At 64.3% G+C, this 57,671-nt stretch carries 47 protein-coding genes (2 of these 47 cut by a window edge); 26 read left to right on the plus strand and 21 right to left on the minus strand.

What is annotated here, in order from left to right:
* The 9 genes from E2H86_RS10230 to E2H86_RS10270 form a co-directional block, all read left to right on the plus strand.
* A protein-coding gene (locus E2H86_RS10230; protein ID WP_133327328.1) for a flavin monoamine oxidase family protein crosses the window boundary here: on the plus strand, positions 1–998 show its 3' portion. The gene continues 685 nt to the left of window position 1, outside the view; only the last 998 of its 1,683 coding nucleotides appear in the window; the start codon falls outside the window, past its left edge; its stop codon occupies positions 996–998.
* Positions 999–1,013: 15 nt separating this feature from the next.
* On the plus strand, positions 1,014–1,808 hold the full coding sequence (locus tag E2H86_RS10235; protein ID WP_133327330.1) for a carbon-nitrogen hydrolase family protein: 795 nt from the start codon (positions 1,014–1,016) through the stop codon (positions 1,806–1,808).
* Positions 1,801–4,089: a pyrroloquinoline quinone biosynthesis protein PqqF gene (gene pqqF / locus E2H86_RS10240; RefSeq protein WP_133327332.1), complete on the plus strand. Its 2,289-nt coding sequence runs from the start codon at positions 1,801–1,803 to the stop codon at positions 4,087–4,089. The genes E2H86_RS10235 and pqqF overlap by 8 nt, the downstream gene beginning before the upstream one ends.
* A 169-nt stretch (positions 4,090–4,258) precedes the next feature.
* Positions 4,259–4,330, plus strand: a complete 72-nt coding sequence (gene pqqA, locus E2H86_RS10245) for a pyrroloquinoline quinone precursor peptide PqqA (RefSeq protein WP_003243383.1) — start codon at positions 4,259–4,261, stop codon at positions 4,328–4,330.
* An 80-nt stretch (positions 4,331–4,410) separates the two neighbouring features.
* Positions 4,411–5,322, plus strand: coding sequence for a pyrroloquinoline quinone biosynthesis protein PqqB (gene pqqB, locus E2H86_RS10250; RefSeq protein WP_133327334.1), 912 nt, complete (start codon positions 4,411–4,413; stop codon positions 5,320–5,322).
* Between the two features lie 8 nt (positions 5,323–5,330).
* Positions 5,331–6,086, plus strand: coding sequence for a pyrroloquinoline-quinone synthase PqqC (gene pqqC, locus E2H86_RS10255; protein WP_133327336.1), 756 nt, complete (start codon positions 5,331–5,333; stop codon positions 6,084–6,086).
* Complete coding sequence (gene pqqD / locus E2H86_RS10260) at positions 6,083–6,358, plus strand: pyrroloquinoline quinone biosynthesis peptide chaperone PqqD (RefSeq protein WP_133327338.1); 276 nt, start codon at positions 6,083–6,085, stop codon at positions 6,356–6,358. The genes pqqC and pqqD overlap by 4 nt, the downstream gene beginning before the upstream one ends.
* On the plus strand, positions 6,330–7,478 hold the full coding sequence (gene pqqE / locus E2H86_RS10265) for a pyrroloquinoline quinone biosynthesis protein PqqE (protein ID WP_133327340.1): 1,149 nt from the start codon (positions 6,330–6,332) through the stop codon (positions 7,476–7,478). Before pqqD ends, pqqE begins: the two co-directional genes overlap by 29 nt.
* Positions 7,444–9,267 (plus strand): alpha/beta hydrolase family protein, encoded by a 1,824-nt coding sequence (locus E2H86_RS10270; RefSeq protein WP_133327342.1) that lies wholly within the window; start codon positions 7,444–7,446, stop codon positions 9,265–9,267. Before pqqE ends, E2H86_RS10270 begins: the two co-directional genes overlap by 35 nt.
* 80 nt (positions 9,268–9,347) lie before the next feature.
* Here the strand turns inward: E2H86_RS10270 and E2H86_RS10275 are convergent, their stop codons facing one another.
* Together E2H86_RS10275 and E2H86_RS10280 are read right to left on the minus strand one after the other, a co-directional pair.
* On the minus strand, positions 9,348–9,506 hold the full coding sequence (locus E2H86_RS10275; protein ID WP_009681539.1) for a YqaE/Pmp3 family membrane protein: 159 nt from the start codon (positions 9,504–9,506) through the stop codon (positions 9,348–9,350).
* Positions 9,507–9,656: 150 nt separating this feature from the next.
* Positions 9,657–10,937: an aspartate aminotransferase family protein gene (locus E2H86_RS10280; protein ID WP_133327344.1), complete on the minus strand. Its 1,281-nt coding sequence runs from the start codon at positions 10,935–10,937 to the stop codon at positions 9,657–9,659.
* A gap of 210 nt (positions 10,938–11,147) precedes the next feature.
* Between E2H86_RS10280 and E2H86_RS10285 the strand changes: the two genes are divergently transcribed.
* Entirely contained in the window at positions 11,148–12,035 is an 888-nt protein-coding gene (locus E2H86_RS10285; RefSeq protein ID WP_133327346.1) for a LysR family transcriptional regulator, read from the plus strand.
* Between the two features lie 231 nt (positions 12,036–12,266).
* On the opposite strand, the gene E2H86_RS10290 is transcribed toward E2H86_RS10285, so the two are convergent.
* From E2H86_RS10290 to bioB, 9 genes are all read right to left on the minus strand, one after another.
* Complete coding sequence (locus E2H86_RS10290; RefSeq protein WP_133327348.1) at positions 12,267–14,045, minus strand: acyl-CoA dehydrogenase C-terminal domain-containing protein; 1,779 nt, start codon at positions 14,043–14,045, stop codon at positions 12,267–12,269.
* 120 nt (positions 14,046–14,165) lie between these two features.
* On the minus strand, positions 14,166–15,449 hold the full coding sequence (locus tag E2H86_RS10295) for a GGDEF domain-containing protein (protein WP_133327350.1): 1,284 nt from the start codon (positions 15,447–15,449) through the stop codon (positions 14,166–14,168).
* Positions 15,450–15,692: 243 nt separating this feature from the next.
* On the minus strand, positions 15,693–17,498 hold the full coding sequence (locus tag E2H86_RS10300) for a phenylacyl-CoA dehydrogenase (protein ID WP_133327352.1): 1,806 nt from the start codon (positions 17,496–17,498) through the stop codon (positions 15,693–15,695).
* Positions 17,499–17,799: 301 nt separating this feature from the next.
* Positions 17,800–18,096, minus strand: coding sequence for a pyrroloquinoline quinone biosynthesis protein PqqE (locus E2H86_RS10305; RefSeq protein ID WP_133327354.1), 297 nt, complete (start codon positions 18,094–18,096; stop codon positions 17,800–17,802).
* Positions 18,097–18,307: 211 nt separating this feature from the next.
* A complete protein-coding gene (gene bioD, locus E2H86_RS10310; RefSeq protein WP_133327356.1) occupies positions 18,308–18,988 on the minus strand; it encodes a dethiobiotin synthase in 681 nt (226 codons plus the stop codon).
* A 9-nt stretch (positions 18,989–18,997) separates the two neighbouring features.
* Positions 18,998–19,816, minus strand: a complete 819-nt coding sequence (gene bioC, locus E2H86_RS10315) for a malonyl-ACP O-methyltransferase BioC (RefSeq protein ID WP_133327358.1) — start codon at positions 19,814–19,816, stop codon at positions 18,998–19,000.
* Positions 19,809–20,540: an alpha/beta fold hydrolase gene (locus E2H86_RS10320; RefSeq protein WP_133327360.1), complete on the minus strand. Its 732-nt coding sequence runs from the start codon at positions 20,538–20,540 to the stop codon at positions 19,809–19,811. Before E2H86_RS10320 ends, bioC begins: the two co-directional genes overlap by 8 nt.
* Positions 20,533–21,705: an 8-amino-7-oxononanoate synthase gene (bioF, locus tag E2H86_RS10325; RefSeq protein ID WP_133327362.1), complete on the minus strand. Its 1,173-nt coding sequence runs from the start codon at positions 21,703–21,705 to the stop codon at positions 20,533–20,535. Before bioF ends, E2H86_RS10320 begins: the two co-directional genes overlap by 8 nt.
* Before the next feature lies 1 nt (position 21,706).
* Positions 21,707–22,765 (minus strand): biotin synthase BioB, encoded by a 1,059-nt coding sequence (gene bioB / locus E2H86_RS10330; RefSeq protein WP_133327364.1) that lies wholly within the window; start codon positions 22,763–22,765, stop codon positions 21,707–21,709.
* 88 nt (positions 22,766–22,853) lie between these two features.
* Here bioB and E2H86_RS10335 point away from each other — a divergent pair, with 88 nt between their 5' ends.
* The 4 genes from E2H86_RS10335 (at position 22,854) to rarD (ending at position 26,398) form a co-directional block, all read left to right on the plus strand.
* Positions 22,854–23,591 (plus strand): ComF family protein, encoded by a 738-nt coding sequence (locus E2H86_RS10335; RefSeq protein ID WP_133327366.1) that lies wholly within the window; start codon positions 22,854–22,856, stop codon positions 23,589–23,591.
* Positions 23,592–23,623: 32 nt separating this feature from the next.
* Positions 23,624–24,388, plus strand: coding sequence for a TOBE domain-containing protein (locus E2H86_RS10340; RefSeq protein WP_133327368.1), 765 nt, complete (start codon positions 23,624–23,626; stop codon positions 24,386–24,388).
* A gap of 83 nt (positions 24,389–24,471) precedes the next feature.
* Positions 24,472–25,446 (plus strand): serine/threonine protein kinase, encoded by a 975-nt coding sequence (locus E2H86_RS10345; RefSeq protein ID WP_133327370.1) that lies wholly within the window; start codon positions 24,472–24,474, stop codon positions 25,444–25,446.
* Between the two features lie 64 nt (positions 25,447–25,510).
* Positions 25,511–26,398 carry an EamA family transporter RarD gene (rarD, locus tag E2H86_RS10350; protein WP_133327372.1) on the plus strand — a complete coding sequence of 296 codons (888 nt, stop codon included), beginning with the start codon at positions 25,511–25,513 and terminating at the stop codon, positions 26,396–26,398.
* A 219-nt stretch (positions 26,399–26,617) separates the two neighbouring features.
* On the opposite strand, the gene E2H86_RS10355 is transcribed toward rarD, so the two are convergent.
* Complete coding sequence (locus E2H86_RS10355; protein WP_133327374.1) at positions 26,618–27,136, minus strand: glycine cleavage system protein R; 519 nt, start codon at positions 27,134–27,136, stop codon at positions 26,618–26,620.
* Positions 27,137–27,482: 346 nt separating this feature from the next.
* Between E2H86_RS10355 and E2H86_RS10360 the strand changes: the two genes are divergently transcribed.
* Positions 27,483–29,660, plus strand: a complete 2,178-nt coding sequence (locus E2H86_RS10360) for a malate synthase G (RefSeq protein ID WP_133327376.1) — start codon at positions 27,483–27,485, stop codon at positions 29,658–29,660.
* A 43-nt stretch (positions 29,661–29,703) separates the two neighbouring features.
* Here E2H86_RS10360 and E2H86_RS10365 read toward each other — a convergent pair whose 3' ends face one another.
* Complete coding sequence (locus E2H86_RS10365; protein ID WP_133327378.1) at positions 29,704–30,147, minus strand: response regulator; 444 nt, start codon at positions 30,145–30,147, stop codon at positions 29,704–29,706.
* 211 nt (positions 30,148–30,358) lie between these two features.
* Here E2H86_RS10365 and E2H86_RS10370 point away from each other — a divergent pair, with 211 nt between their 5' ends.
* The 8 genes from E2H86_RS10370 (at position 30,359) to E2H86_RS10400 (ending at position 41,472) form a co-directional block, all read left to right on the plus strand.
* Positions 30,359–32,296, plus strand: a complete 1,938-nt coding sequence (locus E2H86_RS10370; protein ID WP_133327380.1) for a DUF294 nucleotidyltransferase-like domain-containing protein — start codon at positions 30,359–30,361, stop codon at positions 32,294–32,296.
* Positions 32,293–33,003 carry a 3'-5' exonuclease gene (locus tag E2H86_RS10375; protein WP_133327382.1) on the plus strand — a complete coding sequence of 237 codons (711 nt, stop codon included), beginning with the start codon at positions 32,293–32,295 and terminating at the stop codon, positions 33,001–33,003. The genes E2H86_RS10370 and E2H86_RS10375 overlap by 4 nt, the downstream gene beginning before the upstream one ends.
* Before the next feature lie 169 nt (positions 33,004–33,172).
* Entirely contained in the window at positions 33,173–33,691 is a 519-nt protein-coding gene (locus tag E2H86_RS10380) for an RNA polymerase sigma factor (protein WP_133327384.1), read from the plus strand.
* Positions 33,688–34,644: a FecR domain-containing protein gene (locus E2H86_RS10385; RefSeq protein ID WP_133327386.1), complete on the plus strand. Its 957-nt coding sequence runs from the start codon at positions 33,688–33,690 to the stop codon at positions 34,642–34,644. Before E2H86_RS10380 ends, E2H86_RS10385 begins: the two co-directional genes overlap by 4 nt.
* Positions 34,645–34,807: 163 nt before the next feature.
* A complete protein-coding gene (locus E2H86_RS10390) occupies positions 34,808–37,240 on the plus strand; it encodes a TonB-dependent siderophore receptor (RefSeq protein ID WP_133327388.1) in 2,433 nt (810 codons plus the stop codon).
* Between the two features lie 56 nt (positions 37,241–37,296).
* Positions 37,297–38,409 carry a PepSY-associated TM helix domain-containing protein gene (locus tag E2H86_RS10395; RefSeq protein WP_133327390.1) on the plus strand — a complete coding sequence of 371 codons (1,113 nt, stop codon included), beginning with the start codon at positions 37,297–37,299 and terminating at the stop codon, positions 38,407–38,409.
* Positions 38,406–38,582 carry a hypothetical protein gene (locus E2H86_RS25950; protein WP_165976054.1) on the plus strand — a complete coding sequence of 59 codons (177 nt, stop codon included), beginning with the start codon at positions 38,406–38,408 and terminating at the stop codon, positions 38,580–38,582. The genes E2H86_RS10395 and E2H86_RS25950 overlap by 4 nt, the downstream gene beginning before the upstream one ends.
* 70 nt (positions 38,583–38,652) lie before the next feature.
* On the plus strand, positions 38,653–41,472 hold the full coding sequence (locus tag E2H86_RS10400) for a dermonecrotic toxin domain-containing protein (RefSeq protein WP_133327392.1): 2,820 nt from the start codon (positions 38,653–38,655) through the stop codon (positions 41,470–41,472).
* Here E2H86_RS10400 and E2H86_RS10405 read toward each other — a convergent pair.
* The 8 genes from E2H86_RS10405 to glnE all read right to left on the minus strand — a co-directional run bounded on the left by E2H86_RS10405 (position 41,433) and on the right by glnE (position 51,472).
* Positions 41,433–42,875: a lipopolysaccharide kinase InaA family protein gene (locus E2H86_RS10405; protein ID WP_133327394.1), complete on the minus strand. Its 1,443-nt coding sequence runs from the start codon at positions 42,873–42,875 to the stop codon at positions 41,433–41,435. The genes E2H86_RS10400 and E2H86_RS10405 overlap by 40 nt on opposite strands.
* Positions 42,875–43,627: a lipopolysaccharide kinase InaA family protein gene (locus E2H86_RS10410; RefSeq protein WP_133327396.1), complete on the minus strand. Its 753-nt coding sequence runs from the start codon at positions 43,625–43,627 to the stop codon at positions 42,875–42,877. The genes E2H86_RS10405 and E2H86_RS10410 overlap by 1 nt, the downstream gene beginning before the upstream one ends.
* Positions 43,624–44,358 carry a lipopolysaccharide kinase InaA family protein gene (locus tag E2H86_RS10415; RefSeq protein WP_133327398.1) on the minus strand — a complete coding sequence of 245 codons (735 nt, stop codon included), beginning with the start codon at positions 44,356–44,358 and terminating at the stop codon, positions 43,624–43,626. Before E2H86_RS10415 ends, E2H86_RS10410 begins: the two co-directional genes overlap by 4 nt.
* Positions 44,358–45,164, minus strand: a complete 807-nt coding sequence (gene rfaP / locus E2H86_RS10420) for a lipopolysaccharide core heptose(I) kinase RfaP (protein ID WP_133327400.1) — start codon at positions 45,162–45,164, stop codon at positions 44,358–44,360. Before rfaP ends, E2H86_RS10415 begins: the two co-directional genes overlap by 1 nt.
* Complete coding sequence (locus tag E2H86_RS10425) at positions 45,161–46,285, minus strand: glycosyltransferase family 4 protein (protein WP_133327402.1); 1,125 nt, start codon at positions 46,283–46,285, stop codon at positions 45,161–45,163. The genes rfaP and E2H86_RS10425 overlap by 4 nt, the downstream gene beginning before the upstream one ends.
* Positions 46,285–47,346, minus strand: a complete 1,062-nt coding sequence (waaC, locus tag E2H86_RS10430; protein WP_133327404.1) for a lipopolysaccharide heptosyltransferase I — start codon at positions 47,344–47,346, stop codon at positions 46,285–46,287. Before waaC ends, E2H86_RS10425 begins: the two co-directional genes overlap by 1 nt.
* A complete protein-coding gene (waaF, locus tag E2H86_RS10435) occupies positions 47,347–48,396 on the minus strand; it encodes a lipopolysaccharide heptosyltransferase II (RefSeq protein WP_133327406.1) in 1,050 nt (349 codons plus the stop codon).
* A gap of 142 nt (positions 48,397–48,538) precedes the next feature.
* On the minus strand, positions 48,539–51,472 hold the full coding sequence (gene glnE, locus E2H86_RS10440) for a bifunctional [glutamate--ammonia ligase]-adenylyl-L-tyrosine phosphorylase/[glutamate--ammonia-ligase] adenylyltransferase (RefSeq protein ID WP_133327408.1): 2,934 nt from the start codon (positions 51,470–51,472) through the stop codon (positions 48,539–48,541).
* Positions 51,473–51,855: 383 nt separating this feature from the next.
* Here glnE and aceE point away from each other — a divergent pair, with 383 nt between their 5' ends.
* From aceE to E2H86_RS10455, 3 genes are all read left to right on the plus strand, one after another.
* Entirely contained in the window at positions 51,856–54,501 is a 2,646-nt protein-coding gene (gene aceE, locus E2H86_RS10445) for a pyruvate dehydrogenase (acetyl-transferring), homodimeric type (RefSeq protein WP_133327410.1), read from the plus strand.
* Positions 54,502–54,514: 13 nt separating this feature from the next.
* Positions 54,515–56,152 carry a dihydrolipoyllysine-residue acetyltransferase gene (gene aceF, locus E2H86_RS10450; protein ID WP_133327412.1) on the plus strand — a complete coding sequence of 546 codons (1,638 nt, stop codon included), beginning with the start codon at positions 54,515–54,517 and terminating at the stop codon, positions 56,150–56,152.
* A 305-nt stretch (positions 56,153–56,457) separates the two neighbouring features.
* Positions 56,458–57,671: the start of a sensor domain-containing phosphodiesterase gene (locus E2H86_RS10455; RefSeq protein ID WP_133327414.1), read on the plus strand. It continues 1,477 nt past the right edge of the window; the window shows 1,214 of its 2,691 coding nt (coding positions 1–1,214); its start codon is at positions 56,458–56,460; its stop codon lies beyond the right edge, outside the window.

Raw genomic sequence — 57,671 nt, forward strand, 5'->3', positions numbered from 1 at the left:
GCTTCGGCACCGGCGGCTGGGACTCGGACTTCCCCAACTCGATGCTGGAAATCTTCCGCGTGGTAATGACCAACTGCGACGACCACCAGCACCTGATCGTCGGTGGCGTGGAGCAGGTGCCCCAGGGCATCTGGCGCCATGTCCCGGAGCGCTGCGCGCACTGGCCTGCCGGCACCAGCCTGAGCACGCTGCACGGCGGCGCGCCGCGCTGCGGCGTCAAGCGTATCGCCCGCGCCGCCGATGGCCGCCTGGCGGTGACCGACAACTGGGGCGACACCCGCCACTATGGCGCGGTCCTCGCCACCTGCCAGAGCTGGCTGTTGACCACGCAGATCGACTGCGAGGAGTCGCTGTTCTCGCAAAAGCTGTGGATGGCGCTGGACCGTACACGCTACATGCAGTCGTCGAAAACCTTCGTGATGGTCGACCGGCCGTTCTGGAAGGACAAGGACCCTGAAACCGGCCGCGACCTGCTGAGCATGACCCTGACCGATCGCCTGACCCGCGGCACCTACCTGTTCGACAACGGCGATGACAAGCCGGGGGTCATCTGCCTGTCGTACGCCTGGATGAGCGACGCGTTGAAGATGCTCCCTCACCCGGTGGAAAAGCGCGTGCAACTGGCTCTGGACGCGCTGAAGAAGATCTACCCCAAGACCGACATCGCCGGCCACATCATCGGCGACCCGATCACCATTTCCTGGGAGGCCGACCCTTACTTCCTCGGTGCCTTCAAGGGCGCCCTCCCAGGCCACTACCGCTACAACCAGCGCATGTACGCGCACTTCATGCAACAGGACATGCCAGAAGAACAGCGCGGCATATTCATCGCAGGTGACGATGTGTCATGGACGCCCGCCTGGGTGGAAGGCGCGGTGCAGACTTCGCTGAACGCGGTGTGGGGTATCATGAATCACTTCGGCGGCAAGACCCATCCGGACAACCCAGGCCCGGGCGATCTGTTCGAAGCCCTCGGCCCGATCGCCCTGCCGGACTGACACGTAGGAGACACGATGCGCATCGCCCTGTTCCAAGGTGAACCCAACCCTCTCGACCTGGCCGGCAACCTGCAACGCCTGCAACAGCAGGCCCAGGCGGCGGCCGAACGAGGTGCGCGGTTGCTGGTGTGCCCGGAAATGTTCCTCAGCGGCTACAACATCGGTCTGACCCAAGTGCAGCGGCTGGCGGAGGCCGCCGACGGGCCATCGGCCAAGGCCGTGCAGGCGATCGCCCAAGCCCAGGGCATCGCCATCGCCTATGGCTACCCGGAGCGCGGCGACGATGGGGCGATCTACAACAGCGTGCAACTGGTCGATGCCCAGGCGCACAGCCTGTGCAACTACCGCAAGACCCACCTGTTCGGTGAGCTGGACCGCTCGATGTTCAGTGCCGGCGCCGACCATTTCCCGGTGGTCGAGCTGGAAGGCTGGAAGGTCGGGCTGCTGATCTGCTACGACATCGAATTCCCCGAGAATGCCCGGCGCCTGGCGCTCGATGGCGCCGAGTTGATCCTGGTACCCACGGCGAACATGGCGCCGTACGATTTCGTCTGTCAGGTGACCGTGCGCTCGCGGGCGCAAGAGAACCAATGCTACTTGGTATATGCCAATTACTGCGGCGCCGAGGGCGAGATCGAGTATTGCGGGCAGAGCAGCATCGTCGGCCCGGACGGTAGCCTGCTGGCCATGGCCGGGCATGATGAATGCCAGCTGCTGGCCGAACTGGCCCATGAGCGAGTGGCGCAAGGGCGCGAGGCGTTTCCGTATCTGGCGGACTTGCGCCAGGAGTTGCATGTGCGCCGTGGCTGACAACTCCCGCCATCTCACCCTCGCCAACGGCCTGCACCTGAAGCTGCGCCATGCTCCGCACCTCAAGCGCGCGGCCGCTGCCCTACGCGTGCACGCCGGCAGCCACGACGCCCCGGCACGTTGGCCGGGGCTCGCACACTTTCTCGAGCATCTGTTTTTCCTAGGCACCGAGCGTTTCCCGCTGGAGGATGGGTTGATGCGCCATGTCCAGGCCCTCGGCGGCCAGGTCAACGCGAGCACCCGCGAATGCACCACCGACTTCTTCTTCGAAGTCCCTCCCAATGCCCTCGCCGGCGCTTTGCAGCGGCTGTGCCAGATGTTGGCCGAACCGGAGCTGGGCATTGCCCGTCAGCGCAGCGAGCGCGACGTGATACATGCCGAATTCATTGCCTGGTCGCGCGATCCGCAAGCCCAGGCCCGTTTCGCCCTGCTCCAGGCCGCAGCGCCTGGGCATCCGTTGAGCGGCTTCCATGCCGGCAATCGCTACACCCTTGCCGTGCAGGATGTGGCGTTCCAGCAGGCCTTGCAGCACTTCCACCAGCATTTCTACCAAGGCGGACAGATCACCCTGAGCCTGTGCGGCCCTCAACCATTGCATGAGCTCGAACGCCTTGGCCAACGTTTCGCCAGCCTGTTTCCCACCGGGCATCACCAGCCGCAGCATCGCCCACCCGCTTTGCCAGCGAGCACCAAGGCATTGCTGTTCGCCCACGACAGCCTGCCCGCAGGCGGCGAGCAGGCATTGGAATTGTTGTTGGCCTGGCTGAACGACAGCCGCCCCGGTGGCTGGCTGGATGCACTGCGCCAACGCGGTTGGCTACAAGGCTGCAAGACCGAAGTGCTGTATGCCCACGAAGACCAGTTGCTGTGGCACATCGACCTGCGACTTGATTCGACAGCCTGCCTGGATGAAGCACAACGCCTGCTCCACGGCTGGTTCCACTTCATGCATCGAGCCGCTGCTGAACAACTCAACGCAGGCTTCGCCTTGCTCCAGCAGCGACGAGAGGAAGCTGCCAGCGCACTGGAGCTGGCACGCCGGGATAGCGCGGGCACCCCCTTCTGCGCCCTCGACAGGCCTGGCCTACGCGCTTTCGGTGCCCTGCTCGATGGCCTGCCCAAGCATGCCTATGGGCAGTGGCAACTGCAAACCACCGATCCTTTGCTGTTCAATGGTTGGCCAGCCACGCCTGCCGGGTCATTGCCCAAGGCGCTGAGCGTCAGCGATGCGCTGCCTGCCTCACGCCTGCATGCCGAACTGAACCTGCGCTGGCAGATCCGCTCGCCACTGCGCCAGCGCCTGCATGCCGTACTCGAACAGGCTTTGGCCCCCCTGCATGAGCGGGCCGAACGAGCCTCGTTGCAGTTGGACTTCAGCACGGTGGGCGACTACTGGCATCTGCGCTGCGCAGGCGTACCCAGTGCAGTGGTACGGGTCAGCGAGGAAGCGCTGGAGGTACTGCGCAAGCCTACGGACGAATCCTTCACCCGCGTACCAGCCAAACCGTCGCCACTGATCCCCATCCGTACCTTGCTCAAGCAACTGCCGGATGCACTGCACGCCATGGCAGTCGAGCCCCTACCCGCCTGCACGCTGGATCAAGGCCAGTTGCAGCAGATCTGGCAACACGCAGCCTGGCACGGCCTGGCGACCGGCTTCGACGAGACTGGCCTGAATGCCCTGGCCACGGTGTTACAGCGCTGCCCAGGCCAGGGCAGCGACGCAAGACCGTTGCCGCCGACCTTGACCCGCCGCTGGCAACAGGCCGCCGCGACCGGCAGCGAGCATGCGTTGCTGCTGTTCTACCCCCTCACGAGTCGGGAGCAAGGCAGCGGCCGCCTGCTCGGGCATCTGTTGCAGGGCCCGGTCTACCAGCGTCTGCGCGTGGAACTGCAACTGGGTTACGCGGTGTTCAGCACCTTCCGCCAGGTCGAAGGCGTGCCAGGCCTGCTGTTCGGGGTGCAGTCACCCCATGCCGGCCACCGCGACATCATCGGCCATCTCCAGGCCGTGCTACGACAAGGTGTCAGGCTGCAGGCCGGGGCACGCCAGGCACTGGCCGAGCAGTTCAGCGAAGCGGCCATGACCAACGCCGATGTCGCCCACTGGGCCTGGCAAGCCCACCTGGGGCGTTTGCCGGATAAGCTGACTTGCCTACGACAGTCTATCCTGATGACGCAACAAGCCGATCTGGATGCCTTGCTCGGGCACATGCTCGCGCCCGATGCGACCTGGCTCTGCCTGGCCAATACAGCCGAGCCGAGCCTTTGGTGGCCCTGAACAGGTCACCATTGTTACGTCGGCTGCAAGGGCCCATTTCGAATAATTAACCTTTTGGTACAGAAAATTCTTGTAAGATAGCGCAATCCCAGTCAATGGAACCTCCTTGCCGAGGCGGCACCCAATGTACTGGCTGGACCCAAAACCCTCTTTCGGAAGGAGCAACTCCATGTGGACCAAACCTGCTTACACTGACCTGCGTATCGGCTTCGAAGTGACCATGTACTTCGCCAACCGCTAAGCCCTGCTCGTGGTTCGACGCCTCGGCCCGCCGAGGCGTTGTCGTTTTTCGGATACGGGTCTTCGGATTAGGGAGTGGCCATGTACATCCAGATTCTCGGTTCCGCCGCTGGTGGCGGATTCCCGCAGTGGAACTGCAACTGCGTCAACTGCAAGGGCTTTCGCGATGGCAGCCTGCGCGCCACGGCACGCACCCAGTCCTCGATCGCCCTGTCTGACGACGGTGAGCACTGGATCCTGTGCAACGCCTCGCCCGACATCCGCGCCCAGCTGCAGGCCTTCGCGCCGATGCAGCCGGCCCGTGCCCTGCGCGACACCGGCATCGACGCCATCGTCCTGCTCGACAGCCAGATCGACCATACCACCGGCCTGCTGAGCCTGCGCGAAGGTTGCCCGCACAAGGTCTGGTGCACCGACATGGTCCATCAGGACCTGACCACCGGCTTCCCGCTGTTCAACATGCTCAGTCACTGGAACGGTGGGCTGCAGTGGAACCGCATCGAGCTCGAAGGCAGCTTCGTCATCGACGCCTGCCCGAATCTGCGTTTCACCCCCTTCCCGCTGCGCAGTGCCGCGCCGCCCTACTCGCCGCACCGCTTCGACCCGCATCCGGGCGATAACCTTGGCCTGCTGGTCGAGGACACCCGCAGCGGCGGCAAGCTGTTCTACGCGCCGGGCCTGGGCCAGGTCGACGACGAACTGCTGGCGATGATGCACGACGCCGACTGCCTGCTGGTCGACGGTACCCTGTGGGAAGACGACGAGATGCAAAGACGGGGCGTCGGCACCCGCACCGGCCGCGAGATGGGCCATCTGGCGCAGAATGGTCCCGGCGGCATGCTCGAAGTGCTCGACGGCTTCCAGCGTCAGCGCAAGGTGCTCATCCACATCAACAACACCAACCCGATTCTCGATGAAGACTCCCCCGAGCGAGCTGAGGTCCTGCGCCGCGGCGTGGAAGTGGCCTACGATGGCATGAGCATCGAGTTGTAGGAGGCCCGATGAGCGAAGCACTGCCGATGTCCCCTGCCGAATTCGAGCAGGCCCTGCGCGCCAAGGGCGCCTACTATCACATCCATCATCCCTACCATGTGGCGATGTACGAAGGCCGCGCCACCCGTGAGCAGATTCAGGGCTGGGTGGCCAACCGCTTCTACTACCAGGTCAACATCCCGATGAAGGATGCCGCTATCCTGGCCAACTGCCCCGACCGGGAGATCCGCCGCGAGTGGATCCAGCGCCTGCTCGATCATGACGGCGCGCCAGGCGAGGACGGCGGTATCGAGGCCTGGCTGCGCCTGGGCCAGGCCGTGGGCCTGGACCCCGACCAACTGCGCTCCCAGGAGCTGGTGCTGCCGGGCGTGCGTTTCGCCGTCGACGCCTACGTCAACTTCGCCCGCCGCGCCAGTTGGCAGGAGGCCGCCAGCAGCTCGTTGACCGAGCTGTTCGCGCCGCAGATCCACCAGTCGCGCCTGGACAGCTGGCCACAGCATTACCCGTGGATCGACCCGGCCGGCTACGAATACTTCCGCACCCGCCTGGGCCAGGCCCGACGTGACGTGGAACACGGCCTGGCGATCACCCTGCAGCATTACACCACCCGTGCCGGCCAGGAGCGTATGCTGGAGATCCTGCAATTCAAGCTGGATATCCTGTGGAGCATGCTCGACGCCATGAGCATGGCCTATGAACTGAACCGCCCGCCTTATCACAGCGTCACCGGCGAGCGCGTCTGGCACAAGGGGATCGCCCTATGAGCTTCGATCGCACCCTGGTACCCAACTGGCGCCCCGGCTATCGCTTCCAGTACGAACCGGCGCAGAAGGGCCATGTACTGCTGTACCCCGAGGGCATGATCAAGCTCAACGACAGCGCCGGTCTGATCGGCGGACTGATCGATGGCCAGCGCAACGTCGCCGCCATCATCGCCGAACTGACCCAGCAATTCCCCGATGTGCCCGAGGTCGCCGACGACATCGAGCAGTTCATGGAGGTGGCCCGTGCCGAACACTGGATCACCCTCGCCTGAGGTCCCGGTCGGCCTGCCGTTGTGGCTGCTCGCCGAGCTGACCTACCGCTGCCCGCTGCAGTGTCCGTACTGCTCCAATCCGCTGGATTTCGCCCAGCAGGGCAAGGAGCTGGACACTGCCCAGTGGTTCAAGGTGATGGCCGAGGCGCGCGAAATGGGCGCTGCCCAGATCGGTTTTTCCGGCGGCGAGCCACTGGTGCGCCAGGACCTTGCCGAATTGATCGGCGAGGCGCGCCGACTGGGCTACTACACCAACCTGATCACCTCTGGCATCGGCCTGACCGAGCAGCGCATCGCCGCCTTCAAGCAAGCCGGCCTCGACCATATCCAGATCAGCTTCCAAGCCAGTGACGAGCAGGTCAACAACCTGCTGGCCGGCTCGAAGAAGGCCTTCACCCAGAAGCTGGAAATGGCCCGTGCGGTGAAGGCCCACGGGTATCCGATGGTGCTCAACTTCGTTACCCACCGGCACAACATCGACAAGATCGACCGCATCATCGAACTGTGCATCGCCCTGGAGGCCGATTTCGTCGAGCTCGCCACCTGCCAGTTCTACGGCTGGGCGCATCTCAACCGCCTCGGGCTACTGCCGACCCGCGCGCAACTGGAACGGGCCGAGCGTATCACCAACGAGTACCGGGACAAGCTCAAGGCCCAAGGCAACCCCTGCAAGCTGATCTTCGTCACCCCCGATTACTACGAAGAACGCCCCAAGGCCTGCATGAACGGCTGGGGCAGTCTGTTCCTCACCATCACCCCGGATGGCACCGCCTTGCCGTGTCATGGCGCCCGGCAGCTCCCGGTGCAGTTCCCCAACGTGCGCGACCATGACCTGCGGCACATCTGGTACGACTCGTTCGGTTTCAACCGCTTCCGCGGTTACGACTGGATGCCCGAACCGTGCCGCTCCTGCGATGAGAAGGAAAAAGACTTCGGCGGCTGCCGCTGCCAGGCCTTCATGCTCACCGGCGATGCCAGCAAGGCCGACCCGGTGTGCGCCAAGTCGCAGGACCACGGCATCATCCTCAAGGCCCGCGAGGAAGCGGAAACCGCCCAGCTCGCCATTGAACAGATGACCTTCCGCAATGAACGAAACTCCCGTGTCATCGTCCGCGGTTGAATTCAGCGCCGAGCAGGCCGTGGCCGCTGGCACCGACTTCGCCGAAATCAAGGTCGGCCCCACCGGCCTGTTCTGGAACGAGTTCCGTCCAGCCGATGGCGCCTGCCGTCTTTGGCACTGGCGTGACCATCAAGCCCGCTGCCTGACCCCGGACGGCTTCAGCGCACGCAGCCGGGTTTACGAATATGGCGGAGGTAGTTTCTGCCTCGCCGGCGACGCCGTCGTGTTCGTCAACGAAGGCGATCAGCAAGTCTATCTGCAGTCGCTGGACGACGGCTTGCCCAATGCGTTGACCGCCGACCCGCAGTGCCGCTACGGCGATCTGCAATGGCATGACGGCCAGGTGCTGGCAGTCGAGGAATGCCATGCGGAGCAAGTCGAGCATCGCTTGGTCGCGCTGGGCGAAGGCACTCGGCAGGTGCTGGCCGAGGGCGCCGATTTCTATGCCGCGCCCACACTCAGTGGCGATGGTCAGCGCCTGGCCTGGATCGAGTGGGACCGACCGGCGCAGCCCTGGACAGTGACCCGGCTGATGGGTCGCGAGCGTGACAGCAACGGCACCTGGGGCCCGGCGCGCTGCATCGCTGGCGACGACGAGTCCTTGCAGCAGCCGCGCTTCGACCTGCAAGGCCGACTCTACTGCCTGTCCGACCGCAATGGCTTCTGGCAACCCTGGGGCGAAGTCGACGGCCAATGGCAGGCCCTGCCTGCCGAAGTAGCCGACCATGCCCCGGCACCGTGGCAACTGGGCGCCAGCACCTGGCTTGTCGACGGCCCGCAGAGCTACCTCGCCAGCTGGTTCGAGGACGGTTTCGGCCAGCTCGGGCTGCGTACCGCCGACGGCCGGGTAGAGCGTTTCGCCAGCGCCTACAGCCGTTTTCGCAGCCTGGCCGAAGATGAGCACTTCATCTACGCCATCGCCGCCTCGCCCATCAGCCCACCGGCGGTCATCGCCATCGCCCGCGACAACCACGAAGTCCGGGTGCTGGCCGGTGGCGCGGAGGTCATGCCGGCGCGGCACATCAGCCTGCCGCAATCGATCCACTACGACAGCGCGGGCACCCCCGCCCACGGTTTCTTTTATCCCGCCGCCGGCAGCCGCGGCCCGGCACCGCTGGTGGTGTTCATCCACGGCGGACCGACTTCGGCCTGCTACCCGGTACTCGATCCACGCATCCAGTACTGGACCCAGCGTGGCTTCGCCGTCGCCGACCTCAATTACCGGGGCAGCAGCGGCTATGGCCGGGCTTATCGGCAGGCGCTGCACCTGAACTGGGGCGATAGCGACGTGGAGGATGCCTGCGCTGCGGTCGAGCACCTGGCTGCGCGCGGCCTGATCGACCGCGACAAGGCGTTCATCCGCGGCGGCAGCGCCGGCGGCTATACCACTCTGTGCGCGCTCGCCTTCCACGATGTGTTCCGTGCCGGAGCCAGCCTCTATGGCGTCAGCGACCCGATTGCCCTGGGTCGCGCCACGCACAAGTTCGAAGGCGATTACCTGGACTGGCTGATCGGCGATCCGCTGCGCGATGCCGAGCGCTACCGCCAGCGCACGCCGCTGCTGCATGCGGCTCGGATCAAAGCGCCGGTGATTTTCTTCCAGGGCGAGTTGGACGCGGTGGTGGTGCCGGAACAGACCCGGTCGATGTTGGCGGCCCTGAAGGCCAACGGCATCGAGACCGAAGGCCACTTCTATGCCGGCGAGCGGCATGGTCTACGCAGTGCGCAAAACCTCGCGCACGCATTGGAAGAAGAGTGGAAGTTCTATTGCCGGGTGCTGAACGGCTGATACCCGCGAACACCGGCCCAGCCGGTGCCATACCCTGCCGGGCTTACGTTGCGATAGGGCCGCCCAGCAGCCCTGCACGCTCAGCGTTTGGCAATGATGTACACCGCGTGCACGATCCCCGGAATGTAACCCAGCAGCGTCAACAGGATATTCAGCCAGAACGCCCCGCCGAAGCCTACCTGAAGAAATACGCCCAGCGGCGGCAGGATGATGGCGATGATGATGCGGATGAAGTCCATGCGTATAGCTCCTTTGAGGGGTTTAAACAAAGACTAGCCGCGCCCTGCAGAGGTTCCACCGCCTGAACGCCAGGCAAAAAAATGCCCCGAGCCAAGTCGATCGGCCCAGGGCGGTGCGCAGAAACGCAAGACGGTTCGGTTGAATGCGGATCAGGCCGGCACTTCCCGCCGGTTGTGCTGTTTGGCGTGGAGCCTTGCGAAGGCCCGAGCCAGGCGCAGAAGCATTTCGTCGATGCTGCCCCGGCTCACGGTCAGGGCTGGGGAAAAGCGCAGAACATCCGCTTGCGGAGCGTTGAGCAACAAGCCTTCGTCCAGCGCAGCCTCGACCAGCGCCGGAGCGATGTTCTCGCGCAGTTGCAGTGCCCAAAGCAGCCCCTGCCCACGCACTTCGCCCTGACCATAGCGGCCTGCCAGGCGCGACAATCCCTCGCGCAGGTGGCGGCCACTGTCCTGCACCTGCTCGAAGAAGCCGGCCTCCAGCACGGTGTCGAGGACCGCCAAGCCGGCTGCGCTCATCAACGCATTGCCGTGGTGGCTGCCCGCCAGTTCGCCTGGCTCAGCGCAGCACGCACGACCACGGGCCAGCAATGCCGCCAGCGGTACTCCACCGCCCAGGCCTTTGCCCAGCGTGATGATGTCGGCGCGCACGCCGTAGGTCTGTTCGGCGAGCAACGCACCGCAACGACCAATACCGGTCTGCACCTCGTCGAGAATCAACAGGATGCCCAGCTCGCGGCACAGCTTCTCCACGCCCTGCAGGTATTCACGGGTGGCCGGAACCACCCCCGCTTCGCCCTGGATCGGCTCGAGCATGATCGCCACGGTGCGCGAATCGACCTGCGCATGCAGCGCCGCCAGATCATTGAACGGTACTTTGCTGAATCCTGGCAGGCCCGGTTCGCAGCGGTTGCATGGGAGCGGGTCGGAGGCCGACAGTGCGCCCAGGCTACGGCCATGACAGCCCTGACTGGCGGTGATGATGTGGTAGGCGCCGTTGCGATGCAGTTGGCCCCATTTACGCGCCAGCTTGATCGCCCCCTCGCAGGCTTCGGCGCCACTGTTGAGCAGGTAGGCCTGATCGCTGCCGGTGCTCTGGCACAGGCGATTGACCAGCGCCAGCAAGCCACGGCTGTGATAGCCCGCGCCGGGATTGATCAACGCCTGGGCCTGGTTGCCCAGGGCCTTGACCAGCGCGCTGGGGCTGTGGCCCAGACTGTTGACCGCACCTCCCTGGGTGAAATCCAGGTAAGCGTGGCCTTTGTCGTCCCACAACCACGATCCCTGGCCCCGCACGAACACCTGCGGGGCACGCACGCTGCCAGGCATCAAACACTCACGCGACAGCGGCGATGCATCCGCCGGGGCGACCGGCGCACGCACGGGCTCGGCGACCGCGGCAGCTGCCGAACGGCGCAGGTTGAACAGGTTCATGGAGGCTCCGACCAATCACGCAAATGGGCATCCGGGGCCTGATCTGATGCCGGCGCCCGATAATTTTGCCCTGCCTATCAAAAGTGTTTCTCAGCCTCGGTAACAATCGCCGCCGATGGCGCTGTAACCCTTTGCTGTACGGCGATAGACTAGGCGTGCGAGGCGCTTGCGGCCATTCCGTTTTTCCAGCTTTTTCGATAAGTGTTGCTTATGGATTTTCGCCAACTGCGTTATTTCGTCGCGGTCTATGAAGAAGGCCATGTGGGCCGGGCCGCAGAGCGGCTGTCGCTGTCCCAGCCAGCCCTGTCACAGCAGATCCGCCAGCTCGAGCACAGTCTCGATCTGAGCCTGTTCGAGCGCGCCAACAAGCGACTGTTGCCGACGCTGGCTGCCCACACCCTGTACAACCATGCCCAGCCGTTGCTCGATGGCCTGCAGCGCGCCCACGAAGCCATGCGCAACTTCAAGGGGCAGTCGGTACGCACCCTGGCCATCGGGGTGCTGCAGACCGTGCGCCCAGGTCTGGTGCCACAGCTGCTCGAGCGTGTGCGCAAGGCCCAGCCGCATCTGGTGGTGCAGATCTACGAGCTGTCGGGGCTGGAGATCGAACGACGTCTGCTCAACGGCAGCCTGGATATTGGCATCAGCTACCTGCCGCCGCGTCAGCCAGGACTGCATGGCCTGTTGTTGTACGAAGATGAATTGCAGCTGGTCATACCGGATACCCACCCCCTGAAAGACTTCAAGAAGGTATCCATTCGCCAGGCGGCAGAATTGCCGATGCTGATGCTCGGCGAGGAATTCCAGATCCGCCAGATCTGGAAGGAGCAGTTGGCCAACCAGGGGCGTCGACCCCAGGTCCAGGCGGAGATGAACAACATGGCCGGGATTCTCGACAGTCTGTCGCACACCGCGCTGGCGACCATCCTGCCTGGCCGGGCCAAGGCGGCCGCCGAAGATGATCAGGGATTGCTGTGGAAACCACTGAGCGAACCTCGTGTGCCCCTCAAGGTCGGTCTGGTGTTTCGCGATGCCCAGCGCCAGCAGGCTTCGGTGGAGCTGTTGCGCAACCTGCTGGAAGAAGACGTGCTCGGCTAAAACCCGCGCACAAAGAAAACCCCGCCGAAGCGGGGTTTTCCAGACTGTTTCCCTATGACATCCCTATCGCCCCACCGACCCTGGCAGGCATCCTTCGTTGTCCCTGTTCTGTCCTTTGCGCTTCCTGCGCGACGTCCATGGAACAGAGATTAACCGTGGATCCAATCGCCGAACAGTGGCGAATAGTCACCACGTCATGTAGGAGAAAGCTTACAAAACCTGATCATCGCCTTAGAACTGTTCGGCATCGAGCAGATACAGCGGCTCGCTACCCGCCTTCACCGACGCCACCAGCGAGTCGACTCGCGGCAGCAGGCGGGCGAAGTAAAAGCGTGCCGTGCCCAGTTTGGCCGAGTAGAACGCCGGGTCACCTTCGCCCTGGGTGGCCGCACGCGCCATCAGCGCCCACATGTAGGCGTATGCCACATAGCCGAAGGCGTGCAGGTACTCCACCGAAGCCGCGCCGATCTCGTTCGGGTTGCCTTTGGCCCGGTCCAGCACCCAGTCGGTGAGCCCGTCGAGCTGATCGAGGGCTGCCGCCAGAGGGCGGGTGAACTCAACCGCCTCGCTGTCCGAGCTGGCGATGAACTGACGGATTTCGTCAGCGAACAGCCGGTAGTACGCACCACCGCTGGCCACCACCTTGCGACCCATCAGGTCCAGCGCCTGAATACCATTGGTGCCTTCGTAGATCTGCGTGATACGCACATCGCGCACCAGTTGCTCCTGCCCCCACTCGCGGATGTAGCCATGGCCACCGAACACTTGCTGGCCATGCACCGCGCATTCCAGGCCCAAGTCAGTGAGAAACGCCTTGGCCACAGGGGTAAGCAACGCGACCAGCTCTTCGCTGCGCTTGCCGATGGCAGCATCCTGACTGTACTTGGCACTGTCGAGTTGCATCGCCACGTAGGTGGAAAACGCCCGACCGCCTTCGATCAGCGCTTTCATGGTCAGCAGCATGCGGCGCACGTCAGGGTGGACGATGATCGGATCGGCAACCTTGTCCTTGGCTTGCGGGCCCGTGGGCGAACGGCTTTGCAGGCGGTCGCGGGCGTACTCCACGGCGTTCTGATAGGACCGCTCGGCCGAGGCCAAGCCCTGGATACCGACGCCCAGGCGCTCGTAGTTCATCATGGTGAACATCGCGGCCAAGCCCTTGTTCGGCTCGCCGACGATGTAGCCCACCGCTTCGTCGAAGTTCATCACGCAGGTGGCCGAAGCCTGGATGCCCATCTTGTGCTCGATCGAGCCACAAGTGGCCGAGTTGCGAGCGCCGAGGCTGCCATCGGCGTTGACCAGGAACTTCGGCACCAGGAACAGCGAAATGCCCTTGGGCCCAGCCGGTGCATCCGGCAGCTTGGCCAGCACCAGGTGGATGATGTTCTCGGTCAGGTCGTGTTCGCCGCCGGTGATGAAGATCTTGGTGCCGCTGACCTTGTAGCTGCCGTCGGCCTGGGGCTCGGCCTTGGTGCGAATGATGCCCAGGTCGGTACCGGCGTGCGGTTCGGTCAAGCACATGGAGCCGGCCCAGACGCCGGCATACATGTTCGGCAGGTACTGCGCCTTGAGCGCTTCACTGGCGTGGGCGTTGATCGACAGGCAGGCCCCGGCGGTGAGCATCGGGTACAGGCCGAAGGCCAGGCTGGAGGCATTGACCATTTCCTCGACCTGGGCCGAGATGGCCTTGGGCATGCCCATGCCACCGAACAAGGGATCACCGCCTACGCCCACCCAGCCACCCTCGGCGTAGGTGTTGTAGGCATCGATGAAACCGGCTGGGGTACGCACGGCGCCGTTGTCCCAGTGACAGCCTTCTTCATCGCCAGCACGGCTGAGCGGCGCGATGGAGCGTGCGGTGACCTTGCCAGCCTCCTCCAGCACGGCCATCGCGGTGTCGGCGTCTACGGCCTCGGCCAGCGCAGGCAATTGCGCCCATTGTTCGGCCACGTTGAAGACTTCATTAAGAACGAAGCGCATGTCGCGCAGGGGCGCTTTATATTCAGCCATGACAACCTCTCGCTAGTGGGTCGGGCGGTTCGGGCAACCGCAGCACGGATTTGAAATCAGTGTAACCGACAAACTTTTACGAGACATAGGGTCATCAATAGACCGCATAGTCATTTATGGTCACGCCGTACGCACCGCCCCACGCAACGATTGTTGGCCATACACCATCACGCAGTTGCGGCCCGCACCCTTGGCGCTGTACAGCGCCTGATCGGCGGATTTGAGCACTTCGTCGGGGTTGCGGTGGTCTGCCAGGCGCTCGGCGACACCAATGCTGATGGTGACCGAGACCGTACCACCGGCACTGCCACTGCGCCGTTGCCGCCCGGCGCTGTCGTCCTGCGGACGGCTGTTCGGATCGCGCAGATGCATGGCGTAGTTGGCGATCATCTCGCGCACGGCCTCCAGGTGCGGCAGGCATTCCTCGGCGGTCTTGCCAGCGAATACCAGGGCGAACTCCTCGCCACCATAACGGTAGGCGCGCCCGCCACCGGTGACTTTGGCCAAACGACTGGCGACCAGGCGCAGCACCTGGTCGCCGACATCGTGGCCATGGGTGTCGTTGAATTTCTTGAAGTGGTCGACATCGGTCATGGCGATCACATAGTTGCGCCCAAGGCGCTGCATACGCTCGTTCAGCGCCCGGCGCCCGGGCAGACCGGTCAGCTCGTCGCGGAAGGCCATCTGGTAGGCCTCATGGGAGACCGCCGCGGCAATCATCAGCATCACCTGGCTGCACATGATGTTCAGGGTGAAGGGCAGAATGAAAGTCTTGGGCAGCATCCAGAAGATGCCGACCAGGCCGATCAGCTGTGCCGCATGCAGGGGCCGCGGCTCGCGCAGGTATTGCACCACCAGCAGGATGAACACCATCAGGAACAACGGGTAGACCATCTGGATCAGGCTCATCCACTGGCCATGCAGTGCCGGCCAGCGGATTTCCGCCAACCACGCCAGCAGGGCGTCCGGGAAACTCTGCTCCAGTGCCAGGGCCACGCTGCCCACGGCGAACAGTACGGCGAACCGCGCCAGCAGGTCCTGGGCCAGGTGAGTGCGCTCCTGCCAGGCGCCGAACAAACCGTACAAGGCGGGTAGCAACAAGCACACCAGGTGGAAGATGACCGCCGCATCCTCTCGGACGCGGCCGTTGTCACGGTAGTAATCGGTCTGGGTATCGAGCAGGAAATAGGCGATGTACACCGTGACCATTAGGAACAATTCGCGCTGGCGGCGATACACCGCGCAATAGGCGCCGCCCAGCAGCAGCACCAACGTCGGCAGGACGTTGAACAGGGACGTGAAGAACACACTCAGGTCCCTCACATAGGCCGCCGCGAGGCCCGCCAGCAACAAGAACAGCGAAGGCAGAAAATGGCTCGCGCGGACCGCGTTTAGACGAAACAAGGGAATCTCCGACCCGGCAGATCAATAATGGCATTGTGCCCTTACTTCATCGGCAACACACGTGAATAGATGAATAGGTTGCTGGGTTAACGGCAGCGGGACGGCTGGGCTTGAGGTTTTTCTGCGGGGTCGATCGTCGGCAAGCGGCTGCCAGAAGGTGGGGCGGGCGATGAGCGAGCGCCAAAGCGCAAAAAACCCGCCTGCCGGTGAAGGCAGGCGGGTTTCGCTACGAGCGGAGCGGGCTTAGATAGAGAGACCGAAGTCCTCTTCCTTCATCGCCATCAAGTTGCCAGCGCCCGACAGCATCGCAGCCACATGGGTGCGGGTGCGTGGCAGGATGCGCTGGAAGTAGAAGCGCGCGGTCTGCAGCTTGGCGGTGTAGAACCCTTCTTCGCTGGTGCCGGCGGCAAGCTTCTCGGCGGCCAGGCGGGCGATGTCGGCCCAGAAGTAGGCCAGGCAGGCGTAACCGGAGTACATCAGGTAATCCACCGATGCGGCGCCCACTTCCTCGCGGTCTTTCATGGCGGCCATGCCGACTTTCATGGTCAGCTCGCCCCACTCCTTGTTCAGCGCCGCCAGCGGCTCGACGAACTCCTTGACCGCCTCGTTGCCTTCCTGGGCTTGGCAGAACTTGTGCACGATCTTGGTGAAGCCCTTGAGTGCTTCGCCCTGGGTCATCAGCACTTTGCGCCCGAGCAGGTCGAGGGCCTGGATGCCGGTGGTGCCTTCGTACAGCATGGAGATACGGCTGTCGCGCACGTTCTGCTCCATGCCCCACTCGGCGATGAAACCGTGGCCGCCGTAGATCTGCACGCCATGGTTGGCCGCCTCGAAGCCCACTTCGGTCATGAAGGCCTTGGCGATCGGGGTCATGAAGGCCAGCAACGCATCGGCCTTCTTGCGCTCTTCCTCGTCCTGGCTGTACTTGACGATGTCGACCTGCTTGGCGGTGAAGTAGACCATCGCGCGGTTGCCTTCGGCGAACGCCTTCATGGTCAGCAGCATGCGCCGCACGTCAGGGTGGACGATGATCGGGTCAGCGGCTTTTTCCGGGGCCTTGGGACCGGTCAGCGAACGCATTTGCAGCCGCTCGCGGGCGTACTTCAGGCCACCCTGGAAGGCCACCTCGGCGTGGGCCAGGCCCTGCAGGGCGGTGCCCAGACGCGCGGTGTTCATGAAGGTGAACATACAGTTCAGGCCTTTGTTGGCCGGGCCGATCAGGAAGCCGGTGGCGCCGTCGAAGTTCATCACGCAGGTGGCGTTGCCGTGGATGCCCATCTTGTGCTCGAGCGAGCCACAGCTCACGGCGTTGCGCTCACCGACGCCGCCTTCGCTGTTAGGCAGGAACTTGGGCACGATGAACAGCGAAATGCCTTTGGTGCCGGCCGGTGCATCCGGCAGGCGCGCCAGGACGATGTGGACGATGTTGTCGGCCATGTCGTGCTCACCGGCGGAGATGAAGATCTTGGTGCCGGAAACCTTGTAGGAACCGTCAGCCTGAGGCTCGGCCTTGGTGCGCAGCATGCCCAGGTCGGTGCCGCAGTGCGGTTCGGTCAAGCACATGGTGCCGGTCCACTCGCCGGTCACCAGCTTGCTCAGGTAGGTGTGCTGCTGCTCGGCGGTGCCGTGGGCAGACAGGGTGTTCATCGCGCCATGGGACAGCCCTGGGTACATGCCCCACGACCAGTTCGACTCGCCGACCATCTCGCTGATGGCCAGGCCCAGCGACTCCGGCAGGCCTTGGCCGCCATGCTCGACGTCATGCGCCAGGCTCGGCCAGCCACCTTCGACGAACTGCTGGTAGGCCTCTTTGAAGCCGGTCGGCGTGGTCACGCCCGACTCGCTCCAGGTGCAGCCTTCGAGGTCGCCGACGCGGTTCAGCGGTGCCAGCACCTGCTCACAGAACTTCGCGCCTTCCTCGAGGATCGCGTCGACCATATCGGGCGTGGCGTCCTGGCAACCTGGCAGGCTCTGATAATGCGCCTCATAGCCGAGCAGCTCGTCGCGGACGAAGCGAATGTCACGCAAGGGGGCTTTGTAATCAGGCATTGCGATGAACCTCTGTAATGAGTCCGGTGGGGAGACCGCAGGTACCGACCAGCTCTTGCCGGCTTTCGGTCAAACAGTTGTTTGAAACTTACGTTTAGCTCCGCTGGATGTCAAGCCGGGACGATGGTGCCATTTCTGCCGTGGAAAGTGACATTGATGCCACGCTTGGAGAAATGCCCTGAAACGACTGTGGGAGCGGGCTTGCCCGCGAATGGGCCCTCCCAGACAAACAAAGGTGTCTGAAATGACGCATTCGCGGGCAAGCCCGCTCCCACAAGGTTCGCGAGTGATTCGCGACAAATCAGGCGTAGGTGTCGATGAAACGACCGAGCATTTCGTCGGAGGCCTTGGCGACGTTCACGCCAAGTTCGACTTGCTGCTTGCCCAATGCCATTTGCACGGTATCGGTGGCGAGGTCCAGCTGCTGGCTGCGGTCGACCGAACGCAGGCGCTCGGCCTGGTAGTCGCTGGACTGGCTGGTGGCGGCGCGCTCGACCGAGGCATTGGCGATGTTGCTGGCGGCCTGGTCGATACGCTGCTGGCCACTCTGGATGGCGCTGAGGCCGGCGTAATAGGCAGTGCTGCCGGTGATTTCCATGTCAGGACTCCAATGACGCGGGGTGTGAACAAGGCCAATTAAAGCAGGCCAGGGCCGAAAAGGCCCGTTTAAATCCCTAATGGCTCAGTGCCACCTGATAGGCCTAAGGTATTCCTGTCCCGACCCGTTCGCGGGTAAACCCGCGCCTACAGGATCTTCGCAGGCTCTGTAGGAGCGGGTTTACCCGCGAAAGGGCCGGCACAGGAACCTGCTAATCCAGAAGGTCCAGTTGCAGGTGCTCGGCCACCGAATCGGCGCTGGCCTGCTTGAGCTTGGGCACCCGTCCGAGGCACGGCGCCGGCAGGCGCTCGGCCAGGCTCGCCAGGTTCTCTTCCAGGCGCGAAGTCCGCGGCTCGATGATGTTGGCTACCCATCCGGCCAGTTGCAGGCCGTCACGCTCGATCGCCTCGGCGCTGAGCAAGGCATGGCTGATACAACCCAGGCGCACGCCCACCACGAGGATCACCGGCAAGCGCAAGGCGATGGCCAGGTCGGAAAGGTTCTCCAGCCCCGACAGGGGCACCCGCCAGCCGCCCGCCCCCTCGATCAAGGTGAAGTCGGCATTTTGCTGCAGCACGTTGCGCATTGCGCTCAGCAATGTCGGCACGGTAAGCGTCACGCCCGCCTCGCGCGCGGCCACATGGGGGGCGATGGCGGGTTCGAAGGCGAATGGGTTGACCTGCTCATAGGGCAGCTTGATCGTGCTTTCATCGATCAGCGCCTGGGCATCGCTATTACGCAGGCCCTTGGGCGTCATCGTGCAGCCCGACGCCACCGGCTTCGCGCCGAGCGTGCTCAGCCCTTGCAAACGCGCCGCATGGAGCAAGCCCGCAGCAATGGTAGTCTTGCCCACATCGGTATCGGTCCCGGCGATGAAATACGCTTGGCTCATCTCACTCCCTCACAGCAGTGGCTTGCGCATCACACCATAGACCACCTGATAGGTGGCAGGCAGCCCCTCGGCCTGGCGAAACGCTTCATACGCCTGCAGTAACCCTTGCATACGGGCGCGCCCAGTCAAGCCCGAAGGCCGGCCGGGGTTGAGGTTGTGCGCACCCAGCGCCTTGAGCTCATGGGTCAGGCTGCGCACGTCGGGATAATGCAGCACATGGGCACGACGTTGCAGGGAAAGCGTCTCCAGGCCGCTGGCGGCACATAGCTGTTGGTAGTCCTCGAAGCGGCGGAAGCGATTGACGTGCACCATGCCGTCCACTGCCTGCCAACTGGCCCGCAGTTCATCGAGGGTACCGACACACAGGCTGCTGAACGCCAGCACGCCACCGGGACGCAACACCCGCCGCGCTTCGCCCAGGACGCTGGCGAACTGGCTGCACCACTGCACGGCCAGACTACTGAACAGCAGATCGACGCTGGCATCGCGCAGCGGCAGGCGCTCGGCATCGCCGGCGACATGGTAACGCGCACCGCCCTGCACGCCGCGGGCATGGCGCAGCATGCCTTCGGCAATATCCACCGCCACCCCATTGCCTGACGCATAACGCTCGGCCAGCACCCGGCTGAAATGGCCCGTGCCGCTGCCCAGATCCACCCAGCACGAGGGCTGCAGGTCCTCAGGCAGCTGTTCGAGCAGGCTCACGCCGACTGCGCGCTGCAGGGCCGCCACGCTGTCGTAGCTGCCTGCCGCGCGTGAAAAAGAAGCCGCCACCTGGCGCTTGTCCGGCAGCGCGCCGGGCAGGGCCGGACGGGAAAGGTCAGTCATCGCCACTCTCATGCAGGAAACTCTTGATACCCGACGCCAGTTCCTGTGGGTACTCCAGCAGGAACGCGTGGGAACTGTCTTCGACCAGGCCGACCTCGACATCCGGCAGCAACTCGCTCAAGGCCTTCGCTGCGCCAGGCGGTACCAGTGCATCACTTCCAGCGAACAGGTGCAGCTGCGGGCCGGGGTAGGTCTCCAGCGCGGCACGGGTGTCCAGTTGGGCCAACACTTGCAGGCCGGTCGCCAGGTACAGCGGATCGGTGTCCGGCACCCCCACGCCCAGTTGCCGCAGCAAGGTGCGCGGCTGCTGCGCGCCGTCGCTGCACAGGGTGCGGAAACGCTTGAGGGTGACCTGGGTGTGGCTGCGGCAACCATCGAGGAAAGTCCCGAAGGTGTCTTCGGCCATGCCGTGGGGCCAGTCCGCCCGCGCCACGAAACTCGGATTGCTGGCCAGCGTCAGCAGGCCACAGCAATGGTCGCCGCGCTTGCGCGCCAGTTCGCTGGCGAGCATGCCGCCGAACGACCAGCCGCCAAGCCAGGCATCGGTGGGCAGATGACGGTCGAGGTGGTCGACCCAGACTTGCACGTCGGCCTCGGCCAACTCCGGCAGCGCCACCAGGTCGATCCGCAGGCGCGCATCCTGGGCCCGCAGGCTCGCGGCCAGCGGCTGCAGGGAAGCAGTGCCCAGCCCCCAGCCGGGCAGGAGAATCACTCGGTTACGCATCGGCGGACTCCAACTGTGGATAGCACTCGGCCAATGCATTCAACAATAGCTGCACCTGTGCCTCACTGTGCGCGGCGCTGAGAGTGACACGCAGCCGTGCGCCGCCAGCGGGCACGGTCGGAGGACGGATCGCGGTCACCAAAAGACCACGCTCGCGCAGCATCTGCGACAGACGCAACGCCTGTGCGCTACCGCCGATCAGGATCGGTTGGATCGGGGTAGGGCTGTCCATCAGTTGCAGGCCGATCTGCTCGGCACCCTGGCGGAACTGGCGGATCAGCGCAGCCAGGTGCTCGCGCCGCCAACTTTCCGCACGCAACAGCTCCAGGCTTTTCAGGGTGGCGCAGGCCAGCGCCGGTGGCTGACTAGTGGTGTAGATGTAGGGCCGGGCGAACTGCACCAGCGCCTCGATCAGTTCATCGCTGCCGGCGACGAACGCACCGGCGGTGCCGCAGGCCTTGCCCAGCGTACCGATCAGCACCGGCACCTGGTCGATACCCAGGCCAAAGTGCTCGACGATACCGCCGCCATTGGCACCCAGCGTACCCAGGCCATGGGCGTCGTCGACCATCATCCAGGCGCCATGTGCCTGCGTCACCTCGGCCAGCGCCGGCAAATCGGCCAGGTCGCCGTCCATGCTGAATACGCCGTCGGTCACCACCAGGGTGTTGCCGCTGGCCTTGGCCAGGCGGCTCTGCAGGCTGGCCGCGTCGTTATGCAGGTAGCGGCTGAAGCGCGCACCGCTGAGCAAACCACCGTCGAGCAGCGAGGCATGGTTGAGGCGGTCCTGCAGCACCGTATCGCCCTGCCCCACCAGCGCGGTGATGGCGCCGAGATTGGCCATGTAGCCAGTGGAGAACAGCAGCGCACGCGGGCGCCCGGTCAATTCGGCCAAGGCTTCCTCGACCTGGTGATGCGGGGTGCTGTGGCCAATCACCAGATGCGAGGCGCCACCGCCCACGCCCCAGCGCTCGGCACCGGCCTGCCAGGCGGCGATGACCTCGGGGTGGTTGGCCAGGCCCAGGTAATCGTTGCTACAGAAGGCCAACAACGGCTGGCCATCGACGACCACCTGCGGCCCCTGCGGGCTCTGCAGCAGCGGCCGCTGCCGATACAGGTCCGCGGCGCGCCGTTCGGCAAGGCGCGCCGCCAGGTCAAAGGCCATGTCAGGCGCTGGCTGCGTCGTAGAACAGCTCGCTGCTGCGTTGCTCGACCAGAGCCTGCTCGATCGCGGCCTGGTGCACTTCGTCGGCGTGCTCTTCACGCGCTTCGGGCTTGATGCCCAAGCGGGCGAACAGTTGCATGTCCTTGTCGGCCTGCGGGTTGGCTGTGGTCAGCAGCTTCTCACCGTAGAAGATCGAGTTGGCCCCAGCCATGAACGCCAGTGCCTGCATCTGCTCGTTCATCTGCTCACGGCCGGCCGACAGGCGCACGTGGGACTTGGGCATGAGAATACGGGCCACCGCCAACATGCGGATGAAGTCGAACGGGTCGACGTCCTCTTCCTCGGCCAGCGGGGTGCCGGCAACCTTGACCAGCATGTTGATCGGCACCGATTCCGGGTGTTCTGGCAGGTTGGCCAGCTGGATCAACAGGCCGGCGCGGTCGTCCAGCGACTCACCCATGCCGAGGATCCCGCCGGAACAGATCTTCATCCCCGCCTCACGCACATAGGCCAAGGTCTGCAAACGCTCGCCATAGGTGCGGGTGGTGATGATGCTGCCGTAGAACTCCGGCGAGGTGTCGAGGTTATGGTTGTAGTAGTCCAGCCCGGCCTGGGCCAGGGCGGCGGTCTGCTCCTGATCGAGCTTGCCGAGGGTCATGCAGGTTTCCAGGCCCATGGCCTTGACCCCTTTGACCATCTCCAGCACGTAGGGCATGTCTTTGGCCGATGGGTGTTTCCAGGCCGCGCCCATGCAGAAGCGTGTCGAGCCGATGGCCTTGGCCCGGGCGGCCTCTTCCAGCACCTTCTGCACTTCCATCAGCTTCTGTTTTTCCAGCCCGGTGTTGTAGTGACCGGACTGCGGACAATATTTGCAATCTTCCGGACAGGCGCCGGTCTTGATCGACAGCAGCGTCGAGACCTGCACGCGGTTGGCGTCGAAGTGCGCGCGGTGCACGGTCTGCGCCTGGAACAGCAAGTCATTGAATGGTTGCTGAAACAGCGCCTTGACCTCGGCCAGGGACCAGTCGTGACGTGTTGTTGCAGTTGTGCTGGCGCTCATCGGCGTTTCCTTGTTTAGGCTGTAGCAGGCGCCGACACGGAAAACCCGCCAGCGCATCACGGATAGCTTGCATAGTCATGGAAGGCCTATGAACTGTCAACCACGCCCTAAATCACTGGTTTACAAGTGGATAAATAGTAACCAGATCTGTTTGCTGTGCGACGCTCGCGCCGGGCAGCCCTATCCGCTCTGTATCGCCTGTGAACAGGAGCTGCCTTGGCTGGAAGATCAGTGCCTGCGCTGCGCCCTGCCCCTGCCGATGGCCGGCCTGACCTGCGCCCAGTGCTGCCGCCGGGCTCCGCCGTTCGATCAAGTGGTGGCGCCCTGGCACTACGGCTTTCCGCTGGATACCCTGGTCAGCCGCTTCAAACACAACCGCCAATGGCCACTGGGGCGATTGCTGGCCGAGTTGCTCGGCCATGCCCTGCGCCATCGTTTCGCCGAAGGCCTGCCACGCCCACAATTGCTGGTGCCGGTACCACTGGCCAGACGCCGGCTGCGCAAGCGCAGCTTCAATCAGGCGGCGATGCTGGCGCGTTGGTTGTCGACCCAGCTGTCGATAACCTGTGACCCAAGCGTCCTGCTGCGCACCCGCGACACGCCTGCGCAGCAGAACCTGGATGCCCGCGCCAGACAGGGCAATCTGCGCGGAGCCTTCGCACTGGCCCCCGGGCTCACGCTGGCAGGTCGACACATCGCCCTGGTCGATGACGTGATGACCACGGGTGCCACGGCCCGGACCATTGCCGGGCTGCTGCGCCGGGCTGGAGCGCGGCGGGTCGATGTCTATTGCCTGGCGCGTACAGCCAAGCCGGGGCATGTATGATTCCTCACAGACCCCTTGAACCAGTGCCGCCCATGTCCCTGCCGACCCTTCTGACCCAGCACATCGCCCGTCGCCCGCAGCGCATCGCTCTGCTCCAGCACGTTGCCGAACAAGGCTCGATCACCCGCGCCGCCAAGGCCGCCGGCATCAGCTACAAGGCCGCCTGGGATGCCATCGACGAGCTCAACAACTTGGCCAGCCGCCCGCTGGTCGAGCGCAGCACCGGTGGCCGTGGCGGTGGCGGCGCGCACCTGTCGGCGGAGGGTGAACGGGTGCTGCGCCTCTACCAGCGCCTGCAATCGCTGCAAACCCAGATGCTCGAAGCTGCCGAGCAATCCAGCGACCTCGACCTGCTGGGCCGCCTGATGCTGCGCACCAGCGCTCGCAACCAACTGCAGGGTCAGGTCAGCGGGCTGCGGCGCGAGGGCCGACACGATCGCGTGAGCCTGGCCCTGGGCGACGGGCTGGAGATTGATGCGTTGATCACCCACGACAGCACGGCGCGCCTGGATCTGACCCTGGGAACCACCGTAGTGGCCTTGCTCAAGGCAGGGTGGGTGCAGGTGCTAGGGGCAAGCGATACGCCCGAGGTGGGCAGCAACGTACTGAAAGCGACGGTCGAACAGGTCTTGGCGGACGCCCAGGGACCGAGTGAAGTGAGACTGGCGCTGGGCAATGGGCAGACGCTGTGCGCCTTCGCTGCGGCCGATTGGCTGAAGGATCAACGGGTGGTCGAGGGTGACGAGGTTCGGGTTCAGTTCCCTCCCTCGTATGTATTGCTGGGGGTGCCGGCGTAGGTCGTCGATGCCGGCGCTTTCGCGGGCACGCCCCTGGAATGCGCTACCATGCCCCCTAAGCCGCCCGCCCCTTCGGAGCCACCATGTCCCACCCCTTCGACACCCTCACCCCCGACCTGGTCCTGGACGCCGTGGAAAGCCTCGGCTTTCTCAGCGACGCCCGGGTGCTGGCCCTGAACAGCTACGAGAACCGCGTCTACCAGGTGGGCATCGAAGACGCACAGCCGTTGGTCGCCAAGTTCTACCGCCCCGGTCGCTGGAGCGACGCCGCAATCCTCGAGGAGCACAGCTTCACCGCTGAACTGGCCGATTGCGAAGTGCCCGTGGTCGCGCCGCTGCAGCACGACGGCCAGACCCTCTTCAAGCACCAGGGCTTCCGCTTTGCCTTGTTCCCCCGCCGCGGCGGTCATGCGCCCGAACCCGGCAACCTCGATCAACTCTACCGGCTCGGCCAGTTGCTCGGTCGCCTGCATGCCGTTGCAGCGACACGCCCGTTCGCACATCGCGAGGCGTTGGCTGTGGACAACTTCGGCCACGCATCGCTGAATACCTTGCTCGAGGGTGGCTTCGTACCCAGGGAACTGCTCCCTGCATTCGAATCCGTGGCGCGCGACCTGCTCAAGCGAGTCGAGGCCATCTATGCCCGTACTCCACATCAACTGATCCGCCTGCATGGCGACCTGCATCCCGGCAACTTGATGCACCGCGATGAGGTGTACCACGTCGTCGACCTCGATGACTGCCGCATGGGCCCCGCCGTGCAGGATCTGTGGATGATGCTTGCCGGCAGCCGCGAAGAACGCCTTGGGCAGTTGGCCGAACTGATCGATGGCTACAACGAGTTCCATGACTTCGACCCGCGCGAGCTGGCCCTGATCGAACCGCTGCGGGCCCTGCGCCAGCTGCATTACAGCGCCTGGCTGGCCCGGCGCTGGGACGACCCGGCGTTCCCGCCGAGCTTCCCGTGGTTCGGTCAACCGCGCTACTGGGGCGATCAGATCCTCGCCCTGCGCGAGCAGATCGCTGCATTGGACGAAGCGCCATTGAAATTGTTCTGAATGGCTATCTCGGTCTGTCTACAATAGCAGTCGCTTCACCTCGGCTATCAAGCAAGGATTCTGCATGCACGCTGCAAACCCGCGCCGCGGGTATCTTCTAGGCCTCAGCGCTTACATCATCTGGGGTCTGTTCCCCCTGTACTTCAAAGCGATTCAGAGCGTTCCGGCGGTGGAGATCATCGTCCACCGCGTGCTCTGGTCAGCGCTGTTCGGCTCGCTCCTGCTGCTGGTCTGGAAACATCCCGGCTGGTGGCGCGAGCTGCGCGAGAACCCACGACGTCTGGCGATCCTGGCCCTCAGCGGCACGCTGATCGCCGGTAACTGGCTGACCTATGTGTGGGCCGTCAACAACGACCGCATGCTCGAAGCCAGCTTGGGCTACTACATCAACCCGCTGGTCAACGTGCTGCTCGGCATGCTGCTGCTAGGTGAACGCCTGCGCCGCCTGCAGTGGGTCGCGGTGGGCCTGGCGGCCTTGGGGGTGGCGCAGCAGGTGTGGCAGGTGGGAAGCCTGCCATGGGTCTCGCTGGTGCTGGCATTGAGCTTCGGGTTCTATGGCCTGATACGCAAGCAGGCCCCCGTGGCGGCCCTGCCTGGTCTGGTGGTGGAAACCTGGATGCTGGTACCTCTGGCCTTGGGCTGGTTGCTGCTGAACCCCTCGGCCATGAGCGCCCAGGGCGGGTTCTATACCAGTAGCGAGGCGCTGTGGTTGATGGCGGCCGGGCCGGTGACCCTGGTACCACTGGTGTGCTTCAACGCCGCTGCTCGGCACCTGCCCTATACCACACTGGGCTTCCTGCAATACCTGGCACCGACCCTGGTGCTGCTACAGGCGGTGCTGCTATTCGACGAACATCTGTCCTCCACCAGCCTGGTGGCCTTCGTCTGCATCTGGACAGGTTTGGCGATCTACAGCGTCGACGCCTGGCTCAACCTACGCAAACGCGCCTGATCAGAAAATGATCAAAACGCTACAGACCACGTTATCCGTGGTCTGTAGCCACATCTCCAGAGGTTATCCACACCCTCGTCCCCGTGCTTTGTGCACAAGCCGCTGAATTCTGTACGTTTTTCGCTCAATCGGCGCGAAGCCTTGCCACACGTGGGCTGGCGGCGTGAACCCCCAGGTTATCCACAGGGCCGTCCCGTTAAATCGGGGGATAACCCTCGTTCAATCTTCAGGCCGCAGCGTCAACTCCACCATCAAGTCGTCTGCCAAGCCCTCCAGCTTGCGCTGCAGGTCTTCCAGCGACAGGGTCAGCGGCAGCGCCAACAGCGCATCGGCATGAAACAACGGTTCGCTGCTCATCGGCGCCGGACGTACCTCGGTGGTGAAGCGCTCGAGGTTGACCCCTTGATCGGCCAGCAGCCGAGTGATGTCACGGACGATGCCCGGCCGGTCGTTGCCGACCAGCTCCATGGCAATGGGCTTCCAGGTGCAGGAAGGCTCTATGCCACTTTCGGCGATCAATACACGGATATCGTACTTGCCCAGCGCCTGCAGCGACTCGACCAGCTCGTCGTAGTTTTCCGCCGGCACCGCCACCCGCAAGATGCCGGCGAACTGACCAGCCATACGCGACATGCGGCTCTCCAACCAGTTGCCACTGTGGTCGGCGATGCACTGGGCGATGCGCTCGACCTGCCCGGCCTTGTCGGGGGCAATCACGGTCAATACAAGATGATCCACAAGCCGTTCCTCTGTGTCGGGCCGCGCGAGGCGACGGAATTCGGGGGGATCGGTTGAGTATAGGCAAGGCGCGGCAACCTGCCGCAGGACAGTCCGAGGGATTAATCGTGTACTGTTTCAAGATTTATCTGGAACAATCCACAGGTTTTTTGCGAACATACCCACTCCCAGCGTGACCCAACGCGACCAAACGGTCGCACAACGACGCTTTTAGTCTGGTATTCCCCTGCCTGCTGCTTCATGTAGTATGCGACGGCGTGGACTACAAAACGTCGTTCGATGTTGTAGAGAAGCGCTACAGGCTTAATACACGTAGAGCGAATAGCTGAGCAGAGTGAGGCAAGCAATGACTGGATACGTTCAAGTCGGTGGCCTTCAGGTCGCCAAGGTCCTGTACGACTTCGTCAACGACGAAGCCATTCCGGGGACCGGCATCGTCGCCGAGCAGTTCTGGGCCGGTGCAGAAAAGATCATCAACGACCTCGCTCCAAAGAACAAAGCCCTGCTCGCCAAACGCGACGAGCTGCAAGCCAAGATCGACGCCTGGCACCAGGCGCGCCAAGGTCAGGCCCACGACGCCTCGGCCTACAAAAGCTTCCTCCAGGAAATCGGCTACTTGCTGCCACAAGCCGATGACTTCCAGGCCACCACGCAGAACGTGGATGAAGAAATCGCCCTGATGGCCGGCCCGCAACTGGTGGTGCCGGTGATGAACGCCCGCTTCGCCCTCAACGCTGCCAATGCCCGCTGGGGTTCGCTCTACGATGCCTTGTATGGCACCGATGCCATCAGCGACGAAGGCGGCGCCGAGCGCGGCCAAGGCTACAACAAGGTTCGCGGCGACAAGGTCATCGCCTTCGCCCGCGCCTTCCTCGATGAAGCCGCCCCACTGGCAGCCGGCTCGCACGTCGATTCCACCGGTTATCGCATCGAGGCGGGCAAACTGGTCGTTACCCTCAAGGGCGGCAGCAACACCGGCCTGCGTGACGACGCGCAGTTGATCGGCTTCCATGGCGATGCCGCTGCGCCGACCGCCGTGCTGCTCAAGCACAATGGCCTGCACTTCGAGATCCAGGTCGACGCCAGCACCCCGGTGGGCAGCACCGATGCCGCCGGCGTGAAGGACATCCTGATGGAGTCGGCACTGACCACCATCATGGATTGCGAAGACTCGGTCGCCGCCGTCGACGCCGATGACAAGGTCATCGTCTACCGCAACTGGCTGGGCCTGATGAAAGGCGACCTGGCCGAGCAGGTGAGCAAGGGTGGCAAGACCTTCACCCGCACCATGAACCCGGATCGCGAGTACGCCACCCCCAACGGTGGTAGCGTCACCTTGCATGGCCGCTCGCTGCTGTTCGTGCGCAACGTCGGCCATCTGATGACCAACCCGGCGATCCTCGACGCCCAAGGCAACGAGATCCCAGAGGGTATCCAGGACGGCCTGTTCACCAACCTGATCGCTCTGCACAACCTCAACGGCAACACCACCCGCAAGAACACCCGCAGCGGCAGCGTGTACATCGTCAAACCGAAGATGCACGGCCCGGAAGAAGTGGCATTCGCCGCCGAAATCTTCAGCCGCGTCGAAGACCTGCTGGGCATGCCGCGCAACACCGTCAAGGTCGGCATCATGGACGAGGAGCGCCGTACCACGGTCAACCTCAAGGCCTGCATCAAGGCCGCGGCCGAGCGCGTGGCGTTCATCAACACCGGTTTCCTCGACCGTACCGGTGACGAAATCCACACCTCGATGGAAGCAGGCGCCGTGGTGCGCAAGGGCGCCATGAAGAACGAGAAGTGGATCGGGGCCTACGAGAACAACAACGTCGATATCGGCCTCGCCACGGGCCTGCAAGGCCGGGCCCAGATCGGCAAGGGCATGTGGGCGATGCCCGACTTGATGGCGGCCATGCTCGAGCAGAAGATCGCTCACCCGTTGGCCGGCGCGAACACCGCCTGGGTACCATCGCCGACCGCTGCCACCCTGCACGCGCTGCACTACCACAAGGTCGACGTGCAGGCGCGTCAGCGCGAACTGGCCAGCCGCACCCCGGCCTCGGTCGACGACATCCTGGCCATCCCGCTGGCGCCCGATACCAACTGGTCGGCCGAGGAGATCCGCAACGAGGTGGATAACAATGCCCAGGGCATCCTTGGCTACGTGGTGCGCTGGATCGACCAAGGCGTGGGTTGCTCGAAGGTGCCGGACATCAACGATGTCGGCCTGATGGAAGATCGCGCCACCCTGCGTATCTCGGCCCAACTGCTGGCCAACTGGCTGCGCCATGGTGTGATCAGCCAGGAACAGGTGCTGGAGAGCCTCAAGCGCATGGCGGCGGTGGTCGACAAGCAGAACGCCGGCGACGCCCTGTACCGGCCGATGGCACCGCACTTCGATGACAACGTCGCGTTCCAGGCGGCGGTCGAACTGGTGCTCGAAGGTACCAAGCAGCCCAACGGCTACACCGAGCCAGTACTGCATCGCCGTCGTCGCGAGTTCAAGGCGCGTAACGGGTTGTAATACTTCTGCGACAAGGGGTCGCTTCGCGACCCCTCTCTCGGGATCACGTAAGTTTCAATTCCTTCTGCACAAGCCCTAGCAATTTCCCCAGATCCACCGGCTTGAGCAAGAAATCCACCACCCCCAGGTGCATCACATCCACCGCCTCGCTCACATCGGTGTCGCCCGACACCACGATGATCGACAACGCCGCCCGCTCCGACTCACGAATCTGCCGGATCAATTCCAAGCCATCATCGGGCGCCATGCGCAGGTCGGTGATCATCAGCGCAATGCGCGGTTCGTAGTGCAACTTGAACATCGCTTCCTGCGCGCCATCTGCGGTCATGCAGTCGATGCCCCTGCTTTTCAGGTAAAGGCACAGCGCCTCGGCGTTCACCGGGTTGTCGTCCACCACCAGCACCACTGGCTTGGGAGCGACCGGCGCGCTTACCACTGCCAGTGCCTCGCGCTCGGCGTCACTCAGGATGTCGTCATGCTCAGCCATGCTGTTCTCGTCAAAAAAATCCCACTCTGGGGTTAAGACCACAACACGCGGCTAAAGCCGTTCGCCTTTCGTCGGATCTCTGACAGTCGCGTCCATAGACTTACGTCCAATGGGCACCACTGCGCCGCCGGCAGACCATGGAGGTCGAAAACAACAAGGCCGCACCTATATATAGATATATATAGTTCGGCGTAGCGATACGGTCGGTTTCATGAGCAAAAAGGACGCCTATAGCCAGGCGGGCAGGACCGCAGTACTGCAGAACATCCAAGGCACCCTGCAGTTCCTGCAACGCTTCCCCCCGTTCAACCAGATGGAGCACAACCATCTGGCCTACCTGGTTGAACAGTGCCAGCTGCGCTTCTACGCCAGCGGCGAGAGCATCATCAGGCCCGCCGACGGGCCGGTGGAGCACTTCTACATCGTCAAGCAGGGCCGCGTCGTGGGCGAGCGCCAGCACTTGGTCAAGCCGGGGATGGAAACCACCTTCGAGATCACCAGTGGCGAATGCTTCCCGCTGGCTGCGCTGCTGGGCGAGCGTGCTACCCGTACCGAACACCTGGCCGGTGAGGACACGTTTTGCCTGCAGTTGAACAAATCAGCTTTCATCCACGTATTCTCGTTGTCGGCGGCGTTTCGCGACTTCGCCCTCCGCGGTGTCAGCAGCCTGCTCGACCAGGTCAACCAGCAGGTGCGTCAGCGCGCCGTCGAAACCCTCGGCACCCAGTACTCGCTGAACACGCCATTGGGTGAACTGGCCATGCGCCATCCGGTAGCCTGCAGTCCGGACACCCCCCTGCGCGAAGCCGTGCGGTTGATGCACGAGCAGCAGGTCGGCAGCATCGTCATCGTCGACCGACAACGCTTCCCGCTGGGAATCTTCACCCTGCGCGATCTGCGCCAGGTGGTGGCGTCCGCCGATGCCGACCTGGGCGCGCCCATCGACCGCCACATGACCGCCAAGCCGTTCTTCCTCAGTCCCCACGCCAGCGCCTTCGACGCCGCCATGGCGATGACCGAGCGGCATATCGCCCACGTCTGCCTGGTGGAAAACCAGCGTCTGTGCGGCGTGGTCTCCGAGCGCGACCTGTTCTCGCTGCAGCGGGTCGACCTGGTGCACCTGGCACGCACCATCCGCCATGCCCCCCGCCTGGAGACATTGGTATCGCTGCGCGGCGAGATCGGCCAGTTGGTCGAACGCATGCTGGCCCATGGCGCCTCTTCCACGCAAATCACCCAGATCATCACCCTGCTCAACGACCACACGGTCTGCCGGGTGATCGAGTTGGCTTTGGCCGAGCGTGGCGACCCCGGCGTACCGTTCACCTGGCTGTGTTTCGGCAGCGAAGGCCGCCGCGAGCAGACCCTGCACACCGATCAGGACAACGGCATCCTGTTCGAGGCCCAGGACAGTCAGCAAGCCGAGGCCATTCGTGCCCGCCTGCTGCCGTTGGCGCAGTACATCAACCAATCCCTGGCGCAGTGTGGCTTCACCCTGTGCAAGGGCAACGTCATGGCTGGCAATCCCGACCTGTGCCTGTCGCGCAGCGAATGGGCACGGCGCTTCGCCGGCTTCATCCGCGAGGCCAGCCCGGAAAACCTGCTCGGTTCGAGCATCTATTTCGACCTGCGGGTGGTCTGGGGCGACGAACAGGGTTGCGAACAGCTGCGCCAGAGTCTGTTGCAGCAAGTCGCCGACAATCGGCTGTTCCAGCGGATGATGGCGGAAAATGCTTTGCGCCAGCGCCCTCCGGTCGGCCGCCTGCGTGATTTCGTCCTGACGCGCCAGGGCAATGACAAGACCGCCACCCTCGATCTCAAGGTGCAGGGCCTGACGCCCTTCGTCGATGGCGCCAGGCTGCTGGCCCTGGCCAACGGCATTGGCGCCTGCAATACCCTCGAACGCCTGCGCCAACTGGTCGCCAACGGGGTGATCGATGGCCTCGATGGCGCCGCCTACGAAGAGGCCTACCACTTCATCCAGCAGACGCGCATGCAGCAACACCAGCGCCAGACGCGCGACAACCTGCCGTACTCCAACCGCCTCGATCCCGACAGCCTCAACCACCTGGACCGGCGCATCCTGCGGGAATCCCTGCGCCAGGCCCAGCGCCTGCAGAGCAACCTGGCACTGCGGTACCAGCTATGAACCTGTTCGCCTGGCTACGCCCCAGCACACCGGCTCTGGGCTTGTCCCTACGTCAGCGCCTGGAGCGGTTGCCCAAACCGGCGCCGCTGGGCGTCTGCTCGCTGCGCGAACAGCGCTGGGTGGTGCTCGACCTGGAGACCAGCGGCCTCAACCCGCATCGCGACCAGGTGCTGTCGATCGGCGCCGTGGCCATCGCCGACGGCGCCATCGACTTTGCCCAGCAGTTCGAGCGGACCTTGCACCGCCCGAGCCAGAAAGCCAACGCCAGCACGCTGATCCACGGCCTCGGCCCAAGTGCACTGGCCGCTGGCTGCGACCCGGCCGAAGCGCTGCTCGATCTGCTCGAATTCATCGGCGACAGCCCACTGCTGGCCTTCCATGCCGGGTTCGATCAGCGCATGTTGGCCCGGGCTTTGAAGCAAAGTCTGGGTTGGCGGTTGCAGCAACCCTGGTTCGACGTTGCCGAGCTGGCACCGATGCTCAACCCCGATACGGTGCTGCGCGAGGCCAGCCTGGACGACTGGGTGGCGCGCTTCGGCCTCCAGGTGGATGATCGCCACCATGCCAGCGCCGATGCCCAGGTCACCGCCGAGCTGGCCCTGATCCTGTTCAGCCAGGCGCGCCGCCAGCAGCTCGACAGCCCCTTGCAACTGGAGCAGCGGTTGCGTGGGTGGCGACGGCGTAAGGTCCAAGGGCATGGGTTATAGGGGGGCACGGTTCAGGGATGGCCGCGCTCGATCTCGACCGCACCACAACCCTCAAGACATCCCCCACCCCACTCCATTCAGACAAGCGTCCATTGCACCCGCCCCCCGCCTCTGCAACAATCGCGAATAATTATCGTTAGTTAATGCATTCGTTCCGGGGGGACGCTGCGTGTCTTCTGCCCACAGCCCACATGCCGAACTGGTCGGCTCGCTGTACCGCGACCATCGCGGCTGGCTGCTCGCCTGGCTGCAACGCAGCCTGGCCTGCCGCCAACGTGCCGAAGACCTCAGCCAGGATACCTTCGTCCGCCTGCTCGGCCGCGACCAGTTGGACGCCCCACGCGAACCCCGTGCCTTCCTCGCCGCCGTGGCCAAGGGGCTACTGTTCGACCACTTCCGTCGCAGCGCGCTGGAACAGGCCTACCTGACTGAATTGGCGCGCCTGCCCGAAGCCGAGCATCCTTCTCCCGAACAACAGCAACTGATCCTCGAAGACCTCAAGGCCATCGATCGCCTGCTCGGCAAGCTGTCCAGCAAGGCCCGCGCGGCGTTTTTGCACAATCGTCTGGATGGCATGGGCCACGCCGAGATCGCCGAGCGCCTGGGCGTTTCGGTATCGCGCGTGCGTCAGTACATCGCCCAAGGCATGCGCCAGTGCTACGTGGCGCTCTATGGGGAGCCGACGTGAACGGCGCACCGGTATCGGCCAGGGTCCTCGAAGCCGCCATCGCCTGGAAGATGAACCTTGAAGAGGGCTACGGTGGCTCCGACCAACGCGGCGAATTCATGCGCTGGCACGCCGCCAGCGAAGAGCATGCCCGCGCCTGGCGCCAACTGGGTGCCCTCGACCAGCGCGTCAGCGCCGCTGCCGGTCCGGCACGCCAGGCCTTGCAACAATCGCGGGTGGGGTTGCGCCGCCGTGTCGGCAAGGTCGGTGGCGGGCTGGCCGGCATGTTCCTGCTCGGCTCGCTGCTGGCCTGGCTCGGCGCTCCCTCGCTGTCGCCCAGCTATTGGCTGGCCGACCAGCGCACCGCCACCGGCGAACTGCGCACCTTGCGTCTGGAAGACGGTACCCTGCTGAGTCTGAACAGCCACACCGCCGTGGACATCGACTACGCCGGCGAGCAACGGGTACTCGTCCTGCACCAGGGCGAAATCTCGGTAGAGACCGGCCATGCCGATCCTCGCCCGCTGCTGGTGCGCACCGACGACGGCCGCCTGCGCCCGTTGGGCACACGTTTCCTGGTACGCCGCGAAGACCAGGGCACGCGCCTGGAAGTGCTGCAATCGTCGGTCGCGGCGATGCCGCGCAACAGCGGCGACGAGCGCGTAGTGCAGGCCGGTCAGCAGGTGCTGATGAATGCCAATGGCCTCGGCGAAACCAGCCAGGTTGCCACCGGTGCAGACGCCTGGACCCGTGGCATGCTGGTAGTGGACAACGTGCGCCTGGGCGATTTGCTGGCGCGACTGGGCCAGTACCGCAGGGGCCACCTTGGGGTCGCCGACGAGGTCGCCGACCTGCGCGTGACCGGCAGCTTCCCCCTGACCAACACCGATCTGGCCCTGGCTTCGCTGGTGCCGGCGCTGCCGGTGAAGATCGAACAGCACACACCGTGGTGGGTCACGGTAGTCCCCAAATAAGCAAGCCTGCTTGCCCTGGCAGGAGGCACCTCGCCGGCGACGTGGCCGGCGCAGGCAAACTACTAATCTGAATTGTTCTCACTTTTTTTCGTATACCCCTGTCACTTTTCGAATCTCGCTCGGCAAGGAAGCAACTAGCACTTATCCGTCGAGGAGCCGTTGCATGTCCCACGCTGTTGATCGTTTGCTTCGCCCTAGCCTCTTGGCCTTGGCCATCGGTTTAGCTAACCCGCTTGCCGCTGCCGCGGTGTTCGCTGCCGAACCGTCCACGGCGCAGCGCTACGACCTGCCAAGCGCACCGTTGGCCAGCACGTTGAACCAGATCGCCAGCCAGTCGGGTATCGCCCTGGCTATCGATCCGGCACTGGTCAGCGGGCTAACCTCGGCCCCGGTCAATGGCCAGTACGACGGCGTAGGCGCTCTGGGCGCTGCCCTGCGCGGCACCGGGCTACAGCTACAGCTGAGCAATGCGGGCAGCTATAGCCTGGTGGCGGTGCCCGATGGCGCCTTGGCCCTGCCGGAAACCGCGATCAATGCCGACGCGGCCTACGAAACGGCCTGGGGCCCGGTCGAAGGCTACGTCGCCAAGCGCACTGCTGCTGGCACCAAGACCGACACCGCCCTGGTCGAAGTCCCCCGTTCGATCTCGGTGGCCACCCGTGAGCAGATGAGCGACCGGGGTGTGCATAGCCTCGACGATGCCGTGCGCTACATGCCGGGGATCGTCTCCGCCAGCTTCGGCAGCGACACCCGCTATGACTGGATGCGCGTACGCGGCTTCGAGCCGACCCATTATCTCGACGGCCTGCCGTTGCCCCGCGGCGTCTATGCCAACCCCAAGCCCGAGACCTGGAACCTCGACCGCCTGGCCCTGTTGCGCGGCCCGGCTTCCTCGCTCTACGGCCAGACCCCACCGGGCGGTCTGCTGGACATGGTCAGCCGTCGCCCCCAGGCCGAAAGCGCCCATGAAATCCAGCTGCAGTACGGCAGTGACAATCACCGCCAGATCAACTTCGCCAGCACCGGCAAGATCGATGATCAAGGCCAGTTCCTGTATGGCGTGAGTGGCGTGATCCGCGATGGCGGCACGCAAATCGACCACATCGACGACAAGCGCTACAACATCGCGCCAAGCCTGACCTGGAACATCGACGACGACACCTCGCTGACCCTGCTGACCCAGTTCACCCGCGACGATACCGGCGCTACCAGCCAGTTCCGGCCTATCCAGGGCACCAAGATCGACATGCCGTTCGGCAAGATCTCCCGCCACAAGAACCTGGGCGATCCGGACTACGAGTTCTACGACCGTACCTACTATGCGTTGGGTTATGCCTTCGAACACCGATTCAATGACGTCTGGCAGTTCCGCCAGAATCTGCGCTACACCAAGTCGGACCTGGCGTTCCAAACCATCACCCCCGGCAGCTACAACCCGATCACCCCGCCGGTGCAGGACGATGGCACCGTCAGCCGTTTGTCCACCAACACCGATGAAGACATCAGCCAGTTTGCCGTGGACAACAACTTCCAGGCCGACTTCGCCACCGGTGACGTTACCCATACACTCCTGATCGGCCTGGACCACCAGCGCATCAATACCAACTACCTGTCGATCTTCGACTTCACGGTGCCGCCGAGCAACGTCAACGACCCGGTCTATGGCTTGCCGATCAGCCGACCGGATCGCGCCGACGCCTTCTATGACTACAACCAGAAGACCCGCCAGACCGGCGTCTACATCCAGGACCAGATGGCGCTGGGCAACTGGCGCCTGACCTTGGGTGGGCGTGAGGACTGGGTGCACACCGGCACCAAGTTCTTCAACGACAACGACGCCACCAACACTGAGCGTGACAAGAAGTTCAGCGCTAACGCGGCCATCAGCTACGTGTTCGACTCCGGTCTGGTTCCGTACCTTTCGTATGCCGAGTCGTTCCAACCGACACTCAATGCAACCGCCTCGGCAACCCAATCGTTCAAGCCTACCGAGGGCGAGCAGTGGGAGCTGGGTATCAAGTACCAGCCACCGGGCTCCAACACGCTGCTCTCGGCAGCGATCTATGACCTGACCCAGAAGAACGTTTCGGTCACCAACAACGTCGGCGGCGTTACAGTCACCAGCCAGACCGGCGAAGTGAAAGTGCACGGCCTGGAGTTGGAGGCCGTGTCCGATGTCACCGACAACCTGAAGCTGATCGCCGCCTATACCTTGGCCAAGTCCGAAGTGCAGGATGGCCTGTACAAAGGCAACCGCCTGCAACTGATGCCCAACCAGCAGGCCTCGCTGTGGGCCGACTACACGTGGCACAGCGGCTGGCTCGACGGCTTCGGCATCGGCGGCGGTGCGCGCTATACCGGCAACACCTACGGCGACCAGGCCAACACCTACCTGGGGAAGGCCAATGCCTACACCGTGTTCGACGCATCCGTGCACTATGACCTGGGGCGTCTGGATAACAGCCTGAAGGGTGCCTCGGTGGCGGTCAACGCCACCAACCTGTTCGACAAGGAATACCTTTCGACCTGTGACGCTTTCTACTGCTACTACGGCGATGCGCGCAGCGTCGTGGCCAGCGCCACCTACAAGTTCTGACTGAGCACGGGCCGCTGTGCGGCCCAGGCTTCCGACAAACAAGCAACGGAACTCTGATGAAAAGCCCAACCATCCGCCGCTGGTCGCAGGTCCACACGTGGAGCAGCCTGGTCTGCACCGCGTTCCTGCTCCTGCTGGCGCTCACCGGCTTGCCGCTGATCTTCCACCACGAACTCGAACACCTGCTCGGCGACGCTCCTGAACTGCGCGAAATGCCCGCTGGCACGCCGCACCTCGACCTGCAACAACTGGTGCTCAAAGCCGAGCAGCACCGCCCAGGCGAAGTGATGCAATACTTCGGCTACGACGAGGACGAACGCAACGGTGTGATCGCCATCACCGCAGCCACCGCCGGCACCGAACCCAATTCGTCGCACACCTTCATGCTCGATGCCCGTACCGGAGAAGCCGTGGCCATGCCTGCCGCCAATGGCGGCTTCATGATGATCATGCTGCGCCTGCACGTGGACATGTTCGCCGGCCTGCCCGGCAAACTATTGTTGGCGTTCATGGGCCTGTTGTTCGTGGTCGCCATCGTTTCCGGAACGGTGCTCTACGCCCCGTTCATGCGCCGCCTGGACTTCGCCACGGTACGTAACGACAAATCGACGCGCCTGCGCTGGCTCGACCTGCACAACCTGATCGGCGTGGTGACCTTGGCCTGGGCCCTGACCGTAGGCGTCACCGGCGTGATCAGCGCGCTATCGGACCTGGTCATCGCCGCCTGGCGCAACGACAGCCTGGCCGCGATGGTCGCGCCCTACCGTGACGCCCCCCCGCTCACCGAACGGGCCCCGGCGACACGGCTACTGGACATCGCCGAACAGGCCGCCCCCGGCATGCGCCCGGACTTCATCGCCTTCCCCGGCACACGCTTTTCCAGCGAGCACCACTATGCCGTGTTCATGAAAGGCGCCACGCACCTGACCTCGCATTTGCTCACCCCGGTGCTGATCGATGCGCGCACCCTGGCGGTCACCGCCGTCGGCGATCGGCCCTGGTACATGGATGCCATGGGGCTGTCACAGCCTCTGCACTTCGGTGACTACGGCGGGCGACCGATGCAGATTCTCTGGGCCGTGCTCGATGTGCTGACCATCATCGTGCTCGGCAGTGGCCTGTACCTGTGGTGGGGCAAGCAACGCAAGGTCCGGGAGGTGCGCCCATGAGCCACCGGTCACGCGCTACCTGGCGCATCTTCCTCTGGCCGTGCGCGATCGCGGCGCTCGGCGCGGCGGGACTGTTCGCCGCGCTGCTCGGCGACGGGCTCTGGGACGCGCTCGCCTGGCTGGGCCTGGGCATACCCGCCATACTCGGCCTGCGCGGGCTGTACCGCAGGTGAGGTAACCCGCTGCCACACCGAGGCCTGCCGTAACGACCATGCTCCTGGCCCGCCCAACAGGAGCATGCCCATGACCCCCTTGCAGCGTCTCAAGTCCCTGGACGCCCCCATCATCCAACTGCTCTCCGGCTTTCCGGCACACGACCGCGCGCTGCCCTCCTGGCAGGCCCGGCAACGCTTCTTCGGTGACCTGGCCGATTACTGGAATGCGCCGGACAGCACCGGCGAAAACCGCAAAGCGCGCCTGATCCAGCTGCGGGGCCAGCAATTGCGCGCCGAGATCGAGCTGCGCATGGCCGACCAGACACTCGAACCTGCCCATGCCCAACTACTCGAAACCTGTCTGGACAAACCGCTGTCCTGGCAGCGGCAAGTACTGCCCGCTGCGACACGCCCACAACTGTACCGACCCTTGCTGGATATCACCCGCCCCAATTGGCGGGGCCATATACCCGGTGTAGTGGTGATCGTGGAAGGCGGCCCGCCCGGTCAGTTGCTGAACCACGGCCAGGCCCGCGGCCGAGCCTTGCTGTGCAGCCTCTCCCACGGTATCGAAGCGTTCAGCGACCTGTCGGCACTGCACCGGGAGCTCTGCGAGCGGCTCGACGACCCACTGCAAAGCCTGCCCTTGCTACGGCTGTTCGTCCGTACCGACGATCAGAGCTGTGCGCACAATGCCGAACGCCTGCGCTATGACTGGCTGACCGATGACTTGCTGCAGTCGCAGGTTCAAGACCTGCTCGATGCCCAGCAAAGGCGCCTGGCCGACTGCTGGCAGATCCACCCCGAGCCAGCACAGACGAGCGCCCAGGAGGAATTCGCTGCACGCCTGCGCCGCGCCGCAGACCTGCTCGAGGCCACCACCAGCAGGGCGGTATTGCCCACACGTTACGCTCTGCTGCTGGAAAAGCACTCGCCCGCCTGGCTCAAGCGCGCCTCGCCGCAGGCTCTGACGCATATCATGCAGACCATCCAGGAACTGGTGATCAGCATCGAGCGGGCCGCTGCACCGGGTATTCCCCGCCACCACGAGTTTCTCGAGCAAAATAGCTTGCAGGTATGGACCCGAGAACGCCTACGCCAGGCGTTACGCCAGCAGCACCTGCTCGACATCGACCCCCGTCACGTGCTGATCAGCGTGACCATGGCGCGCCAGGTCGGACCGGTACTCCATCCCTCGCTGCCGAACAGCTACGTGCCTGTGGCCAGCCGTGATCGGGTGGGTGGGACGGTCGAGCTCGTACCTCGCACCTACAGCCTGGAACAACTGGCATTGCTCAACGTCGCCTGGCTGGACGTGGACTACTGGCTGACCGCACGTGTTCACCAGGCAGACGGCAGCGCGTTGCCCGAGCTCAGCGCGGCACAGGCGAAGAAGCTGGTGCGCGAACTGGATACTGGGGCGAGCTACCCACGTTTTCTGCGCACCCACCTGATCGACTCCGCTGCCGGTCGGTGGCGCCAGCAAGCGCATGCCAACATCAACCGCGCGCGCATGCACGCCGAAGCAGCCAAAGGCCGTTATGCCGGACACTTCAAGTACAGCCCTGGGCAAATCGGCTATCGCTGGGCCAGGGCGATCATGAACTTTCCGGACAGCCAATGGCGGCCCCTTGTGCAGGAAAACCGCATCCAGGTGCGGCAAATGCTGATCAGCAACCAGACGCTTCAGGGCGTTCTGCTGATCACGACCGACACGCCGACGGTCAAGCGTTTCCTTCTGTATGCCCCTGATGCGCCCGACCGCAAGCCTTGGCGCGAATATGCCTCGGTTCGCGAATTGCTACGCTCGCTGCGCGACAAGCCAGCCTTTCGCGACTACGTGATCGAACGCCTGCCCATGGCCAAGCGCAGCACACTGCAAACCCTGTTGACCAAAGGGCGATTGGGACGGGAACTGACCACCCCGGAAATTACCGGCAACTTCCTGCACGCCTGTTACCTGGCCGAAGTGCGTGCGGTCATCGCGGCCGTGGATGCCAGTACCAACACCCGCCTGGAACTGCTGGGCCATGCCAGCCTGCGGGCGCTGTGGGTCATCCTCGACATCGTCAGCCTGATATTGCCCAACCGCGCCCTGACGCCCCTGGCCTTTGGCCGGGCAGCCATCTCCGCGCTGGATAGCGTACAGGCGCTGGACGAGGATGACCGGATCGGCGCCTTGGCCCATCTGGTCGAGATGTTCACTCACGCCGGCGACGGCCTGAACAGCATCAGCGGCTCAACCGTGGTGCGCCGGGCGATCCGCGCCATGCCACCGACACCACCGGTGATGCTGCCGCCGAGCTACAAGGTCCAACCCGATCCCGCCAAACTGCGCTACCGCATCGATGGCATCCATGGCGAAGGGGTATTCGAAAAGCCGTCGACCTACCCAGGCCTGACCCACTACTACATCCAGGACAACACCGGGTTCTACTACCAGGTAGCGTTCGATGGCTACCGCTGGCGCGCCGTCGACCCACAACAGGTCGATGCCTACACCAAGGTGGCGGTCAAACGCCGCGAAGATGGTGAATGGGTCGTCGACTCACCGGTCCTGTGGTACGAAGGCCTGCCGGACCTTGCGGCGCTTCTGGACGGTTGTCGTCTGGAGGAGGTACCGCAGGGCGAAGCCGAACCCTCCACACCCGGTGTCTACCGCAGTAACGACAAGCTGCACCTGCGCGCTGGCGGCCATGCCCTACCCTTGCGCGCTCACCTGCTCGAACACCATTACCACCTGCTGATCCCAGGCCAACCCAATCGTCGTGGTCCGGCCTGGGCAATCCTTCGCTGGCAGGATGAGCAATGGCGAATCCGCGTGCGCCAGCCAGGACGCAGTAGCGACTGGCTGGCGCTACCGGCCGGCTATTCCGACAACCGTGGCAGCAGTCGGTCAAGCCGCTGATGCAAGGCGCTGCTCGCTGGCCAGTTGCGCAGCAGCCGCGCCCGGTCGCGGGCATAGGCCGGGGCGAAGCTCAGCTGGGTCGCATGCTGGCACATGGCATCCAGGTCGATCAGCGACCATTGCCCGTCCACCCAGAACAGGTTGTGGCCCTTGAAATCGCCGTGGCTGATGCGTTCACGGATCAGCTGGCGCATCAACCGGACCAGAGCGTCGACCTGCTCCTCGGGCGCCTCGCCGTTGTCCACGTAGGGCGCGAAGCAGGCCGCCAGGTCGGGGCCATCGAGATACTCGGTGACCAGGTAGGCGCGGCTGCGCAATCCCAGCACACGCTGCTCCAGCACCGCCAACGGGCGTGGCGTGGCAATGTCGAGGAACGCCAGGCGGTGGCCTTCGATCCACGAATGCCAGGCCCGGCTCGGGCGCCAGAAGCGCTTGAACCAATGAGCGGTGTTCTTGATGTTGTAGCGCTTGAGCACCAGCGGGCGCCCGTCGACTTCGATGCGTGCGACACTGGCCGCGCCACCGGTCTTGTACAGGTGGCCGCTGTCGATCAGGGTATCGGCCTGCTCCAGCACCGGCAACATGGCCTCGACCTCGTCGCGCACGATGGCGCGCAGGCCGGACAAGCTGCGCTGCACGCTGAACAGCGTGCATTCGCGGCCAGCTTTTTCCAGGTAATCCTTCTGCCGCCAGCTGCGGACCTTGTCCACCTGCTTCTGCAGGGCTTCCAAGGGCAAAGCATGCTCGGCGTTGGCCAACAGGTAATGCACCAGCAGCTCTTCGATGAAAGGCTCCAGGCGCTTAGGCAACTGGGCGAAGAACACGCCAAGGTTCTCCAGCACACGCGGGCGCGACAACTGCTGACCAGGGGTCTCGGCGCGGATGCCGGCGCCGTCGATCAGGTACAACTTGCCGCCATGACGCAACAGGTTGTCCAGGTGCAGGTCTTCCTGCCACAGGCCCTTGGCGTGCATCTGCGCTACGGCGGTGAGGGCCTCGCCCAGTACCAGGTGCTGGGCGTCGGACAGCACCGGCTGGCGCTCTACCTCGGCCCAGGCATCGGCCAGGCTCTGGGCGCCGTCGAGAAACTCGAACAGCAACCAACCACCCTCGCCCTCCTTGAGCCCATCGGCCAACAACGTCGGCGTGGTCAGGCCTTGTTCAGCGAGCAGCTTCACACCTTCGAGTTCGCGCTGGAAGTGCCGCGGGGCACTGCCGCCGACCAGCAACTTGGCCAGCACTGGCGTGCCACGCCAGATCCCGGCACCGACGTAGCGCTGGCCAGGCAACACACGCAGCAGGCTGAGCAGTTGCAGATCGCTGTCGCCAGCGGCATCGGCGAGGGTGACGGACAGCGGCAGCGCCGGGCTGCGGCCCAAATCCTTGAGTTCAGACAAACGCATCAGCGGGCCTCTTTTTCACGACGGCGTTGCGTCAGGCGTTGCAGCCAGGCGCCCACCTGGGCGCTCTCGGCCGGTTGCGCCAGGTAGGCGGCCAACAGCGTGCGCACATCCGCCTCGCTCCAGGCGCGGGCGCGGCGCAGCAGGGGTTCCAGGTCCTTGAGCCGGTCACGCTTGCCGAACAGCAGCGGTCGGGTCTTTTCCAGGTCGATCAGTTGCGCGTCCCAGCCCTCGCGGCGCTGACGCAGAAAAATGTGCTTGGGGTAGAAGCAGCCGTGTACCTGGCCGGCCGCGTGCAGGGTGCGGGCGAGTCCGCCACAGGCGACCAGGATGGCGTTGCGGGTCGGTGCATCGAACTGCGGCCATTGCCTGAGCAGGCTGTCCAGATCGCTCCAGCCATCCAGGGCGCGGGTCATGAGGATCGCCCGGTGCTCGCCGCCCTCCTTGCGCTCGCCATAGAACACCGCGTGCAAAGCCGGGATCGCGAGCTTCTGGTAACGGCTGATGTTGCGGAACTCGCGGGCGAACGTCGGCTCGCCGAAGGGACGGTGCAGGGTTCGGGTCAGGTAGTTGGCCTGGCGCTTGAGGTAATATCCCTTGCCTTCGAGTTCCATGCGAAACACCTGGCTCCAACCGCCACGCCCGGTGTTGGGTTCGTCCACGGCATCCAGTTGCAGCGCCCATAACGCCTCGAAGTCGTTCAGGCCATGGCGCTGCAGCAGCGCGAGGTCGGCGCTGGCCAGGTAATCGGTCATTCCCTTCCCTCGAAGAAACCCAGCACCTGGCGGATACGCCGCTTGTCACGGGCATCGAGACGCTGGTGCTGGCGGTACTGCAGATAGAAACGCAGGCGCTGGGTCGCCGACAGGTGGTATTTGGCGACCTTGTCCAGGCACGCCAGATCCTTGATCAGGCGGTGGCGCCACATGAATCCCCGCCAGAAGTCGCCGGTGGGGCAGTCGATGAAGAACAGCGTGCCCTGGTCGTCGACCAGCAGGTTGCGCCACTTCAAGTCGTTGTGGGCGAAACGGTGCTCATGCATGACCCGGGTGTGCCGTGCCAATTGGCGGCTGACATGGTCGACCCAATGGCGGTCGGCCAGGCGCGGATCGTTGCGCTTGGCCAGCTCTTGCAGGTCTTCGGTGCGTGGCAGTTCGCGGGTGACCATGGCCCCGCGGCCGAATGCCAGGCCGTTGCGCTCCAGGCCCCAGGCTACCACTTCGGCAGTGGGGATCTGCCATTTGGCGAACTGCTTGAGGTTCTGCCATTCGGCTTTGATCCGCGGCCGGCCCAGGTAACGGCGCATGTGCTTGCCAGCGCCGGTGTAGCGCTTGACGTAATAATTGACCCCGTCCCGCTCGACCCGCACGACCTCGCTCAGCGGGTCGCGCGTCAGGCGTTCGCCCTCGACGGCGAATACCGCGTCGAGGCTACCGAAGTCCGCCGCCAGATGTTCGTAACCCGGCGCCAGTGTCCAACCCGCCATCAGAGTGCATCCCCATAGCGTTGCTTGCGATCGTAGAGTTTCTGCGCCTTGCGTTCGAGCCAGGCGAGCAGTGCCGCTTCGTCGGCGAGCACCTGGCGCAGTGGACGCTGGAAGTAGCCGCGCAAAAAGCGCAGTTTGTCCCGCCGTGTCAGACCGATGTCCAGCGCCGAGAAGTACAGTGCGGCCAGGTCCTTGTCCCGCCAACGGCGGCTGATTGTCGCCCGGGTCTGGGCACGATGCAGGTCGATCACCGACAGCTTGAAGTCTTCCGGCGTCACCGGACGATCGGTGTGCAGCAGGAAATGGCAGATGTAGCAATCGCGGTGGTTGACCCCGGCGCGGTGCATGCCGCCGGTCATTTTCGCCACTTCGGCGATCAGCGCCCATTTCAGGCGAGGCGCGGGTGGCTGCCTGACCCAGTCGAGGCTGTAGTCCTCCAGGCTGATGGTCGGCGCCAGCTCTTCGGTGACGATGAACGAGTGCTGCCGAGCCGGATCACTGCCGCGCTCGCCATAGGCCACCGCGGTCATGGTCGGTACGCCCACTTCGTGCAGACGCTGGATAGCGCGCCATTCCTGGCCGGCACCGAGTACCGGCAGTTTGGCAGTGAACAGGTTCTTGAAGATCTCGCCCCAACCGATGCCACGGTGGATCTTCACGAAGTAGCCTTTACCGTCGACCTCGGTGCGCAACGTGCGGCGCCCTTCCAGCTCGCGGTACACCTCGCCCTGCAGGGCCTCGACCGCCTCGAAGGCATCGCGTTTGGCCCACAGGCGCTTGAATGGCTCGGCCAGGATCAGCTTCATGCGCTCACCTTCCCGAGGATCACGTCGGCGGCATGCTGCGGCATGCTGTAGAGGTCGGCGGTGTCGGCGAACGCCAGGCCGTTGCGCGCCCAGTCGGCACGGGCTTGCGGGTCTTCGAGCATGCGTTGCAGGTAATCATTGAGCTGCTCTTGCTCGAACGGCTCGTCCAGCACCAGGCCGCTGTCGGCCTCGGCGATGTAGTGGGCGTAGCCGCACACCTTCGACACCAGCACCGGCAACCCGGCCACCAGGGCTTCGAGCAGCACGGTACCGGTGTTTTCGTTGTAGGCCGGGTGGATCAGCAGATCGGCACCGAGCAGGAAGCGCGGGATATCGCTGCGCCCCTTGAGGAACTGCACCTGCTCGCCCAAGCCCAGGGTAGCGCTCTGCAGCTGGAACACCTTGGGATCGTCCTGGCCGATGACCATCAGCCGGGTACGCTTGCGCAGGGCCGAAGGCAGGGCGGCCAGGGCCTTGAGGCTGCGGTCGACGCCTTTGGTCTTGAATCCCGAGCCGATCTGCACCAACAGCAGGTCGTCATCGCCGAGGCCGAACTCCTTGCGGAACTCGGCACGGATCTCGGCGGCGTTGGCCGGCGCGCGGCGGTCCTGGGAAATGCCCGGCGGCAGCAGGTGAAAGCGCTCCACCGGAGTGCCGTAGTGCTTGATGAACAGCGGTTGCTGCACCTCGGAAATCATCAGCACCTCGGTGTGAGCATCCTTGGCGAACACGGCGCGCTCGTACTCGGCGAAGTGCCGGTAGCGGCCCCAACGGCGGTACAGACCGCCGCGCAGGGTCTGGGCCTTGTCCTCGAAGCAACCGTCGGCGGCGTAGTACACGTCCAGCCCAGGCATCTTGTTGAAGCCGATCAGTCGGTCGACCGGGCGCTTGGCCAGGTCGGCAGCCATCCAGGCACTGAGCTTTTCGTTGCGGCGGTGGTTGAACAACGCCTTGACCGGCGCCACCAGCACCTCGAAGCCCGGCGGCACGTCGCCTTCCCAGATCAGCGTATACACACGGATCTGATGGCCACGCTTCTGGCACTCCAGGGCAATACGCATGAAATCGCGCTGCAGGCCACCGAAGGGGAAATATTTGTAAAGCACGAAAGCCAGTTGCATCAACGAACATCCTCAGCCAGCAGCAGCGCGCTCAGGCGGCTCGCCACATGCTCGGGATTCAGGCGAGTGAAGCACAACGGCCACTCGCGTTTGATATCGAACCGGCGCAGGTCGTCGGCGCTCGGTTTATAAGTGCATTTCTTTTGCAGGCAAGGGGCGCAAGGCGGCCAGTCGCTGGCCTGGTGGATCTGCGTGCGGCCATAGGCCCCGGTCAGGCCTGGATTGGTCGGGCCGAACAGGGAAATGGTCGGCACGTCGAGCGCCGCGGCCAGGTGGCCCAGCCCGGTATCAACGGCCACGCAAGCCTTGGCTGCGGCTAACACGCGGGCCACCCCGGCCAGGTTCAATTTGGGGAGTACCTGGCAGTTGTTCAAGCCTTGGGCGATACGCTCGGCCCGGGCCTTCTCGGCCGGGTTGCCCCACGGCAGGCACACCTGCAGCTTGCGCCGACCCATGCGTTCGGCCAGTTCGCGCCAATAGGCCTCGGGCCAGTGCTTGGTGGCCCAGGTAGTGCCATGCAGGAACACCACGTAGGGCGCGGCGGGCGGCAGTTGCAGGCGGTCGAGGTCGAGCCCGTAGTTGCCCAGACCCTCGGGCAGGTCGTAGGCCAGGGCCATGGCGAACAGCTGACGCACGCGCTCCACGGCATGTTGCCCGACCGCGACCGACAGGCGCCGATCATAGAAGCGGCTGGCCCAGCCTTCGCGGGCCGAATAGCGATCCAGGCCGGCCACCGGTGCCTTGACGTAGCGGGTCAGCCAGGCTGATTTGACCAGGCCCTGGGCATCGATCACCAGGTCGTACTTACGCTCGCGCAGACGCTGCTTGAACGCTTTCCACTCGCCGCTCTTGAAGGTCTGCCAGAGGTTCTTGCGCCAACGACGGATCGCCACCGGAATGACCTGATCGACCGCCGGGTGCCAGCTGGGGATTTCGGCGAAGCCTTCTTCCACCACCCAGTCGAAGCGGATCCCGGGAATCGCGTGGGCCGCATCGGTAAGGGCCGGCAGGGTGTGAATGACGTCGCCCAGCGACGAGGTCTTGATGATCAGTACCCGCACTTAGTCGACCTCGGTCACGGTATCGATCAACTCCGGCCCGCTCAGGCGCGTGAGCGCGGCGATGACCATGCCCGGGTCGAGCAGGCGCAGGCAGTTGTAGTGGCCGAACCGGCAGGTGCGGTCGAAACACGGGCTGCACTCGATGCCGGTGCGTACGACCTCGACCTGCTCGGCCAGCGGCGGGGTGAAGCCCGGCGAGGTCGACCCGTAGACCGCCACCAGCGGCCTGTTGAGCGCGGCGGCCACGTGCATCAGGCCGGAGTCGTTGCTCACCACGGCAGCGGCGCAGGACATCAGGTCGATGGCCTCGGCCAGCGAGGTCTCGCCGGCCAGGTTGCAGGACTCTTCACGCAACCCTGGGATCAACCGGTCGCGGATCTGCTCGCCGACCGGATGGTCGTTCTTCGAGCCGAACAACCACACCTGCCAGCCCTGGCGAATCAGGGCATCGGCCACCTCGGCGTAGTGCTCGGCCGGCCAGCGCTTGGCCTCGCCGAACTCGGCTCCCGGGCACAGCGCCAGCACCGGCCGGTCCAGCTCCAGACCAAACTTGGCCAGGGCGGCATCGCGGCTCTGCGGCTCGATGCGCAGGCTCGGACGCGGGTAGGGTTGCGGCAGTTCGGCATCCGGCGCGTAGGCCAGGGCCATGAAACGCTCGATCATCAGCGGGTAGCGGGCCTTGTCCAGCTTGCGTACGTCGTTGAGCAGGCCGAAGCGCATTTCACCGCGCCAGCCGGTGCGCTTGGGGATACCGGCGAAGAACGGCACCAGCGCCGACTTGAGCGAGTTGGGCAGCAGGATGGCCTGGTCGTACTGGCCGGCCAGGGATTTGCCGATGCGCCGCCGCGTGGCCAGCTCCAGCGCACCGTGGCCGAGCGGAAAGCTCAGGGCTTGGCGCACCTCGGGCATGCGCTCGAGGATCGGCCGGCTCCACTCGGGAGCCAGGACGTCGATCACGCAGTCGGGGTGCTGCTGTTTCAGGCACTGGAACAGGGTCTGCGCCATCACCATGTCGCCGACCCAGCTGGGGCCAATGATCAGTATTCTCATGCTTGGTCCAGAAACGGTCGGGGAGGCTGCAGGCTGCATTACAGCCTGGCCTCCCCTCTTTATATTCAGGCTATGTGGCGGACAGTGTAACACTCAGGGTCTGAAGCTGTTCACCAGGGCCCATTCGCGGACGAGCTCGCTATCAGGCCAACCCGAGTTCTCCCCAGATCCGCCTCACTTCGCGGCGCTCAGCGGCGAACTGCGCCGCATCGATCACCCCGGCCTGCTTCTGCAAAGCCTGGCGGTGCGACGCCGAACGGAACGCCTTGTACACCTCGCGCAACAGGACTGCGTCGCTGGCCGGCATCAGGCCTGCCTGCTCGAGTTCCTCGAGGATCCGGATGTTATCGGTCCAGCGCAGGATGGCAGGGTGGTCGTGGGACCAGGCCAAGGCGGCGTATTGCACCATAAATTCGATATCGACGATACCGCCGGCATCCTGCTTGATATCGAAGGGCATCCCGGCATCGAAGGCGTTGCCGGCAGTGCCGGCGGCGGTCGCTTTGGTCCCGAGGTTGTCGCGCATCTTGGCGCGCATCTCGCTCACCTCGGTGCGCAGCCCGACCAGGTCGCGTGCGCGGCCCAACACCTTGGCGCGCACGCCTTCGAAAGCCGCCGCCACCTGCTTGCAGCCGACCAGCACCCGGGCCCGCACCAGGGCCTGGTGCTCCCAGGTCCAGGCCTCGTTCTGCTGGTAGCGCTCGAACGCCCCCAGCGAACTGACCAGCAGCCCCGAAGCACCGGAAGGGCGCAGGCGCATGTCGACGTCGTAGAGCTGGCCGGAGTTGGTCTGGGTGGTCAGCAGGTGGATGATGCGTTGCCCCAGACGGGTGAAGAACTGCGCGCTGTCGATGGGCTTGGCGCCATCGGTCTCGGCCTGTGGGTCGCCATCATGGATGAACACCAGGTCCAGGTCCGAACCGTGGCCCAGCTCCAACCCGCCCACCTTGCCATAGCCGATGATGATGAAGCCCGGGTCGCACAGACTGCCATCGCTGCGTTTGGGCTGACCGTGGCGGGCCACGGTCTGGCGCCAGGCCAGGGCCAGTACCTGGTCGAGGATGGCTTCGGCGAGCCAGGTCAGGTAGTCACTGACCTTCATCAAGGGCAGGTTGCCGCTGATCTCCGAAGCGGCCACGCGCAGGCTATGGGCGAGCTTGAAATGGCGCAGGGCTTCCATCTGCTGTTCGAGGTCGTCCTCAGGAATGCGCGTCAAGCGCTCACGCAGCTCGGCGGCCAGTTCCGGGGCCAATGGCGGGCTGAACAGACGTCCTTCGTTGAGCAACTCGTCGAGCAACAGCGGGTAACGGGCGATCTGTTCGGCGATCCATGGGCTCGCCGCACACAGGGTCAGCAGTTGGCGCAAAGCGCCCGGGTTCTCGGTGAGCAGCACCAGATAGGCCGAACGCCGTGCCACCGCTTCGACCAGCGGCAGCACACGCTCCAGGACCAGATCCGGGTTGTCGTGCTCGACGGCCTGGGCCAGCAGTCGGGGAATGAAGGCATCCAGACGCTCACGACCAATGCGTTGCATCGAGCGCAGCTGCGGGCTGGCGCGCAGGCCGGCCAAACGCCGCAGGGCCTCGGCCGGCTGGCGGAAGCCGGCTTCTTCGAGCTGACGACCGGCCGCATCCTCATCCTGGGCCTGCTCCCACAGCGGCGACCATTCGCCACCCACCACCAGCTCGCCCTCGCCTTCCTCTTCGTCCGGGTCGGCGATGACCTGGCGGAAATGCCAGTCAACCCGACCACGCCAATGCATCAGTTGGTCATGGAAGGTCTGCCAATCGGTGAAGCCGAGGATGTACGCGACCCGCGCCCGATCGGTTTCGCCCTCGGGCAGCATCTGCGTCTGGCGGTCGGCGATGGCCTGGATGGCATGCTCGGTATAGCGCAGGAACTCATACCCTTCGCGCAGTTCCTGCACCACCGCAGGGGGCAGGTAGCCCTGGCCTTCCAGGGTGGCCAGGACCTTGAGCAAAGGCCGCTGCTGCAGGCTCAGGTCACGCCCGCCGTGGATCAACTGAAAAGCCTGAGCGATGAACTCGACCTCACGGATACCCCCAGCGCCGAGCTTGATGTTGTCGGCCATGCCCTTGCGTCGCACCTCTTGCTGGATCAGGTGCTTCATGGTGCGCAGCGCCTCGATCGCGGAGAAGTCCAGATAACGCCGGTAGACGAACGGGCGCAACATCTCCAGCAGTTGCGCGCCACTGGCCTGATCGCCGGCGACCACCCGCGCCTTGATCATCGCGTAGCGTTCCCAGTCGCGGCCCTGATCCTGGTAATAGTGCTCCAGCGCATTGAAGCTGAGCACCAGGGCGCCGGACGAGCCGTAGGGGCGCAAGCGCATGTCGACGCGGAACACGAAGCCGTCGACGGTGACGGGGTCCAGTGCCTTGATCAGACGCTGGCCCAGCCGGGTGAAGAACTCCTGGTTATCCAGCGAACGCTTGACCCCTTCGGTTTCGCCGCCCTCGGGAAAGGCGAAGATGAGGTCGATGTCGGATGACAGGTTCAATTCCACTGCGCCCAGCTTGCCCATGCCCAGCACCACCATGTGCTGGGGCAGGCCGCTGCGATTGCCGATCGGCGTGCCGAACTGCTGGCAATGACGCGGGTACAGCCATTGATAGGCCTCGTCGATGGCGGCATCGGCGAGATCGGAAAGGTCCTGGCAGGTTTCACCCAGCTCGGCCTGGCGGGTGATGTCGCGCCAGATGATCCGTAGCTGCTGGCGATTGCGCTCACGTCGCAGGTTGCGCGCCAGCTCGTCTTCGCTCTGCGCCGCCTGGGCCGCTTGGGCAACGTGTCCGCGCAGTTCGCCGGGGGCATAGCGGCGGTCGAGCTCGCCACTGGCCAGCAACGCGCAGAGCTGTGCCGGTTCGCGCTGGGCCTGGTCGAGCACGAACTCGCTGGCCGCGGCGACCTGATCGAACTGTTGCCGGTGCACAGGGCTCCAAGTCTTCAGATCGATTTCTGGATGGGCAGCCACGGCGTCGTGCAGGAACTGCTGGTTACGGGCGACCAGCGGTTGCAGGGTAGCGGGCAGATCGAGCGGCAAAGGCAGGCGCATGGACTATCCTTGATCGGCGAGAAAGTGAGGGGTGGAAGCGGCCAAGGGGATGCTCGACCACGGTTGGACTGTCGTACAAAAGTTGGAAATAGCTGAAAAAAACGAAACATTGGCAAGAAACATCAAGAATCACCCGTTCGCAACACAACGCCAACCAACATGAACGTTTTTCCTCACAAGCCAAGGTGCGACCGAACGTCGCATTTCTGTAGTTTTACTACTACCCCAACAGGGTAAAAGCATGAAATGCGAAAGCATTTGTAGTAAAACTACACGGCGCCGGATCACACCCCGGTAATCCAAGAATTCACGACGTCTGCCCATAAGGCCAGTCGCAAACTCAGGCCCCCGATTCTGGTGGCCTTTCCGCCCTGGAGCAAGCCATGCAAGACCTCGATCCAATCGAAACCCAGGAATGGCTGGATGCCCTGGAGTCGGTCCTCGACAAAGAAGGCGAAGACCGCGCTCATTACCTGATGACCCGTATGGGCGAGCTGGCCACCCGCAGTGGCTCGCAGCTGCCGTATGCCATCACCACGCCGTACCGCAACACCATCCCTGTCACCCACGAAGCACGCATGCCTGGCGACCTGTTCATGGAACGCCGCATTCGCTCGATGGTACGTTGGAACGCCCTGGCCATGGTCATGCGTACCAACCTGAAAGACTCGGACCTGGGCGGACACATTTCCAGCTTCGCCTCCAGTGCCACCCTGTACGACATCGGCTTCAACTACTTCTTCCAGGCGCCGACCGAAGAACACGGCGGCGACCTGATCTTCTTCCAGGGCCACGCCTCGCCTGGCGTTTACGCTCGTGCCTTCATGGAAGGCCGCATCAGCGAAGACCAGATGAACAACTTCCGCCAGGAAGTGGACGGCAACGGCCTGTCGTCGTACCCACACCCTTGGCTGATGCCTGACTTCTGGCAGTTCCCGACCGTTTCCATGGGTCTGGGCCCGATCCAGGCGATCTACCAGGCCCGTTTCATGAAGTACCTCGAAGCCCGTGGCTTCATCCCGGCCGGCAAGCAGAAGGTCTGGTGCTTCATGGGCGACGGCGAGTGCGACGAACCGGAATCCCTGGGCGCGATCGCCCTGGCCGGCCGCGAGAAGCTGGACAACCTGATCTTCGTCATCAACTGCAACCTGCAGCGCCTCGACGGCCCGGTACGCGGCAACGGCAAGATCATCCAGGAACTCGAAGGCGTGTTCCGTGGCGGTGGCTGGAACGTCAACAAGGTCGTCTGGGGCCGCTTCTGGGACCCACTGTTCGCCAAGGACACCAACGGCGCCCTGCAGCGTCGCATGGACGAAGTCATCGACGGCGAATACCAGAACTACAAGGCCAAGGACGGTGCGTACGTCCGTGAGCACTTCTTCAACACCCCAGAGCTCAAGGCCATGGTCGAAGACCTGTCCGACGACGAGATCTGGAAGCTCAACCGTGGCGGCCACGACCCGTACAAGGTCTACGCGGCTTATCACCAGGCTGTGAACCACAAGGATCAGCCGACCGTCATCCTGGCCAAGACCATCAAGGGTTACGGTACCGGGGCCGGCGAAGCCAAGAACACCGCGCACAACACCAAGAAGGTCGACGTCGACAGCCTGCGTCACTTCCGTGACCGCTTCGACATCCCGGTCAAGGATGCCGACCTGGAAAATCTGCCGTTCTTCCGCCCGGAAGAAGGCTCCGCCGAAGCCAAGTACCTGGCCGAGCGCCGCAGCGCCCTGGGTGGCTTCGTGCCGCAGCGTCGCGCCAAGAGCTTCAGCGTGCCGACCCCGCCACTGGAAACGCTCAAGGCGATCCTGGATGGCTCGGGCGACCGCGAAATCTCCACCACCATGGCCTTCGTGCGCATCCTGGCGCAGCTGGTCAAGGACAAGGAAATCGGCCAGCGCATCGTTCCGATCATTCCGGACGAAGCCCGTACCTTCGGTATGGAAGGCATGTTCCGCCAGTTGGGCATCTACTCGTCCGTGGGCCAGCTCTACGAGCCGGTCGACAAGGATCAGGTGATGTTCTACCGCGAAGACAAGAAGGGCCAGATCCTCGAGGAAGGCATCAACGAAGCCGGCGCCATGTCGTCGTTCATCGCTGCCGGCACCTCGTACAGCTGCCACAACCAGCCGATGCTGCCGTTCTACATCTTCTACTCGATGTTCGGCTTCCAGCGTATCGGCGACCTGGCTTGGGCCGCTGGCGACAGCCGTACCCGTGGTTTCCTGATCGGCGGTACCGCCGGCCGTACCACCCTCAACGGTGAAGGCCTGCAGCACGAGGACGGCCACAGCCACATGATGGCGGGCACCATCCCGAACTGCCGCACCTATGATCCGACCTACGGCTACGAGCTGGCGGTGATCATCCAGGACGGCATGAAGAAGATGACCGAAGAGCAACAGGACATCTTCTACTACATCACCGTGATGAACGAGTCCTACCAGCAGCCAGCCATGCCGGCCGGTGTCGAGGAAGGCATCATCAAGGGCATGTACCTGCTCGAAGAAGACACCCGCGAAGCCGCGCACCACGTACAGCTGATGGGCTCCGGCACCATTCTGCGCGAGGTTCGCGAAGCGGCGAAGATCCTGCGTGAAGAGTTCAACGTCGGTGCCGACGTGTGGAGCGTCACCAGCTTCAACGAATTGCGTCGCGACGGCCTGGCCGTGGAACGCGCCAACCGCCTCAAGCCTGGCCAGAAGCCAGAGCAGACCTACGTCGAGCAGTGCTTGAACGGTCGCAAAGGTCCGGTCATCGCCTCCACCGACTACATGAAGCTGTTCGCCGAGCAGATCCGCCAGTGGGTGCCGAGCAAAGAGTTCAAGGTCTTGGGTACCGACGGCTACGGCCGCAGCGACAGCCGCAAGAAGCTGCGTCACTTCTTCGAAGTCGACCGCCACTTCGTGGTGCTGGCTGCCCTGGAAGCCCTGGCTGACCGTGGCGAGATCGAACCCAAGGTTGTGGCTGACGCCATCGTCAAGTTCGGCATCGACCCGGACAAGCGCAACCCACTGGACTGCTGAGGAGTATCTTTAAGTGAGCGAACTCATTCGCGTACCTGACATCGGCAGCGGTGAAGGTGAAATCATCGAGCTGTTCGTCAAGGTCGGTGACCGTATCGAGGCTGACCAGAGCCTGCTGACCCTGGAGTCCGACAAGGCCTCCATGGAGATCCCGGCCCCCAAGGCCGGCGTCATCAAGGAACTCAAGGTCAAGCTGGGCGACCGTCTGAAAGAAGGCGACGAGCTGTTGGTTCTGGAAGCCGAGGGCGCCGCTGCTGCGGCCCCCGAGGCTCCGGCCGCCGAGCCTGCACCGGCTGCTGCACCTGCGCCTGCCGCAGAAGCCGCTGCTGCTCCTGCTCCGGCCGCAGCACCAGCTGCCGCCAGCGTGCAGGACATCCACGTGCCGGACATCGGCTCGTCGGGCAAGGCCAAGATCATCGAGGTGCTGGTCAAGGCCGGCGATACCGTCGAAGCCGATCAGTCGCTGATCACCCTGGAGTCCGACAAGGCCTCCATGGAAATCCCGTCGCCCGCCGCTGGCGTGGTGAAGGAAGTGATCGCCAAGCTGGACGACGAAGTCGGCACCGGTGACCTGATCCTCAAGCTGGAAGTCGCCGGCGCAGCACCTGCTGCCGCACCGGCTCCGGCTGCTGCACCGGCCAAGTCCGAGGCGGCCCCGGCCGCAGCCCCGGCCGCTCCTGCCGCCCCGGCTGCTGCTCCAGCGCCAGCGGCCACCGCTCCGGCGGCCGGCAGCAACGCCAAGGTTCACGCCGGCCCGGCAGTACGCCAGCTGGCCCGTGAATTCGGTGTCGACCTGGGCGCGGTCGCCGCAACCGGCCCGCACGGCCGTATCCTCAAGGAAGACGTGCAGGTCTACGTCAAATCGGTCATGCAGAAGGCCAAGGAAGCCCCAGCCGCCGGCGCGACCGGTGGTGCCGGTATCCCGCCGATTCCGACCGTCGATTTCAGCAAGTTCGGCGAAGTCGAAGAAGTCGCCCTGACCCGCCTGATGCAGGTCGGTGCTGCCAACCTGCATCGCAGCTGGCTGAACGTGCCTCACGTCACCCAGTTCGACTCGGCCGACATCACCGAGCTCGAAGCCTTCCGCGTCGCGCAGAAGGCCGTGGCCGAGAAGGCGGGCGTCAAGCTGACCGTGCTGCCGCTGCTGCTCAAGGCTTGTGCCCACCTGCTCAAGGAACTGCCGGACTTCAACAGTTCGTTGGCGCCAAGCGGCAAGGCGATCATCCGCAAGAAGTACGTGCACATCGGCTTTGCCGTGGACACCCCGGATGGTCTGCTGGTCCCTGTGATCAAGAACGTCGATCAGAAGAGCCTGCTGCAACTGGCTGGCGAAGCCGCGGCCCTGGCCGAGAAGGCCCGCACCAAGAAGCTGTCGGCCGACGACATGCAGGGCGCCTGCTTCACCATTTCCAGCCTCGGCCACATTGGCGGCACCGGCTTCACGCCGATCGTCAACGCGCCGGAGGTGGCGATCCTCGGCGTTTCCAAGGCCACCATGCAGCCGGTCTGGGATGGCAAGGCCTTCCAGCCGAAGCTGATGCTGCCGCTGTCGCTGTCCTACGATCACCGCGTGATCAACGGCGCCGCCGCCGCACGCTTCACCAAGCGGCTGGGCGATCTGCTGACCGACATCCGCACCATGCTGCTGTAACCGGCAGCCAACCTGCCTCCCTGCGGGGAGGCAGGCACCCTTTTCGAGCTGCCACGCTCGTACCTCAACCCCGCCCTCTGGCGGGGCTTTTTTTTTCCGCTCGCCCAGACATTTGCAGCGCGATTGAAATCCCCAGCCAAACACCTTTCAGCCTCCACCCGCCAATCAGCCTTAAGGATTCTCGACCAACGGCCGAAAACCTGACTGATACCCCATATGGCCGCTTGCCAGCTCTGGGGACATGATGCAACCTTGCCAGATGCGCCGCCGCCCCAGGCCGCGTCACCTCTTCAAGCGAGTCTTCGATGAAAAGCCAACCCGATGCCGCCAGCCGTGTGGCGGCCGAGGTCGTTACGCAGCTTCCCGTGCCTTCGCGGCTCGGCATGCTGCGTTTCGAAAGGCTGAACGAAGCCAGCTGGGCCATGCTCTACCTCGACCCCGCCTGCGAACGCCAGTTCGCCCTGCCGGCGGCCGAGCTCTGTGCACTGATAGGCTCGCCCTACGCCAGCCTGATGGAGCCCGAGGCGCGCTATGCCCTGCACGACGACATCCAGCAACAACTGGGCCGTCGCGGTTACTACCGGGTACGCTACACCCTGCATGCCCAGGCCGGTGCGCTGCGCCTGCTGGAAACCGGTGAGGTCTACAAGCAGCACAACCGCCAGCTGCTGCGCGGCTACCTGATGGTGCTCGACGATCAGGCACACGGCGCCACCGACCCGACTGCCGACGAGCTGGAATCGCGCAACAACCGCCTGCAGTTGGCCTTGCAGCTCAACCAGCATGCCCAGCAGGAGCAACTCGAGCACCTCGAACGGGTACGCAGCCAGCAAGACCTGATCCTGCGCCTCGCCCGCCAGCGCTACAGTGCCGAAAACTCGCTGCAGGAAGCCGCCGAGCTGATTACCCGCAGCGCCTGCGAGATCTACAAAGTCGACAGTGCCAGCATCTGGCACCTCGAAGGTCAGCGCCTGGAGCCGATCAGTGCCTGGCTGCGCGACGAGCAAGGGTACCGCCTGCCAGCACCGGTCGACGCCAGCCGCTTTCCCGACTACCTCGAAGCCCTGCACACCAGCCGCGCCATCGACGCACACAACGCCAGCCAAGACCCGCGGACCCGCGCATTGGTAGCCACCCTCTCGGTTGCCGACAACGCCATGCTCGACGCCAGCATCCGCGTCGATGGCCAGGTGGTGGGTGTGCTATGCCTGGAGCAAACCGGAACACCCAGGGCCTGGCAGTCCGACGAGATCGCCTTCGCCGGTGAGTTGGCCGACCAGTTCGCCCAGGTCATCACCAACCACAACCGACGTACCGCGGCCAGCGCCCTGCACCTGTTCCAACGCGCGGTGGAACAAAGCGCCAGCGCCTTCCTGCTGGTCAACCGCGACGGCATGGTCGAGTACGTCAACCCAAGCTTCACGGCCATCACCCAATACAGCACCGAGGAGGTTCAAGGCCGGCACTTGGGCGAGCTACCGGCATTGGAGAACCTCAGCGAACTGCTGTTCGACTCGCC

Origin of the sequence: Pseudomonas putida (assembly GCF_004357765.1) — a bacterium.
Lineage (GTDB): Bacteria > Pseudomonadota > Gammaproteobacteria > Pseudomonadales > Pseudomonadaceae > Aquipseudomonas > Aquipseudomonas putida_U.

What these genes read in the sequence shown, in the direction of transcription:
- bioD (WP_133327356.1), bottom strand. Translation starts at nt 18,988, where the DNA reads ATGAGCCAAGCGTATTTCATCGCCGGGACCGATACCGATGTGGGCAAG.
- E2H86_RS10425 (WP_133327402.1), bottom strand. Translation starts at nt 46,285, where the DNA reads ATGCAACTGGCTTTCGTGCTTTACAAATATTTCCCCTTCGGTGGCCTG.
- pqqB (WP_133327334.1), top strand. Translation starts at nt 4,411, where the DNA reads ATGTACATCCAGATTCTCGGTTCCGCCGCTGGTGGCGGATTCCCGCAG.
- bioC (WP_133327358.1), bottom strand. Translation starts at nt 19,816, where the DNA reads ATGACTGACCTTTCCCGTCCGGCCCTGCCCGGCGCGCTGCCGGACAAG.
- E2H86_RS10340 (WP_133327368.1), top strand. Translation starts at nt 23,624, where the DNA reads ATGTCCCTGCCGACCCTTCTGACCCAGCACATCGCCCGTCGCCCGCAG.
- E2H86_RS10275 (WP_009681539.1), bottom strand. Translation starts at nt 9,506, where the DNA reads ATGGACTTCATCCGCATCATCATCGCCATCATCCTGCCGCCGCTGGGC.
- E2H86_RS10370 (WP_133327380.1), top strand. Translation starts at nt 30,359, where the DNA reads ATGAGCAAAAAGGACGCCTATAGCCAGGCGGGCAGGACCGCAGTACTG.
- E2H86_RS10290 (WP_133327348.1), bottom strand. Translation starts at nt 14,045, where the DNA reads ATGGCTGAATATAAAGCGCCCCTGCGCGACATGCGCTTCGTTCTTAAT.
- E2H86_RS10395 (WP_133327390.1), top strand. Translation starts at nt 37,297, where the DNA reads ATGAAAAGCCCAACCATCCGCCGCTGGTCGCAGGTCCACACGTGGAGC.
- E2H86_RS10400 (WP_133327392.1), top strand. Translation starts at nt 38,653, where the DNA reads ATGACCCCCTTGCAGCGTCTCAAGTCCCTGGACGCCCCCATCATCCAA.
- E2H86_RS10300 (WP_133327352.1), bottom strand. Translation starts at nt 17,498, where the DNA reads ATGCCTGATTACAAAGCCCCCTTGCGTGACATTCGCTTCGTCCGCGAC.
- E2H86_RS10270 (WP_133327342.1), top strand. Translation starts at nt 7,444, where the DNA reads ATGAACGAAACTCCCGTGTCATCGTCCGCGGTTGAATTCAGCGCCGAG.
- aceE (WP_133327410.1), top strand. Translation starts at nt 51,856, where the DNA reads ATGCAAGACCTCGATCCAATCGAAACCCAGGAATGGCTGGATGCCCTG.
- E2H86_RS10235 (WP_133327330.1), top strand. Translation starts at nt 1,014, where the DNA reads ATGCGCATCGCCCTGTTCCAAGGTGAACCCAACCCTCTCGACCTGGCC.
- rarD (WP_133327372.1), top strand. Translation starts at nt 25,511, where the DNA reads ATGCACGCTGCAAACCCGCGCCGCGGGTATCTTCTAGGCCTCAGCGCT.
- rfaP (WP_133327400.1), bottom strand. Translation starts at nt 45,164, where the DNA reads ATGAAGCTGATCCTGGCCGAGCCATTCAAGCGCCTGTGGGCCAAACGC.
- E2H86_RS10390 (WP_133327388.1), top strand. Translation starts at nt 34,808, where the DNA reads ATGTCCCACGCTGTTGATCGTTTGCTTCGCCCTAGCCTCTTGGCCTTG.
- waaF (WP_133327406.1), bottom strand. Translation starts at nt 48,396, where the DNA reads ATGAGAATACTGATCATTGGCCCCAGCTGGGTCGGCGACATGGTGATG.
- E2H86_RS10415 (WP_133327398.1), bottom strand. Translation starts at nt 44,358, where the DNA reads ATGGCGGGTTGGACACTGGCGCCGGGTTACGAACATCTGGCGGCGGAC.
- E2H86_RS10320 (WP_133327360.1), bottom strand. Translation starts at nt 20,540, where the DNA reads ATGCGTAACCGAGTGATTCTCCTGCCCGGCTGGGGGCTGGGCACTGCT.
- E2H86_RS10365 (WP_133327378.1), bottom strand. Translation starts at nt 30,147, where the DNA reads ATGGCTGAGCATGACGACATCCTGAGTGACGCCGAGCGCGAGGCACTG.
- E2H86_RS10335 (WP_133327366.1), top strand. Translation starts at nt 22,854, where the DNA reads ATGAACTGTCAACCACGCCCTAAATCACTGGTTTACAAGTGGATAAAT.
- E2H86_RS10345 (WP_133327370.1), top strand. Translation starts at nt 24,472, where the DNA reads ATGTCCCACCCCTTCGACACCCTCACCCCCGACCTGGTCCTGGACGCC.
- glnE (WP_133327408.1), bottom strand. Translation starts at nt 51,472, where the DNA reads ATGCGCCTGCCTTTGCCGCTCGATCTGCCCGCTACCCTGCAACCGCTG.
- E2H86_RS10410 (WP_133327396.1), bottom strand. Translation starts at nt 43,627, where the DNA reads ATGACCGATTACCTGGCCAGCGCCGACCTCGCGCTGCTGCAGCGCCAT.
- E2H86_RS10375 (WP_133327382.1), top strand. Translation starts at nt 32,293, where the DNA reads ATGAACCTGTTCGCCTGGCTACGCCCCAGCACACCGGCTCTGGGCTTG.
- bioB (WP_133327364.1), bottom strand. Translation starts at nt 22,765, where the DNA reads ATGAGCGCCAGCACAACTGCAACAACACGTCACGACTGGTCCCTGGCC.
- E2H86_RS10405 (WP_133327394.1), bottom strand. Translation starts at nt 42,875, where the DNA reads ATGCGTTTGTCTGAACTCAAGGATTTGGGCCGCAGCCCGGCGCTGCCG.
- pqqD (WP_133327338.1), top strand. Translation starts at nt 6,083, where the DNA reads ATGAGCTTCGATCGCACCCTGGTACCCAACTGGCGCCCCGGCTATCGC.
- E2H86_RS10305 (WP_133327354.1), bottom strand. Translation starts at nt 18,096, where the DNA reads ATGGAAATCACCGGCAGCACTGCCTATTACGCCGGCCTCAGCGCCATC.
- bioF (WP_133327362.1), bottom strand. Translation starts at nt 21,705, where the DNA reads ATGGCCTTTGACCTGGCGGCGCGCCTTGCCGAACGGCGCGCCGCGGAC.
- E2H86_RS10285 (WP_133327346.1), top strand. Translation starts at nt 11,148, where the DNA reads ATGGATTTTCGCCAACTGCGTTATTTCGTCGCGGTCTATGAAGAAGGC.
- E2H86_RS25950 (WP_165976054.1), top strand. Translation starts at nt 38,406, where the DNA reads ATGAGCCACCGGTCACGCGCTACCTGGCGCATCTTCCTCTGGCCGTGC.
- E2H86_RS10280 (WP_133327344.1), bottom strand. Translation starts at nt 10,937, where the DNA reads ATGAACCTGTTCAACCTGCGCCGTTCGGCAGCTGCCGCGGTCGCCGAG.
- pqqC (WP_133327336.1), top strand. Translation starts at nt 5,331, where the DNA reads ATGAGCGAAGCACTGCCGATGTCCCCTGCCGAATTCGAGCAGGCCCTG.
- E2H86_RS10360 (WP_133327376.1), top strand. Translation starts at nt 27,483, where the DNA reads ATGACTGGATACGTTCAAGTCGGTGGCCTTCAGGTCGCCAAGGTCCTG.